This window comes from Streptomyces sp. NPDC044002 (assembly GCF_056434525.1).
On the sequence record NZ_JBWKEZ010000008.1, the window covers coordinates 168,571 to 213,361 of the forward strand.

The window sequence follows — 44,791 nt, forward strand, 5'->3', positions numbered from 1 at the left end:
TCCCTGGGGGCTCCGCCCCCAGACCCCCGCGCCTCAAACGCCGGCGGGGCTGGATCCTCCAAGCGCAACGGGGTCTGGGGCGGAGCCCCAGGTTCGGGAAGGGGTGGGGTGGGGGAAGAGCACCCGCAGGGCCCGCCGGACCGCACCGCACCGCACCGCACGACCACACACCGACCCGAAGGACACGCGACATGCACCGCGCACTGATCGTCGTCGACGTACAGAACGACTTCTGCGAAGGCGGCAGCCTCGCGGTCACCGGCGGGGCCGACGTCGCCGCCGCGATCACGGAGCTGATCGGCCAGACCACCCCGGGCTACCGGCACGTCGTGGCGACGCGGGACCACCACGTCGACCCCGGGTCCCACTTCGCGCGGCCCCCGGCCGAGCCGGACTACGAGACCTCCTGGCCGGTGCACTGCGTCGCCGGGACCGAGGGCGTCGGGTTCCACCCGAACTTCGCCCCCGCCGTCGCCTCCGGGGCCGTGGCCGCCGTCTTCGACAAGGGCGCCTACGAGGCCGCGTACAGCGGTTTCGAGGGCACCGACGAGAACGGCCAGGGCCTCGCCGAGTGGCTGCGCGACCGGCACGTGAGCGAGGTCGACGTGGTCGGCATCGCCACCGACCACTGCGTGAAGGCCACCGCCGTCGACGCCGCCCGCGCCGGCTTCACCACCCGCGTGCTGCTGGACCTGACGGCCGCCGTGGCCCCCCACACCACCGAGAAGGCCCTGGAGGAGCTCCGGGCGGCCGGCGTGACCCTGGTGGGCGGCTGAGCCCCCTCAGCCCCCCAGGAGGGCGCGGATGGGGTGCCAGAGCTCCTGCCCGGGGTCCGGGGCGCCGCGCCACAGGAGGCCGTCGGGGTGGTGCAGGACGGCGGTGATCTCGTCCGGGGTGGGGGGCTGGGCGTTGCCCCTGAGGTACACGGCCCGCATCCCGAGGTTCCGCAGCCTGGTCAGGGCGCGGGCCCGGTTCACGGCGTGCACCAGCACCCGTACGTCGCCGCCGTCGCCGGACGGCCTCGGCAGCGTGAGCGCGACCACCACGCTGCCGCCTGGCAATCTGACGAAACCTCCACCGGGCATGATCCTCAGCTCCCCCGTCAATAAGAACAGTCGTCCCCGCATCTAAACGCGATCGGCCGCCGCCCGCTAGAGGGCGACGGCCGATCATGCTTTGACCTGCGGTTTTACTGGACTACTTGGCGGCGGGGCCGACCTCGACCGTCATCTGGAGACCGTCGTACGGCTCCTTCACGATCTTGATCTTGGTGTTGGTGTCAGCGACCTTCACCGAACCGGTCGGGTTCTCGTCGTAGTAGTACTTGCCCTTGTGGTCGTCGAAGACCAGGTTCGCGGGCTTCGGCTTGACGAAGAGCGACTCGCCCTTGTTGTGCAGGGTGAACGCGTCCGTCGAGTACGCGCTGAACGTGGCGTCGTACGGCTGGATCTTGTTCCGCAGCAGGGTGCCGTCCGACCACTTCATCGGCTTGGCGTTGGCGTCGATCGGCAGGATCAGACCCGAGCCCGGGTGCTGGCTCGTGTTGTTGTCCTTCTGGGACTTGTCCCACAGCCAGATCAGCAGGCCGTCCTGGTACGGGTAGTGCTCGACCCAGCCCGGCTTGGTGTTGGCCCAGCCGAAGTTGTACGGGCCCACCTTGAGGGTGCGGTCGTACGAGACGTAGCGGCGGTTCTCGGCGATGTAGTACTGCGGGTACTCCTTGGTGAAGCCCGCGCCGATGCGCTCGAAGCCCTTGCCGGTCCAGCCGTTGTCGCCGTTCTCGGCGCCGTCGGTGAACAGCGCGGCGCCGTCCGCGGTCAGGGTGACGGCGTCGGCCGTGAAGCCCTTGCCGCCCGCGCCGCCGTCCGTCTGGTAGCGGAAGCGGAGGTCGACCTTCTTGCCCGCGTAGGCGTCCAGCGGGAAGTTCAGCGCCTTCCAGGCACCGGAGGTACCGGTCAGCGACGGGCTGCCGGAGGCGTCGGCCGGGATGGCCGCACCGTCGGCGGTGCCGGCCAGCGCGGTCCAGGTGGCGCCGCCGTCCGTGGACACCTCGGTGTAGAGGAAGTCGTAGTCGGCCTCGATGTCCCACCAGCCCTTGAGGGAGAGGGCGGCGGACTTCTTGCCGGTCAGGTCGACCGAGCGGGTCAGGGTGTTCTTGAGGTCGTCACCCATCTGGCTCCACCACTGCGAGGAGCCCTCGGCGGGAGCGACGATGTCGGTCTTGACCTGCTTCTTCGGCAGCTCGACGACCAGCGCCTGCTTGTCCTTGGTGTTGTACTCCGACACACCCAGCTTGTGGGTGGACTTCGTCGCGGCCTTGGCCGTGTCGTAGTTCAGCCAGCCCAGCTGGAGCTTGTCCCAGGCGGTCATGTCGCCCGGGAGGTCGCCTATGGAGTCCTTGCCGTTGCCGAGCCAGGAGCCGGCCGACATCAGGGACCAGAAGCCGACCGAGTTCTCGCCGCCGCCGGAGGTGTCGTAGAGGTCCGGCAGACCGAGGTCGTGGCCGTACTCGTGCGCGAAGACGCCGAGGCCGCCGTTCTCCGGCTGCATCGTGTAGTCGCCGACCCAGATGCCGGTGTTGCCGATCTGGGTACCGCCGGCCTTGTTGTTCGCCGGGCCGGTCTTGCCGACGTCGGTGCCGTACGCGTACCAGCGGTGCGCCCACAGCGCCGTCTTGCCCTGCACGCCGCCGCCGGCCGACTCGTCCTCGCCCGCGTGGACGATCTGGAAGTGGTCGATGTAGCCGTCGGGCTCGTTGAAGTTGCCGTCGCCGTCGAAGTCGTTGCGGTCCCACTGGTCGTACTGCGCCAGCTGGGCCTTGATCTGCTCGTCGGTCTTGCCGGCCTTCTTCTGGGCCTCCGTCCACGCGGTGACGCCGTCGCGGACGGTGTCCCACACGTTGGAGCAGTTGGTCTGGCCGCAGAAGTTCGAGCCGTAACGGGCCTCGTTGTACGGGACCTTGACCCAGTCGGCGACCTCGCCCTCGACCGAGTAGCGGCCCGAGGAGGTCTTCTCGTAGTAGGTCTTCAGCGAGTCCTTGCCCTGGCCGGTACCGAAGTACAGGTCCTGGAAGTAGTCGCGGCTGAAGTCCTTGCGCCAGGCGGTGCTGTTGTTCGACGCGCGGTCGGGCTGCGCGATCGTGTTGTGCAGCGGGCCGGGCGTGCCGCCGTACTTCGGCTCCGGCGGCTTCGGGCCGGTCGGGCCGTCCGGGTCGAACATGGTCGTGCTGTCGACCTGGTCGCCGAACTCGACCAGGATCGTGAAGATCTTGTCGGTCTTCTCGCGGCCCAGCTCGACGTACTTCTTGTCGTCGAGCTTGACGACCTTCGAGGCGCCGCGCTGCTCGACGTTCTTCTTGCCCGCCAGCACCTGGTCAAGGGCGGCTTCACGCGCCTGCGCGTTCTGCTTGCTGAACGGGGTCTCCAGGTTGTGCTGGACCTGCTCCTTCGCGGGGGAGGTGGGGTCCTGCTTGTCGACCGCCGGAGCATCGCTGCCCCACGCGGTGGTGGCCTGGGCCGTGGTGAAGAAGGCGCCCGAGGCCGCGGTGGCGGCCATGGTCACGCCGACGGCGGCGGCGCGCAGCGCGCGACGCCTGGTGGAGTTTCCGGTCACTTGATGTCGTTCCCCTCCCGCGGCCGCGACGTAGGTCGGAACATCTCCGTAGGAGTGGGGGGTTCCGCGCGGCGCGCGTCTCAAGTGACGACATTTGACCGGAGAGTCTAAAGAAAAGACAGACCTTGACTTCTTCCTTACAACTGCACTATGCGGTCAGCGAGTTCCGCTATTCGGACGTTCCATCGCCATACGTCCCCATCCGGGGCGAAGGCCTCCGCTTGCCGGGTCCCGCGGCCGGGTGTGCGACATCGTGCGACGCCGTGCGCCCCTCCGTGCCCCGACACCGTGGGTAAGGTCACGCTTACCTGTTGCTCCGTCCGGGCATCCCTTCCGGGAGTCACTTGACGCGTGCGCGATCTGTCGATGCGACTCCCACCCTCCACGCCTTGAGGACGGAAAACGCCATGCCGCGTCCGACTGCCGCACAGCTCGCCTACGGCTCCGCCACCGTCGTCGTGTCGACGATCGCCATGCTGCTGCTCTCGCAGACGAGCACCGGGATCGGGGTCGCGGTCATCTCCGCCGCCGCGCTCGCCCTCGGCCTGCTGGTCGCGCTGACCGTGCCGATCCCGCGGCGCCGGGGCCGGCACGCGGCGCGGCGCGGCGGGGCGCAGGCGCCCGGCGCCGTAGGGGCGCCCGCGGGGTCCGGCGGGGATTCCGCCGGGGTTTCCGCCGGGCGGGACGGGTCGGCGGCGGGGGCGGGTGCCTCCCGGGTGCCCGAGCCCCGGACCGCCTCCGCGGACCACCCCGTCCACCACTGACCGGACACCGGCGCGGGCGGCCGCCCCCCACCGGGGTCGGCCGCCCGCGCGTGCCCTCGTACGAAGGACTCCGGCTCAGGTCGAGGTGACCACCACCGTCTTGGCCACCTTGTCGTGGAGCCCCTGCCGGTACGGCTTGTCTACGAGCATCGACACGATCAGCGCGAGCGGCCACAGGCAGAAGCAGCACACCAGCGTCGGCACCCAGAGCACGACGCCGCGGCCGAGCGCGGCGCCCGACGGCGGCACGCTGCCGTCGTTGAGCATCGCGACGCGCAGGCCCATGGCCCTCTTGCCGACGGTCCGTCCGTTCTTCTGCGTGAACCACCAGTCGTAGCCGACGTACGCGATGATCGTGATCAGCGTCCACACCAGGCCCGAGCCGCCGTACGACTTCGAGATGACCTCGGTGACGTCCTCGCCCTTCTCGGTGTCCACGACGTACCGCCGGGAACCGAAGGGCAGTTGGATGAGGAACAGCGGTACGCCGACGATCAGCGTGTCGATCACGCGCGCTGCGAGCCGCTTGCCGAAGTCCGCGAGCGGGGGCATCCCGGCGAGCGGATCGGGCATGCCGTAGCCGCCACCGCCGCCGTACGGGTCTCCGGGCCCGCCGCCGTACGGGGGCGGGGGTGGGGGCGGGGGGTAGCCGCCGCCGGGGGGCGGGGGCGGGGGGTAACCGCCGCCACCGGGGGGCGGGGGCGGCGAGCCGTACGGCGAACCGCCCGACGGAGGCGTCGGCTCCTGGGGCTTCTTGAGGAACGGGTCGTCCTCGGGCCGGTCGCCCGGCGGCGGCTGGTCGGTGCTCATGGCCCGAGTCGAACCCGGCTCCGCGCGCCCCGCAACGCGGCCGCGTCCGTCCGGGGCACGGGCCGCCGCGGCGGCGCACGGCGGCCTTCGGGGCCCGGTCAGCGGGTCACGAACGTCCCGGCGGCGCGGTCGTGCCAGGCCCGCCGGCGGGGGCGGTCCACCAGGCACCACAGGCTGCCCGGCAGCCCCAGGAAGGCGTACACGAGCCAGCGGCCCAGGGCCGCGCCGAAGGAGGGCGGGCGCAGGGTGGCGGTGGCCAGCACGCGCACGCCGAGTAGCTTCTTGCCCGGGGTCAGGCCCCAACGGGCGGTGGGCAGGGCCTCGTAGAGGACGCCGAAGAGCAGGACGGCACCGAGCAGGGCGCCCAGGTACCCGGCGGTGGTGGCGTCGAGCAGGTACACGGTGGTGGTCCGCCCGCTCGCCCGGGCGGCGTCGACCTTCGCCTCCAGATGGGCCGTCACCCGGGGTACGACGGGCAGCGCGACGGCCGCGGTGAAGGCGGCGTGCACGAGGGAGTCCAGCAGCCGTGCCGCCCCCCGCCGCCCCAGCCCGGCGGGCCGCACGGCCCGCTCCGCCATCCGCTCGAAGACGGCCCGGCCGTCCTCCCGTGCGGGTGCCTCCGGCGGGGGTACGGGGGCGGCCGCGCGGGACCACGAGGGCCCGGGCCCCTCGTGCGCCCCGGGGGCCCGGCGCCCCGGCTCGGCGGGCCGGCGCTCCCGGTCGGGCGCGGGCTCCGGCGCGGGCGCGGGCGCGGGGGCCCGGCGGTCCGGCGCGGGGGCCGGTACCGGCTCGGGGGCGCGTCCTGCCCCCGGGGCCCAGCGGTCCGGCGCGGGGGCCCGTACCGCCGCGGCGTCCCGGGGCTCCGGGGCGGGGACACGCACCGGCTCGGGGGCGGGGGCCGGCTCGGGGGTCCGGCGTACCGTCGCCGGCTGCGGCTCCGGCTGCGGCCGTTGCGGCGGGGCTTCGGGGGTGGCCTCCGGCCAGCTGGAGGTGAGGCCCGAGGTGCCGGCGCCCGGGGCGTCGGGCCAGGCCGGCGGGCGGGCCGACAGGATGCCGACGCTCTCGGCGGCGGCCTGCGCCGGGAGCCGCTGCGCGGTGGCGGCGGCCGCGGCCGCGGGCCGGGCGAGGGAGATCCCGGCGGGCCGGCCGGGCTCGGGCTCGGCCGGGTCGCCCCAGGAGACCCGCGCGTCGCGGGGCCCGCCGAAGCCGGCCTGGTGAACGGGATCGACCTGCCACCCGCCGGCCCCCCGGCCCGGTTCGCCCACCGCCCCGCCAGCACCCGCGCCCCGGCCCGACTCGGCTCCGACCACGCCGCCGCCATCGCCACCGCCCGGGCCCCGCCCCGGCTCCGGGCCGGAACCCCAGTCCCGCACATCGGCCCCACCACCACCCGGGCCCCGGCCCGGTTCGGCTCCGACCCCGCCACCGCCCCCGCCACCGCCCGGGGCCGGGCCGGAACCCCAGTCCGGCCCAGGCCCCGGGCGGCCGCCCGGCTCGGCCCCGTACCCCCAGTCCGCGCCCGCGCCGCCGGCCTGGCCGGGAGCCCGGTCCCGCGACGGGTCGGCTCCGGCGCCCCCGCTCCAGTCCCCGCCCGCGCCGCCGCGCAGGGCGTGCCCCGGACCCGCTCCCGGGTCCCAGGCGCGGTCGGGGCCGGCGCCCGCCTGCGGGGCTCCGCCCCATGCCGGGCCCGGGGCGGAGTCCCGGACCCGGGCCGCCCCGGCGTCCCCGTGGCCGGCGGAGCCCCACGGCGTCGGGTCCGGGTCCCGGAGGGCCTCCGTCATCGAGGTCTCGTCCAGGAAGACCGGCCCCGTCTCCTCCACCCGGACGGCGACGGAGGCGGCGGCGGGACGGCTCGTACCCGGAACCCAGGCGGCGCCGTTCCAGTACCGGACGTACCCGGGGATGGACGGGTCGGGGTAGTAGCCCTCGCGGGCCGCGTGCTCTCCGTCACCAGGGGAGGCCGTCAATGTCCCCAACTCCGATCGTGGCTTGAGGCTTGTGCAGGGGAGGACCCAAGGGGAGGACCATAGCCAAGAACCCCCGCCCGGCAGGTCCGGTAACGGGAGATTCCAAACGTTCGGGCGAACCTCGCCCCACCCCCACCCCACCCGACGGATTCCGGTCAACCGAAAGGTTTCGGCCAACCTGACATTCGGTGCGGAAACCCGCGTCATACCCGGGCACGAGGGTGCTCTCTCCTCGTGCGGGGCGAGAACCGCCCCGCGTCCGCAGACGAACGCACCGAAGTGAGGCCGCGATGCACCACCCCGTCATCGAGCGCGAACTCGAACTGAAGCTGGTCCTGTCCCCCGAGCGCAGCATCCCCGTACCCGCGAAGCTGCTGTACCTCACCGACGACCCCTACGCCGTGCACGTCACCTTCCACACCGGCTCCAGCACCCCGGTCAACTGGACCTTCGCCCGCGAGCTGCTCGTCGAGGGGGTGTTCCGCCCGTGCGGCCACGGAGACGTCCGGATCTGGCCCGTGAAGATCGACAACCAGTCCGTCCTGTGCATGGCGCTGAGCTCCCCCGACGGCGACGCCCTCCTGGAGGCCCCGGCCGGCTCCGTGTCGGCCTGGCTGGAGCGCACCCTGCGCGTGGTCCCGCCGGGGACGGAGGCGGAGCGGCTCGGCCTGGACGACGCCCTGGCCGCCCTGCTCACCCCCACCCCCGCCGACGAGCTGTGGCTGCGCGACCCGTGGCCCTCGGACGAGTCCGCGGAGGGCGACCTGTGACCGGCACGGCAACCGGGACCGGGACCGGCGCCGGCACCGGTACCGGCACCCCGTACGACGGGACGGCGCGGACCTCAGAAGAGCTTGCCGGGGTTCAGCAGCCCGAGCGGGTCGAAGGCCTGCTTGACGGTGCGCTGCATCTCCAGCCCGACGGGGCCGAGTTCACGGGCCAGCCACTCCTTCTTCAGCACCCCCACCCCGTGCTCCCCGGTGATCGTGCCGCCCAGGGACAGCCCCAGCGCCATGATCTCGTCGAAGGACCGCCGCGCCCGCCGCGTCTCGTCCTCGTCGGCGGGGTCGAAGCAGACCACCGGGTGGGTGTTGCCGTCGCCGGCGTGCGCGCAGACGCCGATGAGGAGTTCGTGCGCCGCGGCGATGGCGGCCGTCCCGTCCAGCATCTCGGCGAGCCGCGACCGCGGCACGCACACGTCGTCGATCATCGTCGCCGGCCGGAGCGCCTCCAGGGCGGTGAGGGACATCCGGCGGGCCTGGAGCAGCAGTTCCGACTCCGCCTCGTCATCGGCGGGTACGACGGAACCCGCCCCGGCGGCGGTGCACAGCCTGCCGACGGCCTCCAGGTCGGCGGGCGCGTCCGGGGTGTCGAAGGCGGCGAGCAGCAGGGCCTCCGTGCTCTCGGGCAGGCCCATCTTCCCGAGGGCGTTGACGGCGCGGACGGTCGTACGGTCCATCAGTTCCAGCAGCGAGGGCGTCAGGCCCGCCTCCATGACGGCGCAGACGGCCTCGCAGGCGGCGGCGACCGAGGGGAACTCGGCGGCGAGCGCCAGCTGCCGGGGCGGCGCCGGCCGCAGCGCGAGGACGGCCCCGACCACCACCCCGAGGGTGCCCTCGGAGCCGACGAACAGGCGCGTCAGGTCGTATCCGGCGACGCCCTTGGCGGTACGGCGGCCCGTGCGCAGCAGCCGGCCGTCGGCCAGGACCACGTCCAGTCCGAGCACGTACTCGGCGGTGACCCCGTACTTCACGCAGCACAGCCCGCCGGACGCGGTGCCGATGTTGCCGCCGATGGTGCACTGCTCCCAGCTGGAGGGGTCGGGCGGGTAGTAGAGGCCCCGTTCGGCGACGGCCCGCGACAGGACCGCGTTGACCACGCCCGGTTCGACGAGGGCGATCCGGTCGACGGTGGAGATCTCCAGGATCCGGTCCATCTTGACGAGCGACAGCACGATGCAGCCGTCGGAGGCGTTGGCGGCCCCGGAGAGGCCCGTACGGGCGCCCTGCGGGACCACGGGGACCCGTAGGGCGGTGGCGGTGCGCATGACGTGCTGCACCTGCTCCACCGTGCGCGGCAGGACGACGGCGGCGGGGGTGCCGGCGTCGCAGAAGCCGGCGGTGTCGCGGGCGTAGGAGGCGGTCACCTGAGGGTCGGTCAGCAGCGCCTCGAGCGGGAGTCCTTCGCCGAGTCGCACAATGAGATCGTCATCCATGTGGCCACAGTGACAGTCGGGGCCATCGGTGTGAACACGGCGGCGACCGGCTTCGGACACCTCGGCGGGCTCTTCATATTGACGCACAGTGAGCGCATGCACGGTTTCGACGAGCAATCCCAGCAGCCCGCGCCGCCCGTGACCTTCACCGGACGCAAGACGGTCGTGGCGGCCGCGGTGGCGGTGGTCCTGATCGCCGGGGCCCTGCTGATCCGCCCGGCCCGTACCGGTGACGACGCCCGCCCGCCGGGGCCGAGCGAACGGGCCGCGTCGGCGGTGGGCATGGGCGCCCCGGCGGCGGCGGTGGACCTGACGGCGCTGGTGGCGGACCGGGAGGAGTGGGTCGCCACGCACGCCGACGACGACGCTTCGTGGGCGGTGCTCGGGTCGGCGTACCTGGAACAGGCCCGGCGGACGGCCGATTCCGCCTGGTACCCGAAGGCGGAGAAGGCGCTCAAGCGGTCGCTGGAGGTCCGCCCCGCCGAGAAGGGCAACTTCGACGCGATGACCGGCATGGGCGCCCTGGCCGGTGCCCGGCGGGACTTCGCGACGGCGCGGAAGTGGGGCGAGCTGGTACGGGCGCAGGCGCCGCGGCGCTGGACGGCGTACCCGGTCCTGGTGGACGCGTACACGGGCCTCGGCGACTACAAGGCGGCGCAGCGGGCGATGGACCGGCTGCTGGAGCTCCGGCCGGGCCTGGCGGCGCACCTGAGGGCGGCCCAGGTGTACCGGGACCGGGGCTGGCGCGAGGACGCGGTGGTGGCGCTGGAGGCGGCGGGCGGGGAGGCGAAGTCCCCGGCGGAGAAGGCGTACGTGCTGTTCCGGCTCGGGGAGCTGGCGTGGGAGCGCGGCGACCCGGCGGAGGCGCTGCGCCAGTACGAGGCGGCGCTGCGCACCGACCCCGGGCAGGGCGAGGCGCTGGGCGGCCGGGCCAGGGCGCTGGCGGCCCTGGGCCGGGGCGGGGAGGCGGTACGGGACTACCGGCTGGCGCTGGGCCGCACCCCGGTGCCGAGGCTGGCGCTGGAGCTGGGCGAGCTGCTGGACTCGCTGGAGCGGCCGGAGGAGGCGCGGGTGCAGTACCGCTCGCTGGCCGCGCTGGCGGCGGCGGGCGCCGCGAACGGGGTCAACGAGGAGGTCGTCCTCGGCCTGTACGAGGCGGACCACGGCGATCCGGCGCAGGCGGTGCGCCGCCTGTCGGCGGAGTGGGCGCGGCACAAGAGCGTGCAGGTGGCCGACGCGCTGGGGTGGGCGCTGCACAAGGGCGGCGAGGACCCGGAGGCACTGGAGTACGCGAAGAAGGCGACCGACCTGGGGCTGCGGAACGCCGAGTTCTCGTACCACCGGGCGGTGATCGAGCGCGGGCTGGGCGACGAGGCGGCGGCGCGGCGGAGCCTGCAGACGGCGCTGCGCACGAACCCGGTGTTCTCCCCGGTGCGGGGGCCGCTGGCGAAGGAGGCCCTGGCGTCGGTCGGGCAGCCCCCGGCGGGCGGCCCGGAGAACATGCAGCCGCGCACTCCGTGGGTGGCGCCGGAGCTCCCGAAGCCGAGGGCGGCGGCGCCGAAGCCGAAGCCTGCGGCGGCGCCCGCCCCCAAACCGAAGCCGAAGCCCGCGGCGCCCAGGCCGAAGCCCTCCGCGGCCGGCACGTAACCCGCCGCTGCGCGGGGCCGCTCCCCGCCCCGCCCTTCACCCGTTCTCGCCTCAATCGCCGGCGGGGCTGGATCCTCCAGCCCGCGCGGCGTTTGAGCGCAAAGGGGTCCGGGGCGGAGCCCCGGGGAACGGGCGAAGGGCGGGTAGGGGACCTCGCCCCGCGCAGCGGCCCACCCCACCCGCAGACGACCCACCGGCCCCAGCCCGGCCCCGTGGCCCCGCCCCGGGCCCGACGGACGGAGTCCGGCGCAGCGGCGCGAAGCCGGGGAGGCCGCCAGTGGCCGAGCCGCGCGAGCGGCGCGTGGAAAAGGCGTGGCGCCCCGGCGCCGAGCCGCGCGAGCGGCGCGTCAAGAAAGGAACCGCGCGACCTACAGGTTGCCCCGCTTGTCCTGCTCCCGCTCGATCGCCTCGAACAGCGCCTTGAAGTTGCCCTTGCCGAAGCCCATCGACCCGTGCCGCTCGATGATCTCGAAGAACACGGTCGGACGGTCCTGCACCGGCTTGGTGAAGATCTGCAGCAGGTAGCCGTCCTCGTCCCGGTCCGCGAGGATCTTCAGCTCGCGCAGCTCGTCGATCGGCACGCGCGTGTCGCCGACCCACTCGCCGAGGGTGTCGTAGTACGCGTCCGGCACGGACAGGAACTCCACGCCCGCCGCGCGCATCGTGCGGACCGTCGAGACGATGTCGTTCGAGGCCAGCGCGATGTGCTGGACGCCGGGGCCGTTGTAGAACTCCAGGTACTCGTCGATCTGCGACTTCTTCTTCGCGATCGCCGGCTCGTTGATCGGGAACTTCACCTTCTTGGTGCCGTCCGCGACGACCTTCGACATCAGCGCCGAGTACTCGGTGGCGATGTCGTCGCCCACGAACTCCTTCATGTTCGTGAAGCCCATGACCTTGTTGTAGAACGCGACCCACTCGTTCATGCGGCCCAGTTCGACGTTGCCGACGCAGTGGTCGATCGCCTGGAAGGTCCGCTTGGCCGGCGGGGCGACCATCGGCTCGACGGCCGTGTAGCCGGGCAGGTAGGGGCCGGTGTAGTCGACGCGCTCGACCAGGGTGTGGCGGGTCTGGCCGTAGGTGGCAATGGCGGCGAGCACGACGGTGCCGTTCTCGTCCTTGACCTCGTACGGCTCGTCCAGGCCGCGCGCACCCTGCTCGACGGCGTACGCGTAGGCGGCGCGGGCGTCCGGGACCTCGATGGCGAGGTCGATGACGCCGTCGCCGTGCTCGGCGACGTGCTCGGCGAGGAAGCGGCCGTGGTCGGTGGTCGCCTTGATGACCGAGGTCAGGACGAACCGCGCGCCGCCGTTGGTCAGGACGTAGCTGGCGGTCTCGCGGCTGCCGGTCTCCGGTCCGGAGTAGGCCACGAGCTTCATGCCGAAGGCGGTGGAGTAGTAGTGCGCGGCCTGCTTGGCGTTGCCTACGGCGAAGACGACCGCGTCCATTCCCTTCACCGGGAAGGGGTCTGCCTCACGCGCGGTCTGCGGGGTGGTGTCCAGGGTCTCAGTCATGAACGCAGATTCCCGCTCTTCCACAAGCTGCGCAATAGTTTCCATTTCTGCTGTACAGAATGCCCAGCCGAGCCCGAGGATGACTGAGAGATCTGTGCAGTATGACCAGCCGATCGAGGGAAGGTTTCCATGGGCATCGACGAACTCGACGGCCGCCTCATCGTCCTGCTGGCGCGCGAGCCCCGCATCGGCGTACTGGAGGCCTCCCGCCGTCTGGGCGTGGCGCGCGGCACGGTGCAGGCGCGGCTGGACCGGCTCCAGTCGAGCGGGGTCATCCGCGGGTTCGGCCCGCAGGTGGACCCGACGGCGCTCGGGTATCCGGTGACGGCGTTCGCCACGCTGGAGATCAAGCAGGGGCAGGGGGCGGACGTACGGGCGCACCTGGCGGGCGTCCCGGAGGTGCTGGAGCTGCACACGACGACCGGGCACGGGGACATGCTGTGCCGGCTGGTGGCGCGGTCGAACGCCGACCTCCAGCGGGTGATCGACCGGGTGGTGGGCTTCGAGGGGATCGTGCGGGCGTCGACGGCGATCGTCATGGAGAACCCGGTCCCGCTGCGGATCATCCCCCTGGTGGAGCAGGCGGCCGCGGACGGCTGAGCCGCCCCCACCCTCCCCCGCCGAACTTCCAAAGAAAAGGTTGCAAAGAATCGCTTGCATAGAACTCTTTGCAAGCCTACGGTTGGGGCATGCCCGAGACCGAGAACACCCCGGACGCCGAGCAGAACGAGCCGTCGGTCCACACCCTGGACGCCCGCTCCCTGCGCGGTCTGGCCCACCCGCTGCGCATGCGCCTGCTGTCCGCACTGCGCAAGGACGGGCCGGCCACCGCCTCCCAACTGGCGGCAGCCCTCGGCGAGTCCAGCGGGGCCACCAGCTACCACCTGCGCCAGCTCGCGGCGTACGGCTTCATCGTGGAGGCGCCCGAGCACGGCAAGGGCCGCGAGCGCTGGTGGAAGTCCGCCCACGACGGCACCCGCCTCGACGAGTCGCTGCTCCAGGACGACAGCCCCGAGACGCGGGGCGCGGCGGCCGCCTTCCGGCACGAGATCGCCACGATCCACGCGCAGGAGCTGAGCACCTGGCTCGGCGACTCGTACTCGTGGCCGAAGGAGTGGCGGCACGGCTCCTCCGACATGAGCGACTTCACCCTGCGCCTGACGCCCGCGCAGAGCCAAGAGCTGATCCAGAAGATGCACGAGCTGGTCAACAGCTACCAGGATGCGCCGCAGTCCGAGGACACGGAGACGGTCCGCGTCCACACGCACGCCTTCCCCCGGCACGGCCGCACCCGCCCGTAGCGACCCCGCCCGCGCGCTGAGCCATACCCCGAGATCTCACCTCCGCAGAAGGAGTCCTGCCATGCACGCCTTCCCGCACACCGAGATGCACTCCGCCCGCACCGCCGAACTCGCCGCCGAGGCCGCCGCCTGGCGCCTCGCCCGGGAAGCCGCACCCGCCGGCTCCCCCGCCCTCCCCGCCCTGCGCAACCGGCTGGGCGAGGCCCTCGTCGCCGCCGGCACCCGCTTGCTCCAGCCGGCCCCCGCCCACGCCCGCGTCCGGCACCACGCCGCATGAGCCGCCGGCCCTTCACCGCGGTCCTGGCCGCCAACACCATCTCCATAGCGGGCAGTTCGCTCACCCTGATCGGCGTCCCGTGGTTCGTGCTCCAGACCACGGGGAGCGCCGGCCGGGCCGGGATCGTCGCCTTCTGCGCCACCCTCCCGGTCGTCGTCGCCGCGCTGGTCGGCGGCCCGGTCATCGACCGGATCGGCCGCCGCCGGGTCTCCGCGGCCTCCGACGTGATCTGCGCCGCGTCGGTCGGGGCGATCCCCCTCCTCCACTACGCGGGGCTCCTCGAATTCTGGATGCTCTGCGCGCTGATGGCCGTCGGCGGCCTCGTGCACACCCCGGGCCTGACCGCCCGCTACGTCCTGCTGCCCAGCCTCGCCGAGCACGCCGGCACCACCGTCGCCCGGGCCGCCAGCCTCTACGACGCGGTCTCGCGCGGGGCCCGGATGATCGGGGCCGCGGTGGCGGGCGTGCTGATCGCGGCCTTCGGCGCGGAAACGGTCCTCCTCCTGGACGCGGCCACCTTCGCCGCCTCCGCCCTGCTGATCTCCGCCTTCCTGCGCGGGGTTCCCGCCGCCGAGCCCCAGCGCACCGCGGAGAAGCCCTCGTTCGCCGCGTACCGCACCGACCTGGCCGAGGGCTGGCGGTTCCTGACCCGCTCACGGCTCCTGCTGGGCATCACCCTCATGGTGATGGTGACCAACGGCCTGGACCAGGGCTGGTCGTCCGTACTCCTCCCGGTGCACGGCCGCGAGGCCCTCGGCGGCGCCACCACGCTGGGCCTGATGGTCTCCCTCTTCGGCGGCTTCGCCCTGCTCGGGGCCCTGCTCTACGGGGCCTGGGGCGAGCGCTTCCCCCGCCGGGCCGTCTTCGCGGGCGCCTTCCTGATCTCGGGGGCCACCCGCTACGTGGTCGCCGCCGTCACCGACACCCCGCTGCCCCTCGCGGTGACCATGGCCCTGTCCGGCCTGGCCGTGGGCGTGCTGAACCCGATCCTGACCACCGTGGTCTCCGAGCTGGTGCCGGAGGACATGCGCAGCCGGGCCTCCAGCGTGAGCATGGCGGGCAGCGAGCTGGCCATGCCGATGGGCGGTCTCGCGGCGGGCCTGCTGGTCGACGCCTTCGGCGTGACCCCGGCCCTGCTGGCCTTCGCCGCCGTCTACCTCCTGGCGACGCTGATCCCGCTGGTGTTCCCATCCTGGCGCGGCCTCGACGGGAGGCCCTCCGTCAGCAGGACGGAACGTCCCCGTTCCGGTTCAGCGCCCGCAGCGAGTCCACCGCGTCCGTCAGCGAAGTGACGGGGATGAGCTGGAGGCCTTCGGGGAGGTCGGACTTCGCGTCCGAGCACTCCGCCTTCGGCACGAGGAACACGGTCGCCCCGTCGCGGCGCGCGGCCTGCGTCTTCAGCCCCACGCCGCCGACGGCGCCGACCGTGCCGTCGGCGGTGATGGTGCCCGTACCGGCGATGCTTCGGCCGCCGGTGAGTTCGCCGCCGCTGCCGTCGCCGTCGAGCTTGTCGACGATGCCCAGGGTGAAGAGGAGTCCGGCGCTCGGGCCGCCGACGTCGGCGAGGTTGAGCTGGACCTTGATGTCCTTGGGGTCCTTCTTGAGGTAGCCGAGGGCGGCGGCCGCTGCGGCCGACTGCGACTGGGCCATTTCCTCCAGGTTGTGCTCCTCGATCTGCTTGTCGCTTCCGCCCGAGGGATACACCGACTCCCGGGGCATGACGGCCTGGTCGGTCCCGAACCAGTGGCGGATCAGCTCGGGCAGCTTCATCGTCGAGGAGGGGCCGGTGGCGCGGATGGTGGTCATCCGGAGCTGGCCCTTGGTGTCCCGCACGGGGGCGCCGGTGACGGTGATCACCGGCTTGCCCTGGTCGGAGCCCAGTACGTCGGCCGTGGGGCCCGGCACGGCCACCACGAAGGGCAGCGGCGCGAGGGCCGCGGCGGCGAACAGCCCGAGGACGGGGGCGGCGCAGACGGCCAGGGCGGCGGGACGCGGCAGACGTGTGAGGCGAGAGAGCACCCGGCCAATCTACCGACCCGGGCGACTGGGCCGACGCGCGCCGGGCCCGGAGCCGGGCCGCCGCGGCCTCCCCGCGACGGCCTGGCGGCCCGGCGGGAAGGACCGGTGCGGTGACTGCCCGACGGCGGCTCAGCGCAGGGCGTCGGCGACCTCGCGGGCCGCGTCGACCACGCGGGGCCCGACCCGCTCCGGGACGGCGTCGGCCAGCATCACGACGCCGACGCTGCCCTCCAGCCCGGTGATCCCGACGAGCGGTGCGGCGGCGCCGCTGGCGCCCGCCTCCAGCTCGCCGTGGGTCAGGGTGTAGCCGGGCTCGATGAGCGAGCCCTGACGGGCGGCCAGGATGGCCCGGCCGGCCGCGCCGCGGTCCAGCGGGTGGCGGAAGCCGGCCCGGTAGGCGACGTGGTAGTCGGTCCAGGTGGGTTCCACGACGGCCACGGCGAGGGCCTCGGTGCCGTCGACGAGGGTCAGGTGCGCGGTGGCCCCTATGTCCTCGGCGAGGGAGCGCAGGGCGGGCAGGGCCGCCTCGCGCACGAGCGGGTGGACCTGCCGGCCCAGGCGCAGCACGCCGAGCCCGACGCGGGCCCGGCCGCCGAGGTCGCGGCGGACCAGGGCGTGCTGCTCCAGCGTGGCGAGCAGGCGGTAGACGACGGTGCGGTTGACACCGAGGCGGTTGGAGAGCTCGGTGACGGTCAGACCGTGGTCGGTGTCGGCGAGCAGCTTGAGGACTCTGAGTCCTCGGTCGAGAGTCTGGGAGGTTTCCGCGGTCACGACGCCTCTCCCTCTGTTATCGGTGGGCGGCGGTGACTCTCACGCGGTGCAGCGCTGCCGGTCCCTCGGCGACGCACGGAGAGGCCGCCGGTGGCGGCCAAGGCACCGGCTGCGCTCCCGCGGCGGCGCTGCCACGGGGCGTTCGATGCGGGGACAGTAGCGAGCGAGTCCGCTGAGCGAAAGGCCTCGTCCAGAATCCGGGCGCCTACTGCCGGTTTAAGACGTTTTCTGCACGGGGCTGTATCGATTCGTAATGTCCACAGACCGAAAATCGGTTTACACGCCCATTACTCTGATCGTGTTCAAAAAGATGTTGGGGGGGGCGGGGCGCAACACGCCTCGGACGCATACAAGGGGAGAGAAGCAACAGTGAAGCTGAAGCGCATGGCCGTCGTGGCCGCCGCCGCTGTCGTCGGTCCGACGGTCCTCATGGCCACGCCCGCCATGGCGGACGAGGCCCAGACCCCGGCCGTCACGACGCCGGACGCCGCGCCGAAGGAAGACGCCGCGCCCGCCGCCGAGACCCCGGCGAAGGACGCGACGCCCGCCGCCGAGACCCCGGCGAAGCCGGCCCCGGCTCCGGCCCCGGCCAAGCCCGCCGCCGAGACCCCGGCCAAGCCGGCCCCGGCCCCCGCGCCGCAGGTCGAGGACGAGGACGAGGACCTGGTCGCGACCGGCCCCGTCATCGGCATCGACGGTGTCCCGAGCTCCTTCAAGGCCGGCGGCGGCTGGACCAACCTGACCTACACGGTCGACAACTCGAAGGGCAAGGCGCAGGAGAGCTACGTGCTCGTCCTGGGCGTCGCCGCCGAGTCCGGCTCGCTGAGCGCCAAGAACGTCCAGGTCCAGGTCTTCCACCAGGGCGCCTGGCACGACGTGGAGATCATCGGCGAGGACGGCGCCGCGGTCGCGCTGCTGACCGACGACATCGCCCTCCCGGCCAAGAAGACCGACCTCCAGGTCCGCGTCAAGTTCAGCGCGGGCGCCCCGGCCGGCAACATCGTCGTCATCGGTACCGGCGGCAGCAACGTGGACGACGACGTGTGGTCCGACACGACCATCGTCGAGTCGAAGATCGTCAAGGGCTCCACCGGCGGTGGCAACACCGGCGGCAACACGGGTGGCCAGAACAACGGTGGCAACACCGGTGGCAACAACAACACCAAGCCGAACGGCGGCGGCACCACCACGCCGATCGTCGACACCAACAACGGCTCCGGCAACAACGGCGGCAGCACCAACACCGGCGGCGAGCTCGCCGAGACCGGTGCCGACGCCGCCACCAGCTGGGCGCTCGGCGCCGGCGGTGTCGCGCTCGCCATGGGTGCGGCCCTGGTCGCCGGCACCGGCAAGCGTCGCCGCGTCACCACCTGATCCAGGCTCCACGAGAACGGGGTCCGTGCGCACCGCGCACGGACCCCGTTTCCCGTTCTCAGGACCGGCTCACCGCATCCGGGTGGCCCACTCCTGCACCTTCTTGATCCGCTCCTTCAGCTGCCCCGCCGTCGCCTCCGCGCTCGGCGGCCCGCCGCACACCCGGCGCAGCTCCGTGTGGATCACCCCGTGCGGCTTCCCGCTCTGGTGGACGTACGCGCCCACCATCGTGTTCAGCGACTTCCGCAGCTCCAGCAGCTCCTTGTGCGAAACCACCGGCCGCCGCTCGGCCGGCAGCTCCAGCAGGTCCGACTCCGCGTCCGGCTTGCGGCGGCTGTGCGCGATCTGCCGGGACTGCCGCTTCTGCAGCAGCAGCTGCACCTGGTCCGGCTCCAGCAGACCCGGGATGCCGAGGTAGTCCTGCTCCTCCTCGCTGCCCGGGTGCGCCTGCATGCCGAACTCGGCGCCGTCGTACAGCACCCGGTCGAAGACGGCGTCGGATTCGAGGGCCTCGAAGGACATCTGCTCGTCCTCGCCGGTGTCCTCGTCCTCCTGCCGGTTCGCCTCCTCCATCTCCTTCTCGGACTCGGCGTACGGGTCGTCGTCCTCGCCCGCCTTCTTCGGCCGGTCCAGGACGTGGTCGCGCTCGACCTCCATCTCGTTCGCGAAGCCGAGGAGGTAGGGGATCGTCGGAAGGAACACGGACGCCGTCTCGCCGCGCCTGCGCGATCGCACGAAGCGGCCGACGGCCTGCGCGAAGAACAGCGGCGTCGAGATCGTCGTCGCGTACACGCCGACCGCGAGGCGCGGCACGTCGACGCCCTCGGACACCATGCGGACCGCGACCATCCAGCGGTCGTCGTTCGCGCTGAAGGTGTCGATGTTCTTCGAGGCGCCGGTGTCGTCGGAGAGCACGACGGTCGCCTTGGTCCCGGTGATCTCCCGGATCAGCTTCGCGTACGCGCGCGCCGCGTCCTGGTCGGCGGCGATGACGAGCCCGCCGGCGTCCGGGATGCCCTTCCTGACCTCCGTCAGGCGCTGGTCGGCGGCGCGCAGCACGTTCGGCATCCAGTCGCCGCGCGGGTCCAGCGCCGTGCGCCAGGCCTGCGAGATGGCGTCCTTGGTCATCGGCTCGCCGAGGCGGGCCTCGATCTCGTCGCCGGCCTTGGTGCGCCAGCGCATGTTGCCGCTGTAGGACAGGAAGATCACGGGCCGGACGACGCCGTCGCCCAGGGCGTTGCCGTAGCCGTACGTGTAGTCGGCGGAGGACCGCCGGATCCCGTCGTTCCCCTCCTCGTACGTGACGAAGGGGATGGGGTTGGTGTCGGACCGGAAGGGCGTACCGGTCAGGGCCAGGCGCCGGGTCGCCGGGTCGAAGGCCTCCAGGCAGGCCTCGCCCCAGGACTTCGAGTCGCCGGCGTGGTGGATCTCGTCGAGGATCACCAGCGTCTTGCGCTGCTCGCAGCGGTTGCGGTGCAGCATCGGGCGCACGCCGACGCCCGCGTAGGTGACGGCGACGCCGTGGTAGTCCTTGCTCAGCGGCCCGGCCGAATACTCGGGGTCGAGCCGGATGCCTATGCGGGCGGCGGCTTCCGCCCACTGCTTCTTCAGGTGCTCGGTCGGCGCGACCACGGTCACCTGCTGGACCACGTGGTGGTGCAGCAGCCAGGAGGCGAGGGTGAGCGCGAAGGTGGTCTTGCCGGCGCCGGGGGTGGCGACCGCGAGGAAGTCCCGCGGCTGGGTCTGGACGTACTTGTCGAGCGCCCCCTGCTGCCAGGCTCGCAGCTTGCTGGCGGTACCCCAGGGGGCACGGCCGGGGAAGGCGGGTGAGAGGTGGTGGGAGGCGGTAGTAGTCACGGTCTCCGGTTCGTTGCTCTCGGCGGTCGTGGCAGTCGTGGCCGTCCTCGCCGACGTGGTGGTCGTACGTAGGACAACCGGGCCACCTTACCGGCGCGGGCCCGCCCCTCGCGGAGGGACAGGCCCGTGACCTCGGCGGGTGCGGCGAGGGTCACACCGGCCGACCGCGGGCCGGACACCGGCCGGACACCCTCCGCCGCCCGCGCGTCACAGCGAGCGCAACCGCCGCGCGATCAAGGCGAGATCGGCCTCCCGGCCGGCCGCGACGTCCACGACCAGCCCGTACGCGCGGTCCTGGTCGGCCTCCGCGAGGTCCACCCCGTTCACGGCGAGGAAGGCCGCGGCGGCGAGCCAGGCCGTGCGCTTGTTCCCGTCGACGAGGGGGTGGTTCACGGCGATGCCGTGCAGCAGCGCGGCGGCCTGCTCGTAGAGGTCCTCATAGGCCGGGACCCCGAACATGCGTGCGCGGGGCCGGTGCACCGCCGACTCCAGCAGCCCGGGGGCCCGCAGCTCCACGGGCTGGTCCCGGGCCAGGCAGGCGTGCCGGGCGAGGTCCAGGACCTCGGCGAGGGTCAGGTGCCGGACCGGAACGGCGGCGCTCACTGCCCGAGCCTGTTCAGCAGCCCGGCGTGCCGCTCCGCCAGCCGGGCGGCCTCCGCCCCGACGCGGTCGCGCTCCCGGCGCAGGTGCGCCCGTACGGCCTCCAGGGCCAGGGCCTCGGGGGTCGAGGCGGTGGCGTCGGCGAGGTCGGCCAGCTCGGCACGCTCGGCGTCGGAGATCCGCAGGGTCAGCTCGTTCACGTTCACGAGCGGAGCGTAACCAGCGGGCGCGATCGACCCCACCCGTTTTCCGGCCCCGGCCCGACGGGGCGGGTCCTCCCCGGACCCCCGGGCCTTCCAGCCCCGCCGGCGTTTGAGGCGCGGGTCCGGGCAGCGCCCGGGGAACGGTGGAAGGGCGGGTAGGGGACGGCCCCGCGCAGCGGCCCACCGCCCGCGCAGCGCAGGCCCGGCGGGGGGGGCCGGACTCAGGCCCCCGAGGGCTCCGGCTGCGGCTCCGGCTGCGGCGGGTCCAGGCGGGTTGCGACCCACGCTCCGACCAGGGCCACGCAGGCCATCGGGAGGAACACCACCAGGAACGCCGCCGGGTGCGAGCCGGCGGCCCCGGACGCCGAGGCGGCCCCGTGCCCCGCGCCCACCGCCCCACCGCCCAGCGCGGCGAACGCGGCGCCCCCGGCCGCCAGCAGCACCACGTTCGCCAGGGCGTCCGAGATCTGCAGCGCGGCGGAGTTCGCGCCCGCCTCCTCCGGCGCGGACAGCTTCAGCAGCAGCACGCTCGTCGAGCCGATCACCAGCCCCATGCCGAGCGAGCCCACCGCCCAGGCCAGCGCCAGCGTCCACACCGGCACCGCCTCGACCAGCACCGCCGGGGCCGCCGCGATGGCCACGGCCACCATCACCATCCCGGCGACCATCAGCCGCTCCCGGTAGGGCGCCGTCCGGCCCTGCGACTGCACCCACGACCCCAGCGCCCACGTCACCCCGCCCAGCGCCAGCGAGAAGCCCGCCCACGTCGGGCTCAGGCCGCGCTGGGTCACCAGCATCAGCGGCACGAAGCTCTCCGCCCCGATGAACGCCCCCGCCGCCACCCCGCGCAGCAGCACCACCGACGGCAGCCCGCGCCGCGCCCGGTACGTGCCGCGCGGCAGCAGCCCCAGCACCGCCGGCACCAGCAGGGCCGCACCCGCGACACCGGGCAGCAGCGACAGCCACCGCAGGTCCTGGGCGGCGTACTGGAGCAGCCCGGCCCCCAGCGAGATCCCGAGCGCCAGCCGGATGCGCCGCCGGTCGAACGCGACGGGCGAGGCGGGATCCACCGGCCCGGACGCGGTGCGCCGGATCGCGGGCAGCGCCACCATCAGCGGTACGACGACCAGCGCGGGGATCCCGAGGAACACCCACCGCCAGCCCAGGTGCTCGGTGACTGTCCCCGCCGCCAGCGGCCCGACGATCGACGGCACCACCCAGCTCGCGGCGAAGGCCGCCATGATCGCGGGCCGCAGCCGCTCCTCGTAGGCCCGGCTGACCACCACGTACAGGGCGACGATCACCAGCCCGCCCCCGAACCCCTGCACCGCCCGCCCGAGGACGAACACCCCCATCAGCTGCGCGGTCCCGGAACACACCAGCCCGGCGGCGAAGGCCCCGATCCCCACCGTCAGCGGCCGCAGCGGCCCCTGCCGGTCGGCCCACTGCCCGGACAGCACCATGGCGAAGAGGCTGGTGGTGAAGTACGCCGAGAACCCGAAGGCGTAGAGCCCGATCCCGTCCAGCTCCCGCGCGGCGACGGGCATGGCCGTCCCGACGGCGGTGGCCTCGAAGGCGATCAGGAAGATCACGGAGATGATCCCGACGCTGAGCGTCCGGTACGCCGGCCCGAGAATGCCGCCCTGCGGCGGCGGGGCGGCGACGGTGGTCTCGGATATCCCGGGTTCAAGGGCGCTCATCGCCCCAGAGTAAGGTTCACGCGCCACTCTCGCCCCTGTCATTTCGACCGATCCCGCCTCGGCCGCACGACCTAGGTCCGCGAGCCCGTGTGAACGCCGCATGGCAGTCACATTGCAGCCCCCGCGCCACCCTTCCCCCCGCCGCGCCGGGCCCCGTACGTTCGTACTCGTCACCACCACACAGCCGTGTGCCCGAGTGGTTGAGGGACTCGCCTGCAAAGCGAGTTACGCCGGTTCGATTCCGGTCACGGCTTCTGCGCAGCAGCACGAAGGCCGTCCGGGCGATCTCCCCGGACGGCCTTCGCCGTGCCCCGGGAGGCTCACGCGGCGGCCTACTTCGTCTGCGCCTCGTGGCCCTGCTGCCGCGCGACGGAGTTCCCGGACACGTACCCGACCCGCACCGACTCGGCGAGGTCGTTGCCGAAGTCGCCGTTGAGATCGATGCCGTGGCGCTCCGCGAACTGCCTCATGGGCGCCTCGGCGCTGTGCTCACCCGCCTGGAACATCGCCTTGTTGGAGGCGTGCGCCTGCCCGGCGACCCCGTCCTTGTGCTTCTCCTTGGCCTCGTCGGACCACTCCCCGATGACACCCGAGGCGGCCTGCCCCACGGCACCGCTGCCGGTGTCCACGGCCAGCGGGACGACGACCGCCGCCGCGCCGGCCGCGGCGGCCGTGGCCGGCAGGAAGGCCACACCGGCGGCGATCGCGGCGGTGGTGCCGAACTCCACCCAGTGCGAGCTCCGCTCGTGCGCCTTCTCGTACGCCGCGTGCTCCTTCTCGCCGGCCGCCCGGACCTGATCGGCGCGGGACTCGTCGAGGATGCCCTGGACCTCGGCACCCGTGCGGACCACCGACCGGGCCCGGCCCTGGTCGACGGTGCCGTCGTGCACCGTGCGGCTCTCCAGGACGCTCGCGGTGTGGACGCGTTCGGCGGTGGACACGGTGGCGTAGGCGTCGGGGTGCTGCCCCAGCGCGGCGAGCAGGTCACGGGCCTCGCCGCGCTCGAACGTCGCATGCGCCTGCCTGCCGTCGGCCCCCGGGGCGAAGACGCTCTGGTCCCCCTTGCCGTCCAGAGCCCGGTTGACGTCGTCGATGTACCCGGCCGTCATGCGGCCCACGCTGTCCGCGAGGCCCTCCTGGTGCTTGAGCAGCCCGGCGTCGCCGCCGTACGTCAGCACGGCGGCCTCCATGACCCGCGCTCCGGCCTCGGTCCGGTGGAGTTCCGGCGCGGGGTCGTCCCATGCGTGGCCGAGGGCGGCCGCCTCCAGGGCGTGGCCGAGGGCGTCGGGCATGTACGTGCGGGCCTTCGCCAGGTCGGCCGGGCTGGTGCCCGTCGTGTCGGTGGTGGAGCGGTACCCCTCGTTGGCGAAGAAGTCGAGGTAGCCGGCGACCTGCCTCCCCTTCGCGTCCTTGCCGAGGTCGGGGGCGCCGGACCGCACGCTGCCGTCCGGGGCGTAGGCGTGGAGGGGCCGCTCCGGGTCGAAGAACTCGGCCGCGGCCACCGGGCTGTGCCCCAGGGCCTCCAGGAAGCCGACGACGGGGTCGTAGCCGGCGCCGTTGACCCCGGAGGGGTTCAGCAGGTTCCTGCCGGGGCCGGCTCCCAGGTGGCGGCCCCGGTCGAAGAAGCCGGGGTCCTTGGCGTGGATCTGGGTGGCGTGCTCGGCGATCGGGACCAGGAACTTGGGGTCGTAGTTCCCGTAGCGCATGATCCCGCCGAGCAGCTGGTACCCGAACGGCGGGTTCTGCTCGTACCGCCCGAGGGGAATCTGCTGGGTGCCGAGCCGGCGCAGCTCCTGGGCGTATCCGTCGGGCAGGTGCGGCTCGGTCGTGGAGCGGGTGGCGGTGGCCAGGTTGAGGCCGAGGTTCTTCTGGAGCTCCTGGACGTCCGTCAGGCGCTGTTCGTCGAGGCGGCCGTAGGGGTGGGTGTCGGTCGCCATGGTGCCGAAGAACCGGAGCGCGCCCTCGGGGCCGAGGTTCGCGTAGAAGGCGGTCGCGAACTCCGGCTTGGCGGCGTTGTCGGCCAGCAGCTCGTTCAGCTCCGCCAGCTCGGCGTGCGAGAGGTCGCGGCCCTTGCGGGCGAGGTCGGTCGCACGGCCCGCCTGCTCGGCGGTGACGCCGGCGTACTTCGGGGCGGTGAAGTCGTGGTCGTCGGCGAGGTTGGCGCCGAGGAGCCGGGCGAGGGACCGGTCCACGTCGTCACAGGCGTCGACGGCCGTGTCCACCGCCGCCTGCCAGCGCGGCCGGTTGACGCGGAGGGACTCCTGGTAGTCGGGGTCGTGGCGCGCCGCGTGCCGGTCGGCGTCGGTGGCCAGGGGCAGCGCCTCGACCTTCCCCTTCCCGTCCACCCGGAAGCCCGCGGCGGGGGCCTCCTCCTCGGCGATCTTCCTCAGCCGGTCGCGGGAGGACCGGAAGGTGTCGTGGCCCTGTGCGAGGGCCCGGTGGACGCCCTCGGCCTCCTTGGCGGCGTCCTCGAACTCCTTGGCCGTCCTGTCGACGAACGGCCGCGCCACGCCTGCGGTGACCCCGCTCCACTCGGCCTTGTCGGACTTGGCCTTCATGCCGTTGCGGGCGGCCTCGGCCAGCTCCTCCAGCTTGGCGGCCATGGCCTGCCAGTCGCGGACGGCAGTGGCCAGCTTGTCGATCGGGGCGTTCAGCACGTTCTCGTACGTCACCACGGCGGTGCCTCCTCGCTGCCGGCTACTTGAGGTAGGCGTCGAGCTTGGAGGTGGTGAACTCCGCGTAGAGGCACTGCTCGTCCCTGCGGTGGGAGGCGAGCGAGTAGTTCAGCCCGTTGGAGATCTGCGCGCAGGCGGCGGCGAGGGTCTTGACCTGGGACTCCCACCGGGTGTTCGCCCTGGCGAGCGCGGCCCCGCTGCCGAAGCCCTCGCGCGACAGCGCGGAGGCGGCCTCGGCGGAGGCGGTGGCGGCGTGCCGGCCGTCGGCCTGGAGGCGGGAGTGCAGCTTGTGCGCCTCGCTGCCGATGGCGCCGATGTGGTCCTGGTTGAGGGCGAGGTCGGCGGGGGCCGCCGTCGCCGCCGACTGGTTGAGGCGGGTCGAGATGTTGGCCGCGGCGGTGGCGCGTGCGGCGGACCACTCCTCTTCGAAGGACATCCCTGTGCGCTCCCCACTCCGTGTCTGCGCCTGCGCCTGCGCGTGCGCCTGCGTCAGGGCCTCGCCCGCCGTACGACGACTGCGGCGACGGCCCCGCCGATGAGGACACAGGCCCCCAGCCCGAGAGCGATCCAGGGCGGACCGTCGCCGTCGCCGTCGCCCTTGTCTACCGCAGCGCCGGCCTGCGGCGCAGCGGTCGGGCTGTTCTTCCCCCCGGTCGGGGGAACCGGGCTCCCCGGTGTTGCCGCCCCGGCGGCGGCGAGGTCGGGCAGCGGGTACACGTCCGCCGGGCCGGGGTCGCCGGGGGTGGGGAGGGCGATGCGGGGGCGGACGACGCCGTAGCCGATGTAGTCGTTGCGCTCGACGCCGTCTACGGGCTTGCCGGCGGTGTTGAGGAGGACGCGGAGGATCTGGTTGTTGGTCCAGGTGGGGTGGGCGGACCAGAGGAGGGCGGCGGAGGCCGAGGTTAGGGCGGTGGCGTCGCTTGTGCCGTGGCTGGTGCACAACCCCGTCTTCCGCGTACACGCGGTAACGATGTCGACGCCAGGTGCGGACATGTCTACCTGTGCACCATGCTCCGACTCCTTCGTCGCCTGGCCATCAGAGTCCACTGCGGCTACGCCAACCACCCCCGGCGTCGCAGCTGGATAGTTAATTCTATTGAGGGTATCCCCCTCGTTCCCAACAGCAGCGAAGATCAATTTCCCCTTCGATACTGCGTACTTAACCGCTTCAGCTCGCGCCCGGTCATCCTCTGGCTTACCTGACCGACCCTGGGAGATGTTGATGATCTGTGCTTCCGAGTCCGCAGCAAATCGGATGGCATCCACCCACGTTGGGGTAGAAGCCTCCTCCAAAATGTTGGGCACCCTGATCGGGAGGATCTTAGCTCCGGGCGCAAGGCCGTAGGCACCATCCCCGCTAGGGTGCCTACCAGTACCGGCAATTATGGCGGCCATGCTCGTACCATGACCGTCATAGTCGTCGCGCGCGTCGCTATTGCCATCCCCGGCAGGAAAAGCCTTCCCCTGCAGAACCTGGCCATCTAGCTCGGGAATCCGGCCGACGCCGGTATCGATGACAGCAACCGTCACGCCTTTACCAGTGCTGATCTTCCAGATGTCGTCGGCCTTCATGGCATCGAGATGCCACTGCTGCTCTCGGATGGTCTGCGCATGCGCCGGGGTCACCGCAACCCCAACCAGCAGGAGACCCGTGAGGGTCGAAGTCAGCCTTCGCGTGCGCATCCCGTGCAATGTCCGTTTCGCTCAGTCGATCACCGGAGGGACAACGCGACGGTTGCCCTGCCAGGTCTCTTCGTCCTCGGCCAGGTAGCCGGGTCGTTGGCCCCCCTGACCTCCACGTTGCCTGCCCGCAGCCGGTGAAGCAGTGCCACTGTGACCCACAGTGCCGACACCCGCCCCACGTACAAGGCCCGACCCGCCCTGGGTGAACGCCTGGCCACCAGTTGCCGCTTGTCGCCCACCGACAACTCCCCCCGGCTCCATGGCCAGTCGGCGACCAGTCGCTTGGCCACCTGGAGTGCCGTGCGGAGCGCTAAAGCCGCCACCCATCATTCCAGGCATAGCGCGACCGCCAGCATGTGGACCATCTGCGCCGATGACCGTGCCGCGAGGGATGCCTGCGCTCGACCCGCCGGTGGCAATGGGCCGACCACCCACGATCCCCGCATCGCGTGCGGGTGGCACGGGAAGGCCGCCAACCTTGCCGCCGATGCCCACGGGAGACTGTCCACCCGGGAATGAGCCACCGCCCAGCCCTGGCGTCCCAACCACGGGAGGCATCGGCAATGGCGGTGTCGAGGAAATCGCATCAATGCCACCAGCGCCAACCGGAAGCGCTGTTGGGGGCAGCGGCCTGTCCGGGAGCATGGCAACGTGGTCGATGTCCACGTTTACGTCGCGGCCCGGCGTGACGGGCAACGGGGACAACGGCTGCCCCTCCGCCGGAAGCACCGGATGAACCAGTGAGGGTTGGTTGACTGACGGCTGCCCAAATGCCTGAGGTACTACGCTGGCCGACCCTGCGGCCGCGTACGACGACTCGCCACCTACTCCGCCCGCGCCTCCTGAAGAAGCTCCTGGGCGTTCACGGACCTTCTCATCTCCGAAACTGGTCGGCTCGACATCCCCCGGCGGCGGCGGAAACGTCGGCGGTACCGCCCAGTTCATCTGCGTCGCCGACGCCTCGTACGACTGCGCCAGCTTCGTAAGCTGCTGCACCGCCTGCTGGTGGTCGCCGGTCAGCTTCGAGTGGGCGGTCTGGCCGAGCTTCTGCGCGTCCGGGTCGTTGTGGTACTTGCGGGCCGCTTCCAGGTTCTCGGCCGCCGCCGTGTCGTACTTCGGGGTGTTGGCCTTGACCTCCACCATCGTCTGGGCGGCGCTCTCCATCCACGTACCGGCGACTTCGCTGAACTTGCCCAGCGCCAGCGTGGCGCTGCCCGTGCGGCTCACCCAGTCCTGGAAGGAGTGCGCCGCCTCGCCCTCCCAGCCCTTGACCCGGTGCCGCTTGAGGCTGTCGCCGATCTCGTTCAGGGCCTTCGCCGCGTCCGCCAGCTGCGTCGCACGCGCCTTGACCGTCTCCGGGTTGACGGACGCGATCATCGCGAGCAGCTGCTCGTGCGAGTGGCCCTCGAAGTTCGTCGTCGCCATCAGATCGTGCCCTTCGACGTGCTCGGGTTCGGGGTCGGAGCCGGAGCCGGAGCCGAAGGCTGGGCGTGCTTCTGGGCCTCGCGCTCCTGCTGGACCAGGGGGTCGCGGTCCGGGACGTAGGCCTCCTTCGACTGCTTGACCAGCGCCCGCATACGGGCCTGCGTCTCCTCGTCCACGCCGCCGTAGCCCTTGCCCGCCGTCAGGATGGCGATGCCCAGCGCCTCGATCTGGCCCGCCAGCCCCGCGGACAGCTTCTGCAGTTCGCCGTGGACCGTCTCGTACGCCTTGAACAGGGCGTCCGCCTCCGCGAAGCCCGTGCCCAGGGTGCCCGCCGGCAGGGTGCCGTGGGCCAGTTTGCGGGCGTCCGCCTCCGAGCCGTCGAGGGTCTTCAGCAGCGCGTCGACCCGGTTCTTGTAGTCGGTCAGCGAGTCGTACTCGACCTCAAGGGCCCTCGCCTGGGCCATCAGGCCGGCCGCGACATCGCCGGCGACGTTCACCCCCAGCAGCCCCGGACCTGCGTTGTCCACCGCCACGATGCCTCCCCCGCTCCCCGTCCCCGTTCGCACCCGCTCGCGAGTCACTCGCCAGTCACTCGCCAGTCACTCTAACGATCGGCGCCGACAGGCCCCAAGCGGCTAGGAGTTGGGCACCGCCGGCACTGGCGCCGCGACCGCCGCCGATGGCCGGATCGGGATCCTGTTCACGGGCCGGCCCGTCGCCGCGCGGACCGCCGAGGCCACCGCCGCCGGGGTGGTCACCACCGGGACCGCGCTCGCCGCCTTCGCGCCGAACGGGGCCACCACGTCCCGCTCCTCCACCAGCCGGACGATGCGCACCGCCGGGGCGTCCAGGGACGTCGGCAGGGCGTAGCCCGTCAGGTCGGGGTGGCGGACCAGGCCGGCGACCGAGCGGAGGTTCTCCGTCAGGGCCGCGCCGACGCCCTGGGTGACGCCCGCTTCGATACGGGCCTCCAGCTGGCGGGGGTTGAGGACGCGGCCGACGTCCTGGGCGACGGCGAGCTCCACCACCCGGACCGTGCCCAGCTCGATGTCCACGTCGACGACCGCGCGGATCGCGCAGAAGGCGAGGCCGACGAAGGCGTCGCCCTGGCCGTCCGAGTCCAGGGGCTCCGTGGGGTGCGGGCGGCACTGGGCGGTCGCCCAGAGCTCCTTGCCCTCTATGGCCTCCGCGACGGTCATCGAGAAGGCCCCGTCGTACGACGTGATCCGGCCGTCCTGGATCTGCAGGAGTTCCGTCGACATGCCGAGCTTGTGGGCCATGGGCTGGAGGAGCTGCGTACGGACCATCTTCGCGGCCCGTTCGACGGCCCCGCCCGAGACCCAGGTGTGGCGGCCGTGGGCCGCGGGTCCCGCCGGGGGCTGGTCGGTGTCGACGGGGGCGCAGGACACCTCGTCGATGCCGAGGACCTCCTGGACGATCTGGCGGGCGAGGGTGGCGAACCCCTGCCCGGTGTCCACGGCCGCGCAGATGACGGTGGCGGCGCCGCCGACCACCTTCACGGTGGCGGTGGAGACCTCGTCCGCGCCCTCGGCGCCGAGCATGTGGACCATGCCCACGCCGTAGCCGACGCCGCGCCGCACCGCGCTGGGTTCACCGGCGCCCTCGGGGCCGCCGGGCAGCAGCCACTCCTCCTCCGGGGTGTCCTTGGGGAGGGAGGGGAGGGGGAAGTCGCGGACCGAGCGCAGGAGTTCGGCGACGGGGGCCGGGCAGGTGACGGTCTGGCCGGTGGGGAGCAGGTCGCCGGTGGCCAGGACGTTGCGCATGCGCAGCTCCGCGCCGTCGATGCCGAGGGCGGCGGCGAGCTTGTCCATCTGGCCCTCGTACGCGGCGCAGACCTGCATGGCACCCTCGCCCCGGACGTGGCCGGAGGGCGGGTTGTTCGTGCGGACCGCCCAGCCCTCGACGAAGGCGTGCGGGACGACGTACGGGCCGCAGGCGAAGGCCACGGCCGCCGCGAGGGACTCGGCGGAGGCGTCGGCGTAGGCGCCGGCGTCCATCAGGATCTGGGCCTCGACCTTGACCAGCCGGCCCTCGGCGTCCGCGTGGTGGCGGTAGCGCAGCAGGGTCGGGTGGCGGTGGGCGTGGCCGAGGAAGGACTCCTCGCGGGTGGCGGCCAGCTTCACCGGGCAGCCGGTGCGCAGGGCCAGCAGGCCGAGCGGCAGCTGGAAGGCGGCGTCCTCGCGGTCGGCGGTCGCGCCGGGGACGCCGGTGACGACGACGCGGACGCGGTCCGGCTCCAGGCCGAAACAGGCGGCGGCGAGGTCGCGGTCGGTGTGCGGGTCGGTGGAGGCGGTGTAGATCTCCACGCCGCCGTCGGGGCGGGGCACGGCGAGGCCGGCCTCGGCGCCGATGGGGGCCGGGTCCTGGCGGCCGATCCGGTAGAGGCCCTCGACGACCACTTCGCCGGTGGCCTCGGGGTCGCCGTAGCGCAGCGGGATGTGCCGGATCAGGTTGCCGTCCGGGTGCAGCGGGGCCGCGCCGAAGGACTGCTCGGGGTCGGTGACGGCGTCGAGGAGTTCGTACTCGACGATGATCGCGGCGGCGGCGAGGCGTGCCGTGTCGGGGTGGTCGGCGGCCACGGCGGCGATGGGCTCGCCGTGGTGGCGTACGACGTCGTGGGCGAAGACCGGCCGGTCGGCGATGCGCCGGCCGTGGGTGGCGGCGCCGGGGACGTCGGCGTGGGTGATGACGGCGCGCACGCCGGGCATCTCGGCGGCGGCCGAGGTGTCGATGGAGCGGATGCGGGCGTGGGCGTGCGGAGAGCGGAGCACGGCCGCCCACAGCAGGCCCTCGGCCCACAGGTCGGCGGCGTAGGGGAAGGTGCCCTCGGCCTTGGCGCGGGAGTCCGCGGACGGGACGGAGACGCCGATTCCGCGCAGGGGGCGCGGCTGTTCGGTGTCGCCGTCGGTGCCGAGGCTGACCGTCGCCATGGTGGTGGTCGTGGTGGTGCCGGCCGTCGCCGTGGCCGCGTCCTGCCCGCTCACGCCATGCCTCCGTTGTGCTGGTCCCCGCCGAATCCGTTCCCGTGCGGGCCGCCGAGTCCGTCGTCGGGTCCGTGTGGCCCGCCGAGTCCGTCCGGTCCGTGTGGCCCGCCGAGTCCGTCCGGTCCGGGAAGTCCGTCCGGTCCGGGGAGGCCGATCAGGAAGCCCCGGCCGTCGGTCCCGTGCGGGCCCACCTGGCCGTCGAAGCCCGTCTGGCCGTCGAAGCCCGTCTGGCCGCCGTCGAACACGCCGGAGCCCGGGTTCGAGCCGAAGGGGTCGAAGCCGTCCGTCCCGTGTGCCGCCTGGTGGGCCGGGTGGATCCCGCCCTCCCCGGGCTGCGCCTGGTGCGGGATGAGCGCCTCGGCCTCCGCCGCCGCCTCGGCCGCGGCGGTCTCGCGCTCGGCGACGACCTCGCGGACCGCCTCGATGACGCCCTTGTAGCCCGAGCAGCGGCAGAGGTTGCCGCACAGCGCCTGGCGGGTCTCCAGGTCGCTGGGGGCGTGGTTGCCCTCCAGCAGGTCATGGATGGTCATGGCCATGCCGGGTACGCAGAATCCGCACTGCACCCCGCCCGACCTGCACAACGCCTGCTGCACGTCCGAGAGTTCCCCGCCGCTCGCGAGGCCCTCGACGGTGCGCACCTCGCTGCCGGCCGCCGTCGCCGCCGGGACCAGGCAGGAGGCGACGAGCCGCCCGTCGACCTGCACCGCGCAGGCTCCGCACTCGCCCTGCGAGCAGCCGTCCTTGGCGCCGGCCAGGCCGAGGCGCTCGCGCAGCACGTACAGCAGGGACTCGCCGATCCACGCCCCGGTGACGGGCCGGTCGGCGCCGTTGACCCGCAGGACGTACGACGCCGACGGGTGCTCGTGCTGGGCGACGGCGGGGGTCCGCTCTTCCTCGTACGCGGTCTCCTGGACCGGGAAACTCCCGGTGTCGCCCTCGCCCGGAGGCGTCACACCGCTGTCGGCACCGCCGTCACCCGGCACGGGCGCGGCCTCCGCTTCGGCCGGAGCCGCCGCCGGGGGCTCCGCGAAGCCGGGTCCGGCGCTCTCGCCGCCCCCGGCGCCGCCGTCGGCCTCCACCGGACGCGGCCGCTCGCCCTCGACCGGCATCCCGGCCGGGCCGTGGGAGGCCTCGATGTCCGGGGCGGCCGCGGGCACGGCCTCGGGCTCCGGCCCGGCCTGGAGGTAGCCCTCGGGCAGCGGGGTGCCCACGCCGGGGCCGCCCAGCACCCTCGGACCGCGTCCGGCCGACGGGGCGGCCGCGGGCGCACCGGCGGCGCCGCCCGGGAGCACGCCGGAGCTCAGCAGCACCCCGGGAGCCGCCTCGGGCGCCGCGGGCTGCTCCCAGGGGGCGGGGGTCCCGCCGGCCGGCACCGCCGGGGCGGGCCGGTCCCAGCCGCCGTCCAGGGCGGGGTCGCCGGCGCCGGCGGGCAGCGTCCACTGCCCGGTGGCCATCGGGTCCGCCGGGCGGTGCACCGCCTCGGGGAACTGCCACTCGGCGGTCGCGCCGGGATCCGGGTCGGCGTGGGGGCCGGAGTAGGGGTCGGTGTGCGGGCCCGTGTGCAGCCCGCCGCCCAGCGTCCCGTGCGGGCCGCCACCAGCCGGCTCGGCATGCGGCACACCGCCGTGGACACCGCCGTGCGGGTCCGCATGCGGGTCGGCGTGCGGGTCGGCGTGCGGCACACCGCCGTGCAGCCCGGGGTGCGCACCGTGCGGATCGGCATGCGGGCCTGCATGCGGCTCGGAACGCAGGTCCGCATGCAGGTCGGCATGCAGGTCCTCATGCGCATCGGCGTGCAGGCCGGAACGCAGGTCCGCATGCGAATCGGCGTGCGACGCCCCCTGCGGCTCCGCGTGCAGCGCGCCCGACGGGTCGAAGTGCAGCCCGCCGCCCAGCGTGCCGTGCAGCCCACCGCCCAGCGTCCCGTGCGGCCCGCCGACGGCCGGCTCCGCGTGCACGGCACCGCCCTGCGGCTCGGCCTCCGCCTCCCCGGCGGGCGCCGCGAACGCGGCCGCCACCGACGCCGGGAGCGGGATCGACGCCGGGATCGGCGCGCGGGCGGGCGCCTGTGCGGCGGCACCGGCGGCCGGGCCCGCGCCCGCCCCGGGTGCCGTCCCCGAGCCGGCGTCCGGCCACTGCACCGGCATCGTCCAGGTGCCGGTGGCGGAGGGGTCCGCACTGCCCGACCCCAGCGGCACGATCATCGGCGGCGGCACGAAGCCGTGCCCGGGCGCCGCCAGCGGCTCCCCGCGGTCGAGCGCGTCCAGCATCTCCTGCGGCAGCTGCACGAAGGCCGTGGCCTCGTTGTCGTACTCGCCGCCCTGCGGGACCGGCTCCCAGCCCCAGCCGTTGCCGGCCCCGGCGGCCTGCCCCGCGTTCCCCGTCGTTCCGCTCACGTTCTCGTTCTCGCTCATGAGGTCAGCGCCCTCCCCAGGGCCCTGCGCGCCAGCACGGCCACCGTCCGCCGCAGGTGCAGTACCGCCGAGGACACCTGCTCCCCCTGGTCGGGCACGCAGGCGGCCGCGACGTACTCGCCGAACGCCTCCAGTGCCTCGGGGGCCAGGCTGCGGTCCCCGTCCCAGTCGATCAGCGAGGCCACCCACTGCTCGGCCTCCAGCGGCCGCAGCGGCATCGGGGCCACCGCGCCGATCGCGCACCGCACTCCGCGGCGCGCGGGGTCCAGCACGAGCCCCACGGACGCCACCGCGCGGCCCGGGCCGGTGCGTCCGGTGGCCTTCAGGAACACCTGCGGGGCGTGCAGCAGCGGCACCCGCACGAAGCCGATCAGTTCGCCCGGCCGCAGCATGTCGCGGCCGGCCAGCAGGTGGGAGACGGGGATCTCGCGCTGCGAGCATCCGGTGTCGCCGAGGCTGCCGGGGCCGACGATCACCAGCTCCGCCTCCAGCGCGGCCAGCACCGGCAGGGCGTCACCGGTCGGCGCGGCCGAGGCGATGTTGCCGCCGAGGGTGCCGGCGTTGCGGATCTGCGGCGGGCCGGCGGCCCGGGCGGCCGCGGCCAGCGCCGGGATCAGAGCGGCGAAATCCGGCCGTCCCATCCGGGCGTGCGTCAGTCCGGCGCCGAGCAGCGCGTGTCCGTCCTGGTACTGCCAGCCGCGGATCTCGTTGATCCGGCCGAGGCCGACCAGGGCGGCGGGGCGCAGCAGCCCGGCGTTGACGGCGGCCATGAGGTCGGTGCCGCCCGCCACGGGCACGGCCGCGGGCATGGCGGCGAGTGCCGCGACGGCCTCGTCGAGCGAGGCCGGCAGCAACACGGACTGCGCCCGCTCCGCCTGCGGCCCGAGAGCCGAGTGCGGTGCGTGCGGCCCCTGAGCCGAATGCGGTGTGTGCGGTGCGTGCGTGGTCAACCCGGCTGCCCCTTCCCGATGTCCCGGTCCCGGCGCTCACGCCTGTCCGCCGTACGGTACGTGCTCACCGCCGGGACGTGGCAACTCTGGCACATCTTCGGGACCGCCCGGCGCGAGGGTCGCCCGCGTACGGGGTGCCGGCCCGCGCTCCGGCGCCGTCCGCGCGCGGCCGGGGCGGGGCCCCCGGACGGGGCGTGCGGGCGGGCCGGCGCCGCCCGCGGCAGGGTCGGGCGACCCTGCACCCGAACGTCCGTTTTTCCCCGGATCGGCCTCCTTTGAGCGAGAGTTCCAAAGGTTCCCGAAGAGTTCCGCTTCCGGACAGGCGGCGCCGGAGCGCCCCCCGTGCCCCCGGGTCACACGATCGGGGGCGCGCCTTCGAGCGGGCGTCCCACGACCCCCGGCCGCCGCTGCCACGGCAACGGTCCGGCCGGTGGCCGGTAGTCGACCCCGAGGGCGTCCAGGCGGGCCAGGTGGGCGGCCGTGCGTGCCTCGAAGCCGGCCCAGTCACGGGATTCCGGTTCCGGCAGCCGCGACCACACCGTCTCGGCGAAGGCAGCAAGCCGGGGGAACACCTGGTAGTCCACGCGGGACTGGTTCTCCATCACCTCGGTCCACACGTTGGCCTGCGCGCCCAGCACGTGCGCGGCGGCCTCCGGCGACAGCTTCGGCGGCACCGGCTCGAAGCGGTAGACGTCCTCCAGGGTGCGCACGTACCCGATGGGCATCGGCTCGTCGGGGCCGTCCGCCTGACGGTGGTCCAGGTACACCTGCTGCTCCGGGCACATCACCACGTCGTGCCCGGCCTCGGCGGCGGCGACGCCGCCCGCGTAGCCGCGCCAGGAGGAGACGGCGGCGCCGTCGGCGAGTCCGCCCTCCAGGATCTCGTCCCAGCCGATGAGCCGGCGGCCGCGGGCGGCGAGCCAGCCGTCGAAGTGCCGGATGAACCAGGACTGCAGTCCGTCCTCCCCGTCCACGCCCAGTTCGCGGATGCGGGCCTGCGCGGCGGGCGAGTCCCGCCACTGCTCCTTGGGGCACTCGTCGCCGCCGACGTGGACGAACGGCGAGACCTCGGCCGGGAAGAGCTCCAGCAGCTCCTCGAAGACCCCTTCGTAGAAGCGCAGTACCTCCTCGGTGGGGGCGAGCACGTTCTTGCTGATGCCCCAGTCGTCCCACACGCCCAGCGCGGCGGTGTCCACGACGTCCGCGTTGCCCAGCCAGGGGTAGGCGGCGATGGCGGCCTGGGAGTGCCCGGGCACGTCGATCTCGGGGACGATCCGCACGTGCCGCTCGGCCGCGTAGGCGACGATCTCGCGGATGTCGTCCTGGGTGTAGAAGCCGCCGTGCGGGGTCTCGTTCCACAGCGGGGAGGCGCGGTGGCCCCAGCGGCTGCGGGCGCGCCAGGCGCCCACCTCGGTGAGCCGGGGGTGGCGCCGGATCTCGATCCGCCAGCCCTGGTCGTCCGTCAGGTGCAGGTGGAGCACGTTCAGCTTGTGGGCGGCGAGCAGGTCGACGTGGCGCAGCACCCCGTCCTTGGGCGTGAAGTGCCGGGCGGTGTCCAGCATCATGCCGCGCCATCCGAAGCGGGGGCTGTCGGCGATGGCCGCGTGGGGCAGGCTCCAGGTCCGCCCGGGCCGCAGGGGTGCCCGCCGGTACGCGTCGGGGCCGAGCAGCTGACGCAGCGTCTGGGCGCCCCAGAACAGGCCGGCGGCGTCCCCGCCGGTCAGCTCCACGCCGTCGGCGCCGATGTCGAGCCGGTACGCCTCGGGCCGCAGCCCGTCCGCTCCCCCGGCCTCGATCCGCAGCCGTACGTCGCCCCGCGCGCCGGCGGCGGGGGCGGGGAGGGCCCATCCGGTGGCGGCGCCCACCTCCCGGCGCAGCCAGCGCGCGACGCCCCCGGTGCCGGGCCCGGCGTCGAGCAGGGGCTCGGGCCCGAAGGTGTGGCGACGCCCCTCCGGGTCGGGAACGGCGCTCTCGGGCAGCGGGATCAGGTCCATGCGTCAGTCCTCCGCGTCGGCCGGCCGGTCGCCCGCGCGGGGGCGGCGGCCGGCCCGCGGAGTCCCGCTCGGCACCCGTCCCCGCGGGGCGACGCTCGTCGCGCCGACCCTAACCCGCCCCGCGCACACGGCGAAGGCCCCCGGACGCGCTCGCGCGCATCGGGGGCCTTCGGCGGCGGAAGCCGGGACCTCGCTACTTGTCCTTGCCGCCCTTGTCCTTGTCGCCGCCGGCGCCCATGGACTCGTAGATCTCCTTGCACATGGGGCAGACGGGGTACTTCTTCGGGTCACGGCCCGGGACCCAGACCTTGCCGCAGAGCGCGACGACGGGGGTGCCGTCGAGCGCGCTCGCCATGATCTTGTCCTTCTGGACGTAATGGGCGAAGCGCTCGTGGTCGCCGTCGCCGTGGGACACCTGCGGCGTCGGTTCTACGAGGGTCCCCGTACCAGTCCCGCGCTCGGGCTCAAGAGTGCTCATAAATCCAGGGTACTGAACCCCGCCGGGCTCAGTTCAGCGACGGGTCGTCCAGATAGGTGGCGACCATCGCGAGCTCGCTGCGCTGGCGGCGCAGCACCGCCCGCCACAGCCGTTCGGGGTCGGGGTAGGAGACGTCGCCCGGTTCGGAGTCGACGACGTACCAGGCGCCGTCGCCGAGCTCGTCCTCCAGCTGGCCGGGGCCCCATCCGGAGTACCCGGCGAAGATGCGCAGGGCGCCGAGGGCGGTGGCGAGGAGTTCGGGCGGGGCCTCCAGGTCGACGAGGCCGATCGCCCCGTGGACCCGGCGCCAGCCGAGCGGGCCCTCCTCGCCGGGTATCACCGCGACGCCCAGGGCGGAGTCCAGTGCGACGGGGCCGCCCTGGAACACCACCCCCGGATCGCCGGCCAGCGGGGCCCAGGGGAGCAGGATGTCGCGGACGTCCACGGGGGTGGGCCGGTTGAGGACCACGCCGAGCGAGCCCTGCTCGTCGTGGTCGAGCAGCAGCACCACAGCGCGGTCGAAGTTCGGGTCCGCGAGGGCGGGGGTGGCCACGAGCAGCCGCCCTGTGAGGGAGGACACCTCGGTCATGGGCACATGATCTCGCACAATCGCCCCTCGGGGGGAGCGGGCGGCGGTATCGGATCAAGCGCAGCTCAGGGCGCACGGCGGCAGAGAGGAGCGCGCGCCGCTCCGTGCGCCGGAACGCGACACTCCGCTACCTGGCGGACACCGACCGTGTTGTGCCGTATTCATGACAGTCCTACGGCCCCGTCACCCATACAAACATGGGGGTGGTGGCCCTTACCCTTACGTCTGGTCCCCTGCCCATCCACTCCGGAACGCGAGATCCATGACCGGCAACGATGTCCTGCTTGTCCACGGCGGAACCCCGCTTGAGGGCGAGATCCGTGTCCGCGGTGCGAAGAACCTCGTGCCGAAGGCCATGGTGGCCGCCCTGCTCGGCAGCGAGCCGAGCCGGCTGCGCAATGTTCCCGACATCCGTGACGTGCGGGTCGTGCGCGGTCTGCTCCAGCTGCACGGCGTGACCGTGCGCCCCGGCGAAGAGCCGGGCGAGCTGATCCTCGACCCGACCTACGTCGAGAGTGCGAACGTCGCCGACATCGACGCGCACGCGGGCTCCTCCCGCATCCCGATCCTCTTCTGCGGCCCGCTGCTGCACCGCCTCGGCCACGCCTTCATCCCGGGGCTGGGCGGCTGCGACATCGGCGGCCGTCCGATCGACTTCCACTTCGACGTGCTCCGCCAGTTCGGCGCGACCATCGAGAAGCGCGAAGGCGGCCAGTACCTGGAGGCACCGCAGCGCCTCCGCGGCTGCAAGATCCGCCTGCCCTACCCGTCGGTCGGCTCGACCGAGCAGGTCCTGCTGACGGCCGTCCTGGCCGAGGGCGTGACCGAGCTCAGCAACGCCGCCGTCGAGCCGGAGATCGAAGACCTCATCTGCGTCCTGCAGAAGATGGGCGCGATCATCTCCGTGGACACCGACCGGACCATCCGGATCACCGGTGTCGACCGCCTGAGCGGCTACAACCACAAGGCGCTCCCGGACCGCCTGGAGGCCGCGTCCTGGGCTTCCGCGGCCCTGGCGACCGGCGGCAACATCTACGTGCGCGGCGCCCAGCAGCGCTCGATGATGACCTTCCTGAACACGTACCGGAAGGTCGGCGGCGCCTTCGAGATCGACGACGAGGGCATCCGCTTCTGGCACCCGGGCGGCCCGCTGAAGGCCATCGCCCTGGAGACGGACGTGCACCCCGGCTTCCAGACCGACTGGCAGCAGCCGCTGGTCGTCGCCCTGACGCAGGCCACGGGCCTGTCGATCGTGCACGAGACGGTGTACGAGTCCCGCCTGGGCTTCACCTCGGCGCTGAACCAGATGGGTGCTCACATCCAGCTGTACCGCGAGTGCCTGGGCGGCAGCGCCTGCCGCTTCGGCCAGCGCAACTTCCTGCACTCGGCGGTCGTCTCCGGCCCGACCAAGCTGCAGGGCGCCGACCTGGTCATCCCCGACCTGCGCGGCGGGTTCTCGTACCTGATCGCGGCGCTGGCGGCCGAGGGCACCTCGCGCGTCCACGGCATCGACCTGATCAACCGCGGCTACGAGAACTTCATGGAGAAGCTCCAGGAGCTCGGCGCCAAGGTCGAGCTGCCCAACGGCGACCTGGTCTGATCATCTCCCCGCAGGGGCCCCACGGGGCCCCTGCCGGGCCCCCTGCGGGGCCCTGGAAAGGCCTGAGGGCGGCCACCCCGTACGGGGTGGCCGCCCTCGGCCGTTCTACGTACCACTGCCGTCCCGAGGGCCTCTGCGGCCCTCGGCACAAGGGCGGTACTACTTGCCCTTGGCGGCTTCCTTGAGCTTGGAGCCCGCGGAGACCTTCACGCTGTAGCCGGCCGGGATCTGGATGGGGTCGCCGGTCTGCGGGTTGCGCGCGGTGCGAGCGGCACGGTGGGTGCGCTCGAAGGTCAGGAAGCCGGGGATGGTGACCTTCTCGTCGCCCTTGGCGACGATCTCGCCGACGGTCTCGGCGAGCGCGGCCAGAACGGCGTCGGCGTCCTTGCGGGTCACCTCGGCGCGCTCGGACAGAGCGGCCACCAGCTCACTGCGGTTCATGTTGTACTCCCGTGTTCAACTTGCCTTAGAGGCGTGAGATCGAAGCCGATGCTGCCAGGGCCCTAGGACAGTGCCCGGACCCGGGTCTGAACGTCAGACCCTCTCGCCCGGTTACGCATCCTGCCCCCACCAGCGGCGGGAAAGCCAATCCGGCACCCGCCAGGGTCACACGAAAAGCGCCACAGTCACGCCGCGGTGACGCTCCGTCCGCACCAGGGGCCCCGGGGGATGGCTCCGGGGGATGCGGACCGCGGGCCACGCGGGCATCCCCGCAACCCTATGGGCGCCCTGCCGGGCCCGCATCCCGCGACGCGCCGGTATCAGGCCGTGGGCCCCGTCACAGCGGGGGCCTGGGCGGCCTGCGCGGCCTTGCGGACGGCGCCCGCGACGGCTCCGGCGACCTTGTCGTTGAAGACGGACGGGATGATGTAGTTCGCGTTCAGCTCGTCCCGGCCGACGACGTCGGCGAGGGCGGTCGCGGCGGCCAGCATCATGTCGGTGTTCACGGTGCGCGACTGGGCGTCGAGCAGGCCGCGGAAGACGCCGGGGAAGACCAGGACGTTGTTGATCTGGTTCGGGAAGTCCGAGCGTCCGGTGGCCACGACGGCGGCGGTCTGGCGCGCGATGGCCGGGTCGACCTCCGGGTCCGGGTTCGCGAGCGCGAACACGATCGCGCCGTCGGCCATGGCGGCGACGTCCTCGCCCGAGAGCACGTTCGGGGCGGAGACGCCGATGAAGACGTCCGCGCCGACCACGGCCTCCTTGAGGGTGCCGGTGTAGCCCTCGGGGTTGGTGTTGTCGGCGATCCAGCGCAGCGGGGAGTCCGGCGCGGCGTCGACCAGGTCGGGGCGGCCGGCGTGCACGACGCCGTGGATGTCGGCGCTGACGGCGTTCTTGACGCCCGCGGCGAGGAGCAGCTTGAGGATGGCCGTACCGGCGGCGCCGGCGCCCGACATGACGACCTTGACGTCCTCAACTGCCTTGCCCACGACGCGAAGTGCGTTGGTGAGGGCGGCGAGGACGACGATGGCGGTGCCGTGCTGGTCGTCGTGGAAGACGGGGATGTCGAGGGCCTCGCGCAGGCGGGCCTCGATCTCGAAGCAGCGCGGCGCGGAGATGTCCTCCAGGTTGATGCCGGCGAAGCCCGGGGCCATGGCCTTGACGATGGCGACGATCTCGTCGGCGTCCTGGGTGTCGAGGCAGATCGGCCAGGCGTCGATGCCGGCGAAGCGCTTGAAGAGGGCGGCCTTGCCCTCCATGACGGGCAGCGCGGCCATCGGGCCGATGTTGCCGAGGCCCAGGACGGCGGAGCCGTCGGTCACGACTGCGACGGAGTTGCGCTTGATGGTGAGGCGGCGCGCGTCCTCGGGGTTCTCGGCGATGGCCATGCACACGCGGGCGACACCCGGGGTGTAGATCATCGAGAGGTCGTCGCGGTTGCGGATGGGGTGCTTGGACGACATCTCGATCTTGCCGCCGAGGTGCATCAGGAAGGTTCGGTCGGAGACCTTGCCGAGGCTGACGCCCTCGATGCCGCGGAGCTTCTCGACGATCTCGTCGGCGTGCGCGGTGGAGGTGGCGGCGATGGTGACGTCGATACGGAGCTTCTCGTGCCCGGAGGCGGTGACGTCGAGGCCGGTGACCGACCCTCCGGAAGACTCCACGGCGGTGGTGAGCTGGGAGACCGCGGTTCCGCTCGCGGGCACTTCCAGGCGGACCGTCATCGAATACGAGACGCTGGGCGCCGTTGCCATGGCCGTGTTTCCTCTTCTGTCCCTGGTTTCGCTGTACACGGATCCCGCCCCACACCGTCCTGGGATGGGCAGGTGCGGCAGGACCTGTTGTCCGATCGTCCCACCTACCAGCCGGTACAAGGTAACCAGCTACAAATTTCGGAAAGACTCTTCCACCATACGAGAGAATCTTGGCGCCCGGAATGGTGGGTTAATACAAAACAGGTCCGCGCCCCCCACTCGGTGGAGGGCGCGGACCTGTATTCACGGCTAAGACACCGACCCGCCATGCTCGCCTCGCGGCAAGTGGTCGCTCTAAGCGACGAAGGTTGGGCCCGGGGGCTTGGATCGAGCCGGTGTCGTACCCAGGCTAACAAAGGATCGCCGGAAGCGGTCCCCCCTCCCGCGAGTTGGACACCCCGGATCACGCGCCTGGCCGCGAGCCGTCCGGGGGGCGGCCCGGAGGGGGGAAGGAGGGGGAAGGAGGAGGGAAGGAGGAGGTCACGCACGGTCAGGGGGACGCCGTGCCGTGAACGTCCCCGGTGGACCCTGGCGGACCCCCGGTGGACCTTGGCGGACCCCGGCGGACCCCCGGTGGACCCCCGGCGGACCTCCACCACGGCTCCGGCAGAGCTGTGGCGGGCGCCCACCGGGGCGGGCCGGTCAGGGGCGCAGGAGCGGGCGTCACGGCCGCAGGAGCTCCGGGACGCCGTCCGCGCCCGGCTTGTCGCCCTCCGCCGAGACCACCGTCAGCTGCTGCGTCGCACGCGTCAGCGCCACGTACAGCACCCGCAGGCCCGCCGGGGACTCCTCCGCGATCTCCGCCGGGGACACCACCACCGTGGCGTCGTACTCCAGGCCCTTGGCCTCCAGGCTGCCCAGCGCCACCGCCCGCTCACCCAGGTCCGCCAGCCAGCCCGCGGCCTCCGCGCGCCGGTCCATGGCCACGACCACGCCCACCGTGCCGTCCACCTGCTCCAGCAGCCGCCGTGTCTCCTCCCGCACCGCCGCGCCCAGGTCCTCCCCGGCCGCCGTGAAGCGGGGCTCCAGGCCCGTCGAGCGCACCGCCGTCGGCGGCTCCATGCCCGGCATCGCCAGCTCCAGCACCCGGGCCGCCACCTCGGCGACCTCGGCCGGGTTGCGGTAGTTCACGGTCAGCGTGAACCGCCTGCGCGGCCGGGAACCGAGCGCCTCGTCCCGCGCCGCCGCAGCCTCGTCCGGGTCCGTCCACGAGGACTGCGCCGGGTCCCCGACCACCGTCCAGGTACCCGTCCGGCCCCGCCGGCCCACCATCCGCCACTGCATCGGCGTCAGGTCCTGCGCCTCGTCCACGATCACGTGCGCGTACTCGGTCCGCTCGGCCGCGATCCGCTCCGCCCGCTCCCACTGGGTCTCCTCGCGGGTCGGCATCAGCTCCTCCAGCCCGCTGAGCTGGTCCAACGGGTCCATCTCCCGCTTCCGCTTCGGCCGCGCCGGCGCGCCGAGGAGCTGGTTCAGCTCGTCCAGCAGCGCCACGTCGTGCACCGAGAGCGGGCCGGAGCCGTCCGCGCCGACCCGGCGCAGCGAACGCGCCAGCTGCCGCGTCTCGCGCGGGTTCAGGTCCCGCCGCGACCAGCGGCCCAGCCGCCGCTCGTCGGCCATCGCCGCCAGCACCCGGCGCGGGGTCAGCTCCGGCCACCAGGCGTTCAGGAAGCCGAGGAAGTCCTCCTCGGTGGAGATGTCCTCGTCGAACGCGCTGCGCAGTTCGGCCGCCAGCTCCGGATCGCTGTGCCGGCCGGACGCGCCCGTCTTCGCGTACAGGGCGTCCAGGAGCAGCTTGCGGGCGCGCGGACGCAGCAGGTTCACGGGGGCGGTGCCGCCGAGCACGTTCTGCCGGATCCGGTTCAGCTCCGGCGCCTCCAGCTCGACGCGGCGGCCGAACGCCACCACGCGCAGCCGCTCCGGCGCGTCGCCCAGCTCCAGCGCGCCGCGGACCGCCTTGCGGAGCACCTTCAGCATGCGGGAGGAGCCCTTGATCCGGGCCACTGGCGGCTCGTCGTACGTGGTCGCCTCGGCGCCGTCGACGAGGGACCCGAGCGCCCGGATCGCGACCTGGCCCTCCTCGCCGAGCGAGGGCAGGACGCCCTCGGTGTAGGCGACGAGGAGAGGGGTCGGGGAGACGATCAGGATGCCGCCCGAGTAGCGGCGGCGGTCCTGGTAGAGGAGGTACGCGGCACGGTGCAGGGCCACGGCCGTCTTCCCGGTGCCCGGCCCGCCGGCCACCTCCGCGACGGAGGCGGCGGGGGCTCGGATGACCAGGTCCTGCTCGGCCTGGATGGACGAGACGATGTCCCGCATGGTGTGCGTACGGGCCCGCCCGAGGGCGGCCATCAGAGCGCCGTCGCCGATGGCGGGCAGCTCCCGGCCGTCGAGGGAGGCCGTGACCTCCGGGCGCATCAGGTCGTCCTCGACACCGAGCACCTTGCGGCCCTTGGAGCGGATCACGCGGCGGCGGATGACGCGGCCGGGGTCCTTGGGGGTCGACCGGTAGAACGGCGCGGCCGCGGGGGCCCGCCAGTCGATGACGAGCGGCGAGTAGTCGGAGTCGAGCACGCCGATCCGGCCGATGTGCAGGGTCTCCGCGATGTCGGCGGTGAGATCGGCGCGGATCGCGTCGTCGGCCGGCTCGACGGAGGTGTAGGCCCCGTCGGGGCCGCGCTCCCCGTCCTTGCCGAGGACGAGGTCGATCCGGCCGAAGAGGAAGTCCTCGAACTCGTTGTTGAGCCTGTTGAGGTGGATCCCGGCACGGAACACCTGCGCGTCCCGCTCGGCGAGCGCCCCGGGCGTGCCGACCTGGCCGCGCTTGGCGGCGTCGTTCATGAGGAACTCGGCCTCGTGGATCTTCTCCTCAAGGCGTCGGTACACCTGATCGAGATGCGTCTGCTCGACCGCGATCTCCCGATCGCGAACGGAATCCGCCGTGCTGTCGACAGCGGCATTCTGCGCGGCCACCAAGGCCCCCTTCTGACGTGCATGGGCGACCGTCAACCGTACGCGAATCCGGTGGGTCTCCGCACGCCGGTCTTGCGGGGTGGAGGAGGTGGGGCGGGGTGGGGCGGGGTGGGGCGGGGTGGGGCGGGGTGGGGCGGGGTGGGGCGGGGTGGGGCGGGGTGGGGCGGGGTGGGGCGGGGTGG

Annotated in this window: 36 protein-coding genes and 1 tRNA gene; 11 read left to right on the forward strand and 26 right to left on the reverse strand. The window is 73.3% G+C overall.

Annotation, left to right across the window (positions count from 1 at the left end):
- The first annotated feature begins 191 nt into the window (after positions 1-191).
- A complete protein-coding gene (locus AC07A6_RS09110) occupies positions 192-776 on the forward strand; it encodes a nicotinamidase (protein WP_362472839.1) in 585 nt (194 codons plus the stop codon).
- 6 nt (positions 777-782) lie between these two features.
- On the opposite strand, the gene AC07A6_RS09115 is transcribed toward AC07A6_RS09110, so the two are convergent.
- Both AC07A6_RS09115 and AC07A6_RS09120 read right to left on the reverse strand, forming a co-directional pair.
- Positions 783-1,085, reverse strand: a complete 303-nt coding sequence (locus tag AC07A6_RS09115; protein WP_042800953.1) for a hypothetical protein — start codon at positions 1,083-1,085, stop codon at positions 783-785.
- Positions 1,086-1,197: 112 nt separating this feature from the next.
- Positions 1,198-3,555: an immune inhibitor A domain-containing protein gene (locus AC07A6_RS09120; RefSeq protein ID WP_362472883.1), complete on the reverse strand. Its 2,358-nt coding sequence runs from the start codon at positions 3,553-3,555 to the stop codon at positions 1,198-1,200.
- 464 nt (positions 3,556-4,019) lie between these two features.
- On the opposite strand from AC07A6_RS09120, the gene AC07A6_RS09125 reads away from it, so the two are divergent.
- Positions 4,020-4,376 carry a hypothetical protein gene (locus tag AC07A6_RS09125; protein ID WP_386275614.1) on the forward strand — a complete coding sequence of 119 codons (357 nt, stop codon included), beginning with the start codon at positions 4,020-4,022 and terminating at the stop codon, positions 4,374-4,376.
- A gap of 75 nt (positions 4,377-4,451) precedes the next feature.
- On the opposite strand, the gene AC07A6_RS09130 is transcribed toward AC07A6_RS09125, so the two are convergent.
- A complete protein-coding gene (locus AC07A6_RS09130; protein ID WP_478776620.1) occupies positions 4,452-5,186 on the reverse strand; it encodes an RDD family protein in 735 nt (244 codons plus the stop codon).
- 98 nt (positions 5,187-5,284) lie between these two features.
- Positions 5,285-7,153, reverse strand: a complete 1,869-nt coding sequence (locus tag AC07A6_RS09135; RefSeq protein ID WP_478776621.1) for an RDD family protein — start codon at positions 7,151-7,153, stop codon at positions 5,285-5,287.
- Between the two features lie 290 nt (positions 7,154-7,443).
- On the opposite strand from AC07A6_RS09135, the gene AC07A6_RS09140 reads away from it, so the two are divergent.
- On the forward strand, positions 7,444-7,923 hold the full coding sequence (locus tag AC07A6_RS09140; protein ID WP_362472853.1) for an SsgA family sporulation/cell division regulator: 480 nt from the start codon (positions 7,444-7,446) through the stop codon (positions 7,921-7,923).
- A gap of 74 nt (positions 7,924-7,997) precedes the next feature.
- On the opposite strand, the gene AC07A6_RS09145 is transcribed toward AC07A6_RS09140, so the two are convergent.
- Positions 7,998-9,368 (reverse strand): FAD-binding oxidoreductase, encoded by a 1,371-nt coding sequence (locus AC07A6_RS09145; RefSeq protein ID WP_478776622.1) that lies wholly within the window; start codon positions 9,366-9,368, stop codon positions 7,998-8,000.
- 96 nt (positions 9,369-9,464) lie between these two features.
- On the opposite strand from AC07A6_RS09145, the gene AC07A6_RS09150 reads away from it, so the two are divergent.
- Positions 9,465-11,015 (forward strand): tetratricopeptide repeat protein, encoded by a 1,551-nt coding sequence (locus AC07A6_RS09150; protein ID WP_478776623.1) that lies wholly within the window; start codon positions 9,465-9,467, stop codon positions 11,013-11,015.
- A gap of 368 nt (positions 11,016-11,383) precedes the next feature.
- Here the strand turns inward: AC07A6_RS09150 and hppD are convergent, their stop codons facing one another.
- Positions 11,384-12,529 carry a 4-hydroxyphenylpyruvate dioxygenase gene (hppD, locus tag AC07A6_RS09155; RefSeq protein ID WP_362472862.1) on the reverse strand — a complete coding sequence of 382 codons (1,146 nt, stop codon included), beginning with the start codon at positions 12,527-12,529 and terminating at the stop codon, positions 11,384-11,386.
- A 129-nt stretch (positions 12,530-12,658) separates the two neighbouring features.
- Between hppD and AC07A6_RS09160 the strand changes: the two genes are divergently transcribed.
- From AC07A6_RS09160 to AC07A6_RS09175, 4 genes are all read left to right on the forward strand, one after another.
- Positions 12,659-13,129: an Lrp/AsnC family transcriptional regulator gene (locus AC07A6_RS09160; protein ID WP_362472865.1), complete on the forward strand. Its 471-nt coding sequence runs from the start codon at positions 12,659-12,661 to the stop codon at positions 13,127-13,129.
- An 89-nt stretch (positions 13,130-13,218) separates the two neighbouring features.
- Positions 13,219-13,830: an ArsR/SmtB family transcription factor gene (locus tag AC07A6_RS09165; protein ID WP_478776624.1), complete on the forward strand. Its 612-nt coding sequence runs from the start codon at positions 13,219-13,221 to the stop codon at positions 13,828-13,830.
- A gap of 61 nt (positions 13,831-13,891) precedes the next feature.
- Positions 13,892-14,107 carry a hypothetical protein gene (locus AC07A6_RS09170; RefSeq protein ID WP_478776625.1) on the forward strand — a complete coding sequence of 72 codons (216 nt, stop codon included), beginning with the start codon at positions 13,892-13,894 and terminating at the stop codon, positions 14,105-14,107.
- Positions 14,104-15,399: an MFS transporter gene (locus AC07A6_RS09175; protein ID WP_478776626.1), complete on the forward strand. Its 1,296-nt coding sequence runs from the start codon at positions 14,104-14,106 to the stop codon at positions 15,397-15,399. Before AC07A6_RS09170 ends, AC07A6_RS09175 begins: the two co-directional genes overlap by 4 nt.
- On the opposite strand, the gene AC07A6_RS09180 is transcribed toward AC07A6_RS09175, so the two are convergent.
- Positions 15,329-16,126: a S16 family serine protease gene (locus AC07A6_RS09180; RefSeq protein ID WP_362472877.1), complete on the reverse strand. Its 798-nt coding sequence runs from the start codon at positions 16,124-16,126 to the stop codon at positions 15,329-15,331. The two genes, AC07A6_RS09175 and AC07A6_RS09180, sit on opposite strands and share 71 nt — an antisense overlap.
- Before the next feature lie 129 nt (positions 16,127-16,255).
- Positions 16,256-16,897 (reverse strand): IclR family transcriptional regulator, encoded by a 642-nt coding sequence (locus AC07A6_RS09185; protein WP_007264382.1) that lies wholly within the window; start codon positions 16,895-16,897, stop codon positions 16,256-16,258.
- A gap of 369 nt (positions 16,898-17,266) precedes the next feature.
- Here AC07A6_RS09185 and AC07A6_RS09190 point away from each other — a divergent pair, with 369 nt between their 5' ends.
- Positions 17,267-18,271, forward strand: coding sequence for a hypothetical protein (locus AC07A6_RS09190; protein WP_478776627.1), 1,005 nt, complete (start codon positions 17,267-17,269; stop codon positions 18,269-18,271).
- Between the two features lie 69 nt (positions 18,272-18,340).
- Here the strand turns inward: AC07A6_RS09190 and AC07A6_RS09195 are convergent, their stop codons facing one another.
- The 4 genes from AC07A6_RS09195 to AC07A6_RS09210 all read right to left on the reverse strand — a co-directional run bounded on the left by AC07A6_RS09195 (position 18,341) and on the right by AC07A6_RS09210 (position 22,631).
- On the reverse strand, positions 18,341-20,128 hold the full coding sequence (locus tag AC07A6_RS09195) for a DEAD/DEAH box helicase (RefSeq protein WP_362469223.1): 1,788 nt from the start codon (positions 20,126-20,128) through the stop codon (positions 18,341-18,343).
- 207 nt (positions 20,129-20,335) lie between these two features.
- Positions 20,336-20,731: a type II toxin-antitoxin system death-on-curing family toxin gene (locus tag AC07A6_RS09200; protein ID WP_362469226.1), complete on the reverse strand. Its 396-nt coding sequence runs from the start codon at positions 20,729-20,731 to the stop codon at positions 20,336-20,338.
- Complete coding sequence (locus AC07A6_RS09205; protein ID WP_362469229.1) at positions 20,728-20,934, reverse strand: hypothetical protein; 207 nt, start codon at positions 20,932-20,934, stop codon at positions 20,728-20,730. The genes AC07A6_RS09200 and AC07A6_RS09205 overlap by 4 nt, the downstream gene beginning before the upstream one ends.
- A gap of 218 nt (positions 20,935-21,152) precedes the next feature.
- On the reverse strand, positions 21,153-22,631 hold the full coding sequence (locus AC07A6_RS09210; RefSeq protein WP_478776628.1) for an MFS transporter: 1,479 nt from the start codon (positions 22,629-22,631) through the stop codon (positions 21,153-21,155).
- 182 nt (positions 22,632-22,813) lie between these two features.
- Here AC07A6_RS09210 and AC07A6_RS09215 point away from each other — a divergent pair.
- Positions 22,814-22,885: transfer RNA gene (locus AC07A6_RS09215), tRNA-Cys, on the forward strand.
- Positions 22,886-22,963: 78 nt separating this feature from the next.
- On the opposite strand, the gene AC07A6_RS09220 is transcribed toward AC07A6_RS09215, so the two are convergent.
- The 11 genes from AC07A6_RS09220 to AC07A6_RS09270 all read right to left on the reverse strand — a co-directional run bounded on the left by AC07A6_RS09220 (position 22,964) and on the right by AC07A6_RS09270 (position 37,844).
- Positions 22,964-25,306: a hypothetical protein gene (locus tag AC07A6_RS09220; RefSeq protein WP_478776629.1), complete on the reverse strand. Its 2,343-nt coding sequence runs from the start codon at positions 25,304-25,306 to the stop codon at positions 22,964-22,966.
- Between the two features lie 22 nt (positions 25,307-25,328).
- Positions 25,329-25,742 (reverse strand): hypothetical protein, encoded by a 414-nt coding sequence (locus tag AC07A6_RS09225; RefSeq protein WP_362469294.1) that lies wholly within the window; start codon positions 25,740-25,742, stop codon positions 25,329-25,331.
- Between the two features lie 53 nt (positions 25,743-25,795).
- Positions 25,796-26,878 carry a type VII secretion-associated serine protease mycosin gene (mycP, locus tag AC07A6_RS09230; protein WP_478776630.1) on the reverse strand — a complete coding sequence of 361 codons (1,083 nt, stop codon included), beginning with the start codon at positions 26,876-26,878 and terminating at the stop codon, positions 25,796-25,798.
- Between the two features lie 132 nt (positions 26,879-27,010).
- Positions 27,011-28,414 carry a WXG100 family type VII secretion target gene (locus tag AC07A6_RS09235; protein WP_478776631.1) on the reverse strand — a complete coding sequence of 468 codons (1,404 nt, stop codon included), beginning with the start codon at positions 28,412-28,414 and terminating at the stop codon, positions 27,011-27,013.
- Positions 28,414-28,947: a DUF2563 family protein gene (locus AC07A6_RS09240; protein ID WP_478776632.1), complete on the reverse strand. Its 534-nt coding sequence runs from the start codon at positions 28,945-28,947 to the stop codon at positions 28,414-28,416. The genes AC07A6_RS09235 and AC07A6_RS09240 overlap by 1 nt, the downstream gene beginning before the upstream one ends.
- Positions 28,948-29,049: 102 nt before the next feature.
- On the reverse strand, positions 29,050-31,365 hold the full coding sequence (locus AC07A6_RS09245) for a xanthine dehydrogenase family protein molybdopterin-binding subunit (RefSeq protein ID WP_362469316.1): 2,316 nt from the start codon (positions 31,363-31,365) through the stop codon (positions 29,050-29,052).
- A gap of 50 nt (positions 31,366-31,415) precedes the next feature.
- A complete protein-coding gene (locus AC07A6_RS09250) occupies positions 31,416-33,833 on the reverse strand; it encodes a (2Fe-2S)-binding protein (protein WP_478776633.1) in 2,418 nt (805 codons plus the stop codon).
- Positions 33,830-34,783 carry an FAD binding domain-containing protein gene (locus AC07A6_RS09255; protein ID WP_386272914.1) on the reverse strand — a complete coding sequence of 318 codons (954 nt, stop codon included), beginning with the start codon at positions 34,781-34,783 and terminating at the stop codon, positions 33,830-33,832. The genes AC07A6_RS09250 and AC07A6_RS09255 overlap by 4 nt, the downstream gene beginning before the upstream one ends.
- Before the next feature lie 353 nt (positions 34,784-35,136).
- Positions 35,137-36,777, reverse strand: a complete 1,641-nt coding sequence (locus AC07A6_RS09260; protein WP_478776634.1) for a beta-N-acetylhexosaminidase — start codon at positions 36,775-36,777, stop codon at positions 35,137-35,139.
- A gap of 193 nt (positions 36,778-36,970) precedes the next feature.
- Positions 36,971-37,255 carry a DUF3039 domain-containing protein gene (locus AC07A6_RS09265; RefSeq protein ID WP_007264396.1) on the reverse strand — a complete coding sequence of 95 codons (285 nt, stop codon included), beginning with the start codon at positions 37,253-37,255 and terminating at the stop codon, positions 36,971-36,973.
- A gap of 28 nt (positions 37,256-37,283) precedes the next feature.
- Entirely contained in the window at positions 37,284-37,844 is a 561-nt protein-coding gene (locus AC07A6_RS09270) for a YqgE/AlgH family protein (protein WP_125816781.1), read from the reverse strand.
- 262 nt (positions 37,845-38,106) lie between these two features.
- Here AC07A6_RS09270 and murA point away from each other — a divergent pair, with 262 nt between their 5' ends.
- A complete protein-coding gene (gene murA / locus AC07A6_RS09275; RefSeq protein WP_007264398.1) occupies positions 38,107-39,444 on the forward strand; it encodes a UDP-N-acetylglucosamine 1-carboxyvinyltransferase in 1,338 nt (445 codons plus the stop codon).
- A 159-nt stretch (positions 39,445-39,603) separates the two neighbouring features.
- Here the strand turns inward: murA and AC07A6_RS09280 are convergent, their stop codons facing one another.
- The 3 genes from AC07A6_RS09280 to AC07A6_RS09290 all read right to left on the reverse strand — a co-directional run bounded on the left by AC07A6_RS09280 (position 39,604) and on the right by AC07A6_RS09290 (position 44,609).
- On the reverse strand, positions 39,604-39,885 hold the full coding sequence (locus AC07A6_RS09280; RefSeq protein WP_007264399.1) for an HU family DNA-binding protein: 282 nt from the start codon (positions 39,883-39,885) through the stop codon (positions 39,604-39,606).
- Positions 39,886-40,205: 320 nt separating this feature from the next.
- Positions 40,206-41,639 carry an NAD-dependent malic enzyme gene (locus tag AC07A6_RS09285; protein ID WP_362468281.1) on the reverse strand — a complete coding sequence of 478 codons (1,434 nt, stop codon included), beginning with the start codon at positions 41,637-41,639 and terminating at the stop codon, positions 40,206-40,208.
- A gap of 663 nt (positions 41,640-42,302) precedes the next feature.
- On the reverse strand, positions 42,303-44,609 hold the full coding sequence (locus tag AC07A6_RS09290) for a HelD family protein (protein ID WP_478776635.1): 2,307 nt from the start codon (positions 44,607-44,609) through the stop codon (positions 42,303-42,305).
- Positions 44,610-44,791: the final 182 nt, after the last annotated feature.

What these genes read in the sequence shown, in the direction of transcription:
- hppD (WP_362472862.1), bottom strand. Translation starts at nt 12,529, where the DNA reads ATGACTGAGACCCTGGACACCACCCCGCAGACCGCGCGTGAGGCAGAC.
- murA (WP_007264398.1), top strand. Translation starts at nt 38,107, where the DNA reads ATGACCGGCAACGATGTCCTGCTTGTCCACGGCGGAACCCCGCTTGAG.
- AC07A6_RS09245 (WP_362469316.1), bottom strand. Translation starts at nt 31,365, where the DNA reads ATGGCGACGGTCAGCCTCGGCACCGACGGCGACACCGAACAGCCGCGC.
- AC07A6_RS09265 (WP_007264396.1), bottom strand. Translation starts at nt 37,255, where the DNA reads ATGAGCACTCTTGAGCCCGAGCGCGGGACTGGTACGGGGACCCTCGTA.
- AC07A6_RS09270 (WP_125816781.1), bottom strand. Translation starts at nt 37,844, where the DNA reads ATGACCGAGGTGTCCTCCCTCACAGGGCGGCTGCTCGTGGCCACCCCC.
- AC07A6_RS09110 (WP_362472839.1), top strand. Translation starts at nt 192, where the DNA reads ATGCACCGCGCACTGATCGTCGTCGACGTACAGAACGACTTCTGCGAA.
- AC07A6_RS09175 (WP_478776626.1), top strand. Translation starts at nt 14,104, where the DNA reads ATGAGCCGCCGGCCCTTCACCGCGGTCCTGGCCGCCAACACCATCTCC.
- AC07A6_RS09250 (WP_478776633.1), bottom strand. Translation starts at nt 33,833, where the DNA reads ATGAGCGAGAACGAGAACGTGAGCGGAACGACGGGGAACGCGGGGCAG.
- AC07A6_RS09210 (WP_478776628.1), bottom strand. Translation starts at nt 22,631, where the DNA reads ATGAGCGCCCTTGAACCCGGGATATCCGAGACCACCGTCGCCGCCCCG.
- AC07A6_RS09225 (WP_362469294.1), bottom strand. Translation starts at nt 25,742, where the DNA reads ATGTCCTTCGAAGAGGAGTGGTCCGCCGCACGCGCCACCGCCGCGGCC.
- AC07A6_RS09120 (WP_362472883.1), bottom strand. Translation starts at nt 3,555, where the DNA reads ATGGCCGCCACCGCGGCCTCGGGCGCCTTCTTCACCACGGCCCAGGCC.
- AC07A6_RS09165 (WP_478776624.1), top strand. Translation starts at nt 13,219, where the DNA reads ATGCCCGAGACCGAGAACACCCCGGACGCCGAGCAGAACGAGCCGTCG.
- mycP (WP_478776630.1), bottom strand. Translation starts at nt 26,878, where the DNA reads ATGAAGGCCGACGACATCTGGAAGATCAGCACTGGTAAAGGCGTGACG.
- AC07A6_RS09140 (WP_362472853.1), top strand. Translation starts at nt 7,444, where the DNA reads ATGCACCACCCCGTCATCGAGCGCGAACTCGAACTGAAGCTGGTCCTG.
- AC07A6_RS09150 (WP_478776623.1), top strand. Translation starts at nt 9,465, where the DNA reads ATGCACGGTTTCGACGAGCAATCCCAGCAGCCCGCGCCGCCCGTGACC.
- AC07A6_RS09125 (WP_386275614.1), top strand. Translation starts at nt 4,020, where the DNA reads ATGCCGCGTCCGACTGCCGCACAGCTCGCCTACGGCTCCGCCACCGTC.
- AC07A6_RS09285 (WP_362468281.1), bottom strand. Translation starts at nt 41,639, where the DNA reads ATGGCAACGGCGCCCAGCGTCTCGTATTCGATGACGGTCCGCCTGGAA.
- AC07A6_RS09170 (WP_478776625.1), top strand. Translation starts at nt 13,892, where the DNA reads ATGCACGCCTTCCCGCACACCGAGATGCACTCCGCCCGCACCGCCGAA.
- AC07A6_RS09145 (WP_478776622.1), bottom strand. Translation starts at nt 9,368, where the DNA reads ATGGATGACGATCTCATTGTGCGACTCGGCGAAGGACTCCCGCTCGAG.
- AC07A6_RS09115 (WP_042800953.1), bottom strand. Translation starts at nt 1,085, where the DNA reads ATGCCCGGTGGAGGTTTCGTCAGATTGCCAGGCGGCAGCGTGGTGGTC.
- AC07A6_RS09130 (WP_478776620.1), bottom strand. Translation starts at nt 5,186, where the DNA reads ATGAGCACCGACCAGCCGCCGCCGGGCGACCGGCCCGAGGACGACCCG.
- AC07A6_RS09280 (WP_007264399.1), bottom strand. Translation starts at nt 39,885, where the DNA reads ATGAACCGCAGTGAGCTGGTGGCCGCTCTGTCCGAGCGCGCCGAGGTG.
- AC07A6_RS09235 (WP_478776631.1), bottom strand. Translation starts at nt 28,414, where the DNA reads ATGGCGACGACGAACTTCGAGGGCCACTCGCACGAGCAGCTGCTCGCG.
- AC07A6_RS09260 (WP_478776634.1), bottom strand. Translation starts at nt 36,777, where the DNA reads ATGGACCTGATCCCGCTGCCCGAGAGCGCCGTTCCCGACCCGGAGGGG.
- AC07A6_RS09160 (WP_362472865.1), top strand. Translation starts at nt 12,659, where the DNA reads ATGGGCATCGACGAACTCGACGGCCGCCTCATCGTCCTGCTGGCGCGC.